Below are 57,671 nucleotides of genomic sequence, written 5' to 3'. Positions count from 1 at the left end.
GATGTGGCTGAGAAACCGGTTTACTTGCTGAACGCTACGCCTGCGGAAAGCTATTACAACCTGATGAATCCGCGTGGCATAGGTCCGAATCAGGCAGAATCTGCGTTTGGCACGTTTAGAGAGGTGCTTCTGCAGGAACATGGCAACAGCCGTGAGGTGACACTAGAAACACTGAACAGCTGTGAAGATGGCTATCTGGTGGTGGTCACAGAAAATTACCCACTGCCGGGAGAAGACTTTGATCAGGTGAAGGCGAAAGAAACGGTTCAACAGCTCAGCCGGGATTTCGACAACTTGATTGTGGTTGCATTGCGAAGTCCTTATGACCTATTGGTTTACCCTGATGTGATTCACTACCTCTGCGCGCACTCTTCAAGACCGGAAAGTGCAGAAGCAGCGGCCAATGTTCTACTAGGGAGAATCCCCGAGGCTTACGGTATCGCGGTGAGTCGCGTGAAATGATGTTCGGTTGGAAAAAATAGCCGCGATAAGCGGCTATTTTTTGTGGTGGATTTCAGAGCTTCACACTCTTCACCATACCTGCTTCCGCATGGCCTGGGATGTTACAGGCAAATTCCACATTCTTGTCGCCGTGGAAGTGCCACAGCAGTTGTTTCGCTTTACCTGGTTTAACGGTCACAGTACTGCCCGAATCATGATCGTGATGGCCTGTCATGGTTTTCATCATCTCACGGTGTTTCAGTTGCTCTTCCATAGAACCGATAGAAAATTCGTGGTCGATTTTACCTACGTTCATTACCACGAACTGCACCACGTCATTTGGCTCAATGGTCACGTCTTTTTTGAAGTTGATGCGCATGTCATCAGTCAGGATAACGTGAACCACTTTGTCCGGCTTCGCGCCGTTAGCTGGCATACCTACCGCTGACATGCCTTCCATATTCATCATGTTTGAATGGTCCATTTTAGAGTGGTCCATATCACCATGACCCATGGCGCTGTGATCCATTTCTCCATGATTCATCGTGCTGTGGTCCATAGAACCGTGGTCCATTGAGCCATGATCCATTTTCGAATGATCCATTGCTTGTGCAAATACACCAGTGGTAACCAGAGCCAGAGAAAGTGCAATCAGTGTCTTTTTCATCGTATTTTTCCTTTTAAAATTGGTTATCACTGAGCTTTTCAGCCCAGTGAATTTGTTATGCGTTTTGGGTGACTTCTTTGTTTTTCCAAAGCTTGAAGATGGCTGGGAGAACCAGCAGGGTAAGTAACAGGGCAGAGGCCATGCCACCAATCATTGGTGCAGCGATACGCTGCATAACCTCAGAGCCAGTGCCCTCGCCATACATGATGGGGATAAGGCCGATGATGACTGTCAGCACCGTCATCATGACCGGACGCACACGCAAGCCAGCGCCTTCGCGAATCGCGTCGGTCAGATCTTTCCCTGTCAGTGGTTGGTTTTCTTCCTGCGCATGGAGTTTGCGGTAGTGCCAAGCCTGATTGAGATAAACCAGCATGATGACCCCAATCTCCACGGCAACACCGGCAAGGGCGATAAAACCAACACCAACAGCAACGGAGAAGTTGAAGCCGAGGTAGTGCATCAGCCACAGGCCGCCGACCAGAGAGAGTGGCAGGGTAGCCATGATGATCAGCACTTCACCGACACGGCGGAAGCTCATATAAAGCAACAGCATGATGATGGCGATCGTCACAGGAACCACAACGCTCAGGCGTTCTTTGGCGCGTTCCATGTATTCGTATTGCCCTGACCAAGCGAGTGAGTATCCTGCTGGCAGTACCAACTGTTCGGCGACGGTTTGCTGTGCTTCTGCCACATAAGAGCCCAGATCACGGCCGTCGATATCGACAAACACCCAGCCGTTAGGACGCGCGTTTTCCGTTTTGATCATTGGAGGGCCATCTTCATAGCGAATATCTGCGACATCCGCCAGTGCAATACGCGCACCGTTTGGTGTTACCAAAGGCAGCTCCTGAAGCTTCACCACTGAGTCGCGGTAATCTTGCGGATAGCGCACGTTGATCGGGTAGCGCTCCAAGCCTTCGATGGTTTCGCCGACATTCATGCCACCCACTGCAGTAGTAATCACCTGCTGAACATCTTTGATGCTGAGGCCGTAACGGGCGGCGGCACGACGTTTGATGTCGATGGTGACGTAGCGCCCGCCAGCGACACGTTCTGCGTAAACTGAGGCTGTTCCTTCAACGCCGTTGAGGATTGGTTCAAGTTGGGAACCAATGGTTTCAATCACCGCCAAGTCTGGTCCGGCGATCTTGATACCAATCGGTGTCTTGATGCCTGTCGCCAGCATGTCGATACGGGTTTTAATCGGCATCACCCAGGCATTGGTTAATCCTGGGAATTTCACCAGATCATCGAACTCTTTACGCAATGAATCGGTCGTGACACCGTCACGCCATTCTTCGCGAGGCTTCAGTTGGATCACGGTTTCAATCATGGTCAGCGGGGCAGGGTCAGTCGCGGTCTCAGCACGGCCAATCTTGCCCCAGACAGATTCCACTTCAGGTACGGTTTTGATCAGCTTGTTAGTCTGTTGCAGCAGTTCGCGCGCTTTACCGATGGAAATGCCAGGGTAAGTGGTTGGCATGTACATCAGGTCGCCTTCATCCAGCGGTGGGATGAATTCGCTGCCGAGCTTACTGGTGGGGTAGTACGCCGACGCCATCAGAGTGATTGCTACCACAATCATGGTTTTCGGGAATTTCAGGCTGAGGTTCAACAGTGGGCGATATAGCGCCACCAAACCGCGGTTTACCGGGTTCTTGTTCTCAGGCAGTACCTTTCCGCGAATGAAGTAACCCATCAACACAGGCACGAGTGTGATCGCCAAACCCGCAGCGGCAGCCATTGCGTAGGTTTTGGTAAATGCCAGCGGCGAGAACATCTTGCCTTCCTGACCTTCCAGAGCGAACACGGGGACAAAACTCAGCGTAATGATCAGCAGTGAGAAGAAGAGTGGCGCACCGACTTCCTCTGCCGCTTTGCTGATCACCTGCCAGCGATTTTTGTCCGTCAGCGGCGTTCGTTCAATGTGCTTATGGACGTTCTCTATCATCACGATAGCGCCGTCCACCATGGCACCGATGGCAATAGCGATACCGCCTAACGACATGATGTTGGCGTTAATGCCTTGCCAGTGCATCACGATAAACGCAGACAGAATTCCGATGGGTAAACTGATGGCGATAACCAGCGACGAGCGGATATGGAACAGGAAAAGGGCACAGACCAACGCAACCACGATGAACTCTTCCGCGAGCTTCTTCCAGAGGTTCTCAACGGCCGCATCAATCAGCGTCGAGCGGTCATAGGTAGGGACGATTTCCACGCCTTCCGGCAAGCTACGCTTTAAGTCTTCCAGTTTGGTTTTGACGTTGGTAATCACCTCGCTGGCGTTCTCGCCAAAGCGCATCACAATCACGCCGCCAACCGCTTCACCTTCACCGTTAAACTCGGAAATACCACGGCGCATTTGAGGGCCGATGTTGATATCCGCGATGTCACCCAGCAACAAAGGCGTGCCTTTGTCGGTGACCTTGATAGGCAGTGATTGAATATCTTCCACGCTGGAAAGGTAACCCGTGGTGCGCACCATGTGCTCGGCTTCGGCAATTTCGATCACCGACGCGCCCGCTTCTTGGTTGCCATTCTGGATTGCCATGTTGACCTGTTGCAAAGTCAGGTCATAAGCACGCAGTTTGGCAGGGTCAATTTGTACCTGATATTGCTTCACCATGCCGCCGACAGTGGCCACTTCTGACACACCTTCAACGGTTTGAAGCTCGTACTTCAGGAACCAGTCTTGTAAGCTGCGAAGTTCAGCCAGATCGTGTTGCCCGGTTTTGTCCTGCAACACGTAGCTGTAAATCCAGCCCACACCGGTAGCATCCGGACCCAGGGTGGGTTTGGCATTTGGAGGCAGTTTGGGTGCAACCTGGCTTAGGTATTCCAACACACGGGAGCGTGCCCAATACATGTCGGTATCATCATTGAAAATGATGTAAACGTACGAGTCGCCAAAGAAGGAATACCCGCGCACGGTTTCCGCGCCCGGCACCGCCAACATCGCGGTAGTGAGAGGGTAGGTGACCTGATCTTCCACTACCTGTGGCGCTTGGCCGGGATAGGTGGTTTTGATGATCACCTGAACATCAGACAAATCAGGAATGGCATCAACAGGCGTATTTTTTACGCTGTAGAGACCACCCAATGTCAGGAATAAGGTCGCGACCAACACCAGAAAACGGTTAGCAATCGACCAGCGAATAATCGCACCAATCATTGGCTACCTCCATTCAGCTCCAGCGCTTTCAGTGTGTAGTCAGAACCGTTTTTCTGAACCTGAAAACGTACCGTCTGACCTTCTGCAAAACTGCCAAGGTCAACGTCTCCATCCACCGAGAAATTCATTTCTCCTGCTTGCCAGTTCCACTCATCTACCGGCTGGTGGTTGAGTGTGATCATGCCGAAATCTGCCATTAACATGTAGATATCGCCGACGACCCACACTTCATTTGGTGTTGTGCTTTCACTGACTTTGTAATCAACAATTTCGTATTGACCGGAAGCGCCTTTCTGCATCTCGAAGTCGATTGCCTGACCTGCAGAGAAGTCGCCCATTTCGATGCCTTCTGCAAAGGTGAAATCCATCACCATGCCCGGCCAGTTCCATTCAGGAACGGGTTCATGGTTGATGGTCAGCATGCGGTGGCCTGCCATCACGTTAGTGATTTCGCCTTTTGCCCATTGGGTTTCAGGTGGTGCTTCTACACCATTGATGCGCGCTAAATCTGCAGATTGGCTTGACTCAGAATCCAGCATGAAGTGTGCAGAAGTGACAATGCGATCTTGCTCTGTCAGCCCTTGCAGCACCTCGATCTTATCGCCTGCTTCGCGACCAACCTCAATGCGGGCAGAGCGATATTTGCCTTCACCTTCTGCAAGTACCACACGCGTCATGCCGCCAGAGCGGATCACTGACGACTTAGGGATAGTCAGCACCGCCTCATCGGTCACTGGTTGCAATGCGATATTGGCGAACATGTTGGGCTTGAGATCGCCATCCTGATTCGAGAATTTCAGGCGAACGCGAAGGGTCCGGGTTTTCGGGTCCAGAATCGGATAAACATAGTCAACCTTACCTTGCCATTCCTGACCGGGAATCGCGTCGAGCGTCATGGTGGCTTTGCTGCCTGCTTTCACCCAATGTGCCTGACGTTCGAAGACTTCGGCATCAACCCAGACTTCTTCCAATGGGCCCGCACTGATCACCGCTTGAGCAGGGGAAAGATAACCCCCTTCTCGAATGTTCAGGCTTGCGATGACACCGTCTGCCAGTGCTTTTACTTCAATGGTTTGGGAAGCTTTGCCACGCTTTTTGATTTGCTGGATCTGTTCACGGTCGACGCCAAGTGAAACCAGACGTTCAGTCGCGCCTTTGACCAGCCCATTTCGGCCAGTGCGGTAGGCGTTGAGCAGTTCTTCCTGCGCTTTGACCAGTTCAGGAGAGTAGAGCGTGAAAAGCACATCGCCTTTACTGACTTTCTCTCCGACTGCGTTGATGTAAAGTTTCTCAACCCAGCCCGCGACACGGACGTTGGTTTGCCATAGCAGGCTCTCATCGAAGGCGATGTAACCGACGGTTTCGATGCGTGGTGATAGTTGGGATAACTCAACGGTTGCCGTTTTCACGCCAAGGTTATTTTCAACCGCAGGGTCGATTTTCACTGTCCCGGGTTTGTCGTTACCCCCAGCCAGGTCTTCGGCATAAACCGGGATCAAATCCATCCCCATCGGTGATTTACCCGGCTTATCTCGCTGATAGTTAGGGTCCATTGGCGCGACCCAGTACAGAGGCTCGTCTGAGCCTGCAGATGAAGTGCTTTCCGCCATGGCCGACATATCATGGCCATGCCCTGCCATAAATTGATTCGCGCTAAACCCAATCACGCCACCGACCAGTAACGCCAATGTGGCTATTTGCATTGTTTTCATTGTTCTTTCCCCGTTACTGATGAGCGTTTCTTGTTGTTGGTTGTGCGATATCCGGCGTATCGACGCGATAGTCAAAGCCACCCAGCAAAGCAGCGAGGTTGCTGTTCACTAAGTTCAGGTCAGTGATAATGCGCTGTTTTTCCAGCGCGAGTGTCAGCTCATCGCTGGCAGCGGCAATCACATCGCTGAACTGTGCGGTGTTGTTCTGATATCCACGTTCAACGGCTTGAGTACGTGCCTTCGCTTGTTCAATCAGGGTGTTTCGGTAGCGCTCCAAACGCTGTTCCAGGTTTTCCCTGTCAACGAGCAAGGCATTCACCTTGGCGTTCATCTGTGCGAGGAGAAGATCTTTCTGGGATTTGGCTGCACCTACCTGGTACTGGGCAGCAGCATGGTTTTTATCCTGACGGTTATCCGTAAACAGCGGTAAATCCATGGTCAGGTAAGCACTGACCAAATCGGATGCTGGTTGGCCGTTCATACCGTTTGCCTGTCGGTAGGCGTACATGACTTCTACACCAAATTGCGGCGCATAAGCTTGCTCTGCGATTTCCACCTGCGTTTCGCTGGCTGAAATGGCGGCATCGGTCATTTTGACCATAGGGTGAGTGACCAATAGCGCGTAATGCTCTGTGCCGTCTGAGCGTTCAATGCGTTGGTTCAGGTGTTGCCAGTCGAGTTGGTTTGACGTGAGAAGTTGACCATTTTGTGCCAGCCATTGTGTACCCAGCCACTCGGAAAGCTGCGAGGTAATGCGGCGCTGCATTTGGGCATTGGCCTGAAGCTTTTCATCCAGCTTGCTCACTTGCAGTTGCGCGTTCAGTAAATCCTGTGCTTCATTCTTACCAATCGAATAATTGGTTTGAATGAAGTTGGCCAGTTCACGCATCAGGCGTTGGTTTTCTTTCAGAATATCTTCGGCTTGTTGCTGATACCCCAACTCCAACCAAAGTTGGGTAATACCATTGGCAATATCGCGCTCGCGGGCGTCGACCTGAAGGGACATACCGTCAGCCTGCTGATTGGCTTTTTTCTGCTGTAGCGAGAGGGTTTCACCACGTTCGAATTGTTGCATCAGACCCAAAGAGATATTGGTCATTGGGTCTTGGTCGAACTGAAAACTGTCGACAGGTAACCCGCCGAACCCGACTTTTAGTTTCGGATCCATCAGTGTTGCGCTGGCAATGCCGGTTTCACGCATGGCTTGAGATTGCGCATAAAACTGTTTGCGACTGGCATCATAGCGCAGCGCTTGTTCAATCAACTGTGTCAGAGAGTCTTGCTTGGCCGTTATCTCAGCTGCTGTTGCCATATTGTGGGCAAAAACAGGTGCAGAGACAGAGACCAGAGCACAGACCGACAAAGCCAGTAAGCTTGGTTTGAATTTCATAACTAAATCCATTTCTGGCGTCGAAAAGCGACGCGAAAACACACTCAGCGCCTTATTTCGGGCGCAATAAGGTCAAGATGATGGATTTAGGATATTGGAGGTCTGTAGAGAGACTGTGGTTGATAGACCGTCTGGGCTGACAGGTCGGTATTCATCAGTGCCAGTTTGGCCTGATTGACGGGGGCTGTTTGTTGGTCAGTGAAAAGTGCAAAGGCAGAGAAGCAGGTTGCTGGGCAACAGTTGTGGTCCATGCCTGCTGCTGAGCCGCAGTCAGGGGCAGAGGATTCGGTCATCATGGTGTGACCGGCATGCGGGTTAGCTATTTGCTCTTTCATTTCGCAGGCGACAACAGGCTGATGATGTTGCGTCATCATTTCCATTGCATTCATTGGGGAGCCAGATGCAATAGCCGACACCAGCATGGCAAGCAGGCTGATGATGGATATCCAGTATTTTCTGAGAGAAGAAATACGCATCTGACTTCAATAGCGAAACAACATTCGATTTAGAATAAACCTTCCCCCTACGGTAAGGTCAATGATTTTCCCTATCACTCGCTACTGACTGCTGGTTTTTCCCACCAGTGCGCGGCTTTCCACAGAACAAAACGTTGAATCTTACTTAGTGATTGCGCTAAACACCGAACTTGTTACTATCAGAGAAATAGTCGGGGAGCCATTTGGCTGAGAACGCATCGCGTGACCCGTTGAACCTGAGGCAGTTAGTACTGACGTAGGGAACTATGATTTCGAACGATATGCATTCCTTCAGATTTCTTCTATCGCTCGTCCTCTGTTCCCTGAGTCTTTAAAGGGAACCCATATGAACACATCTTCCAATCCCATATCATCAAAATGCACTCCTATTGTGTTGACCATTGCTGGTTCTGATAGCGGTGGCGGCGCAGGTATTCAAGCGGATATCAAAGCCATGTCAGCGACCGGCAGTTATGCGTGCTCGGTGATCACAGCAATTACCGCACAGAACACCCGTGGCGTGTCTGCCATTTTTCCTATTCCTATCGAGCATGTAGCCCACCAGTTGGATGCGGTGTTTTCCGATCTTAATGTGGTCGCGGTGAAAGTCGGTATGTTGGCAGATGCCAATATCATCAAAGTTGTCGCAGACAAAATCCGCCATTATCGCCCTCAGTATCTGGTGGTTGACCCGGTAATGGTGGCAACCAGTGGCGATTTACTGTTGAAGCAAGAGGCCATCAGCACGCTGAAAAGTGAACTGCTGCCGTTGGCCAATATCATTACGCCCAATTTGCCGGAAGGCTCCGCATTAACAGGCGCGGAGGTGCCCCAAACAGAGCAAGAGATGAGTGAGATGATTGCAGACCTGCGCGCTCTGGGTGCTGGGTCGGTGCTTTTGAAAGGTGGGCATTTGGAGTCCGACGAAAACAGCAATGACCTTTTGATTTTCGAAGACCACGTAGAAACTTTCTCTGCCAAACGCACGCAGACCAAAAATACGCACGGCACTGGTTGCACCCTGTCTTCGGCTATTGCGTCTTATCTGGCGCAAGGCAATGAGTTAAGTCAGGCTGTAGCGCTGGCCAAACGCTATATCTCTGAGGCCATTTCTCACGCAGACGAACTCGATGTAGGGCAGGGCCACGGCCCGGTAAATCACTTTTACCAGGGACACGGCGCGGTGCGCTGAAAAGGAGCAGGCGATGAACACAGAAACGATCGTAGCGGCACTTAAACAGGTTAGAGAGTCCAAACCGCTGGTGGTGAACATTACTAACTATGTGGTGATGAATAACTCTGCCAACGCGTTGCTGGCGCTCGGTGCGTCCCCAATCATGGCGCACTCCCAGCATGAAATGGCAGAGATGATGTCATTTGCCGGTGCCTTGGTGATCAATATCGGTACGTTAGACAGCGCTTGGGCGCCGCGCATGATTCATGCTGTTGAGCAAGCCAACCTGAATAAGAAAACCGTGGTGCTGGATCCTGTCGGTTGTGGAGCCAGCGCGCTTCGCACCGAGACTTCAAGACAAATCGCAGCCTGGGCTGAATCCCTCATCATTCGGGGCAATGCCTCAGAAATCATTGCATTGGCCGGAGAGCGAGCGCAAAGCAAAGGTGTGGATGCGCTGGACAGCAGCGAAGCCGCTCTTGGGGCAGCGCGGTATTTGGTTGAAGCTTACAACTGTAACGTTGTGGTCTCTGGCGCGACAGATTACATCGTGACATCTCAAAGTGAAGTCCAGCTCAACAACGGTCATGAAATGATGCCTTACGTCACGGGTATGGGGTGCTCGCTGTCTGCTCTTACTGGCGCATTTGCAGCTGTCGGGGAGAACACTGGACTTGCAGCCGCAGCCGTCATGGGCGTGGTAGGAGAAATTGCCGCTGAAAGGGCAAAGGGACCGGGCAGTTTGCAAGTTGAGATCCTGGATGCACTTTACCAACTGGATGAAGCGACGCTTCTCAAACGCCTGAAAATCTCATGAACACGGAAAAGACGTTAAACCCATATCGCTTGTACCTGGTGACTGATGACCAACAGGATTTGGATACGTTGAAAAACGTGGTATCCGAAGCCGTGGCAGGTGGTGTCACCATGGTGCAGGTGCGAGAGAAGCACGGTGATGTCAGGGCGTTTATCGAGCGGGCAAAAGCGGTGAAAGCGATTCTGGCAGGAACCGGCGTTCCACTTATCATCAATGACCGCGTTGATGTGGCTTTAGCGGTTGATGCGGATGGCGTGCACCTTGGCCAATCGGACATGCCAGCAGAGATTGCTCGTGATTTGATTGGTCCTGACAAACTGCTGGGGCTATCTATTGAAACCGAAGCCCAGCTTGAAGAAGCCGATAACTTACCTGTCGATTATCTTGGTCTCAGTGCGATATTCGCGACGCCAACAAAAACCAATATCAAGAAAGAGTGGGGTGTTGAAGGGCTACGAAAAGCCGTTGAGCAAAGCGGCTATCCGATTGTTGCGATTGGTGGCATTAACACCTCTAACCTTAATGAGGTGATGGCGACAAGGCTTGCGGGTGTTGCGCTGGTGTCAGCGATTTGCCATGCGGAATCGCCAAAGCGGGCGGCTGAGGAAATCCTTGCCCAAATGAACCGCGCAGATTGAATCAAAGTCAGTCTTGAAAACCCGCCCAGCGCGGGTTTTCTTTTGCATCCCACTGTCTTGGCAACAAAACATAGTGCAAGTGGGCTGAGAACTATACTCCCTTCGGATTAGTCTCTCAGGTGACCAGATTGCACATTCATCTTCTTCAAAAAGCTCTCGATTTCTGGCGTCGTGTTCGTCACTCTCTGGTCGCCGCATTGGTATTTATCAATGGCTTTCTGATATTCCAGTCTGTGTGGGGGCAAAACCTCGATTTGGTGGCGCTGTTCCACATCAAAAGCTTTACCGACATCAACTGGACACATGCGGTCAATGGACCTTGGTTACTACTCGGTATTTTCTTGATGCTAAACGCCTTTGGTCTGTTGTTCAGAGCGCGGATTGCCTGGGCGGTAAGCCTGATTCTGCTGATGATTGTGTTCACCTTTACCTGGCACTTCTTCCCTCATCTTGGCTCGCATTTGTATTGGAGCGCCAGCGCTGTTTTACTGCTGATCTTGCTCAGCAAAGACTTCAACCATTCCAGTGCCACAGCAGGCGGTATTGCAGCCTTTATCAGCTTTGCAGTCTTGTTGTTCTATTCCACTTACGGAGCGCTCTATTTCGGTGAAGGCTTCCATCCCGCTATCCATGATTTGATGACGGCGTTTTACTTTTCCATGGTGACCATGACCACCGTGGGTTATGGCGACATTATCCCTCAAACTGAGGCGGCGAGGCTGTTCACCATTTCCGTCATCATCGCAGGGATCACCGTATTCGCCACCTCTTTGACTACCGTATTTGGCCCGATTATCCGCGGTGGTTTAAACAAGCTTGTGAAAGGAGTACAAAAGCCAATGAACAGGAAAAACCACTTTATTGTGTGTGGCACTTCAGTGCTGGCATCCAGCACCATTTGGCAGCTTCATAAGCGTGAATTGCCCGTCACCATGGTGACGATTGAAGACGAAGATAAGTTTGGCCAGATTGAGCAAAGAGTCGGAACCAAGCTGGATATTATTTCTGGCGACAGCACGGACAGTGATGTACTGCTGGAAGCGGGTGTCGAGCATTGTCGTGCTGTCTTAGCGCTGACGGAAGATGACGCCACCAACGCATTTATCGTGCTTTCGGTAAAGGCGATTTCACCTGATATCAAAGTGGTTACCGCAGTGAATGACGCCAAGAATATGAAGAAAGTAAAGCGGGTGAATGCGGACGTATTGCTTTCGCCTCAGCTGTTTGGCAGTGAGATCCTCGCCAGTGTGTTATCTGGGGAGCCCATCAGCAATGAACAGCTGTTGGGTATGCTGCTGCGCTCCGGTGATGGTTTGGTAAAGGAAGAGCGAGACTAGCCTGTCAGCCCAATCACTTCCTTCAGCGTTTTCAAGTAGCGACGACTGATTGGAATCGTAAACCCGCTGGCAGTAATCACTTCCGCCAGTCCATTTTCCAGCAATTTGATTTCGCTAATGTGATTGACGCTGACCAGATACTGGCGGTGACAGCGCAGCAGTGGCGTCTTTTCTTCCAACGTTTTTAGGGTGAGTTGAGTCGTTGGCGTTTTGTCTGCAGTATGAACATGAACACCACTGATGTCGCTGTAAACACTCTCAACCTGATCAATCGGTATTAGCAGAATGCGGTTATGGCCTGTGCAGGGGATTTGGCACAGCTTTTCCGGTGCCAGTGCGGATAGATTCTGTGGGACAGACTGTTTTTTCACTGTGCGGGTCAGTTTCTGCACGGTTTTGGTCAGACGGCTTGGCTCAACAGGTTTTAGCAGATAGTCAAAGGCATTCTCTTCGAATGCTTCAATGGCGTATTGATCGTACGCAGTGACAAAAACAACAAACGGCATGTTTTCCGGGTCCAGCATGGAAAGCAGTTCCAGCCCGGTGATTTGTGGCATTTGGATATCCAGAAATACCACATCCGGTTTCAATTCATTGATTTTCTTGAGGCCGATGATGGCGTTTGGCGCTTCACCGACGATCTCGATTTCGCCGGTTTCTTCCAATAATGTTGCGAGTTCTTCGCGGGCAAACTGTTCGTCGTCAATGACCAGTGCAGTTAACATCCTACCTTTGCACCTGTGCTTACTTCTGAGGCCGGAATAATAAACGTCATCCGGGTGAATTGATCGGGTTCGCTTTCAATTTTCAGCGATGAGTCACGCCCAAATTGATGTTCAAGCCGTTTCGTAACAATTTCGAGTCCTAGCCCCTGATGATTCTCCGGGGGTGGCACGAAACAACCCGCGTTGTCTTCCACTGAAATCGAAAATCCGTCAGCCGTTGCCTGGCTGAAAATACGCACGGTTCCGCCTTCCAATAAGTTTGAAATACCGTGTTTGATGGCGTTTTCGACCAGCGGCTGAAGGGTGAAACTCGGGATTTGCACATCCAGCAAACAATCGTCGATTTGTATGTCAACATTAAGCCTGTCAGTGAAGCGTGCTTTTTCAATGCTGAGGTAAGCATTCACATGCTCGAGTTCATCGCGTAGCGAGACAGAGCGAACGTTTTGCTTAAGATTGCTGCGAAAGAACTGCGACAAGTTCTGAATCAATTCGCGGGCTTTGTCCGCATCGCGGCGCACCACCGCGCTAATGGTATTGAGTGCGTTGAACAGAAAATGCGGGTTCACCTGTGCATGCAGCAGCTTCACTTCCGCTTGGGTTAGTAAGGACTTCTGTTGTAGGTAGCCACTAAACAGGATTTGGCTGGAAAGCAGCTGGGCAATCCCTTCTGCCATCGACATATTGATGGTCGAAAAGAGCTTATGTTTGCGCTCATAAAGCTTGATGGTGCCGACGACGTCTTCGCCGGAACGAAGCGGAATGATGAGAGCCGAGCCAAGTTTACAATCTGCTGAGAGCGAGCATTGGTAAGGCTTTTCTGCGCCATCTAGATACATGATTTTGTTCATCTCAATGGCATCAAGCGTGTTCTGCGAAGAGATTTTGGTTTCCGGTAAGTGGTGGTCATCGCCGATGCCAACAAAGGCCAGAATCTTTTCCTTGTCGGTAATAGACACCGCACCAACTTGGGTTTCTTCATAAATGATGCGGGCTATTTTCCCAGCGGATTCGCCGTTCAAACCGTTGTGGAGGATACCCACGCAGCGATCAGCAATGGTCAATGCGCGACGGGAAAAAGAGGCAGAGTACTTTTCAAAGATGGTTTTTCTGTCCTGAAGGATGCTCATAAACAGGGCAGCGCCGCAGGAATTGGCAATGATCATTGGAGCGGCGATAGTCGAAACCAGCGCATAGGATTGGTCGAAAGGTTTTGCTACAAGCAAAAGAATCGCCATTTGCACCACTTCCGCCACAAAGGTAATACCGAACACGACCACTGGGCTGAATAGCTGGCTGACGCGGTTTCGCTTCACGAAATACACATGCATCAGACCGCCAATCAAACCTTCTGCGGTAGTGGAAATAGCACAGGCTAAATCGGTAAACCCGCCCAGAGAATAACGGTGAATGCCGCCCGTTAAGCCAACGAAAAAGCCAACAACAGGCCCACCAAAAAGCCCACCCATCACAGCGCCGATTGCACGGGTATTGGCGATCGCGTCATTGATCTGAAGGCCAAAGTAGGTGCCGAGAATACAAAAGCCGGAAAAGAGCACGTAACAAATCAAGCGATGGCTTAAGCGGGATGAGATGTTCAGCAAAGGCAGGACAATGGGCGTTTTACTGAGCATATAAGCCAGCACCAGATACACGCACATTTGCTGCAGCAGCGAAATAACCAGTTCCATGGTGAACCTTTGGTTTAGTTTTCTTCATTGTATCTGTGCAAAATCCAGATACAACAAGAGCCTGCTAGGCAGGCTCTTTCTCTAACATTTTGTTATATCAGGCGGTTTTGGTTTCCACCTTTGGCTGCTCTTCATCAGCCAGGTCAGTTTCACCTTTACCTTTCGAGGTTTTAATTACATAACCTGCAGCAGTCAGGGCAAACAGTACGCCAGCACCGGTCGAGATATTCATTGGCAGACCAAAGCCCAGAGTGCTGTTGTTCAGAATGAAGGTCACACACACAGACGTCATGAACATCGCAGGAATGGTGGTGATCCAGTGCAGCTTGTTGTGACGCAGCAAGTAAGCAGATGCAGTCCACAGCATCATCACTGCTGTCGCTTGGTTCGCAAAGCCGAAGTAGCGCCAGATAATGCCGAAGTCGACCTGAGTCAGGATGCCACCGATAACAAACAGAGGTACAGCCATCATCAGGCGGTTACGCAGTGTTTTCTGTTCCATGTTGAAGTACTCAGCAAGGATAAGGCGGCTAGAGCGGAATGCGGTGTCGCCAGATGTGATAGGCAGGATAACCACACCCAGGAAGGCGATGATGCCACCGAACACACCCAGCAGGCCAAATGATGCGCTGTAGACCACGTTGCCTGGGCCGCCGTTTGCGACTGCTTCATTCAGTCCCTCCAGCGTGCCGAAGAAAGACAGGGCAATCGCACACCAAATCAGCGCGATGATGCCTTCACCAATCATTGCACCGTAGAATACAAAGCGGCCGTTCTTTTCGTTTTCCATACAGCGTGCCATCAGCGGAGACTGGGTCGCGTGGAAGCCAGAGATTGCGCCACAAGCGATGGTGATGAACAGGGCAGGCCACAGTGGCATGTCGTTAGGGTTCAGGTTACTGAACATGTCGCTCACTTCAAAACCGCCCATCACTGTGTGCTCGTCAGAGAAGCCAATCGCGGTCATCAGGCCAACAGACATGAAGATCAGCAGCGCGCCGAAGAACGGGTAGAAGCGACCGATGATTTTATCGACAGGAACAATGGTCGCAATGATGTAGTAAGCGAAGATGACAACGACCATGCTGGTCATGGTGACCGTCAGACTGGTTTGCTCGTTGATCAGGTTAGTGATCATGCCAGCAGGGGCTGAAACGAACACAACACCGACCAGAAGCAGAAGGATAATGGCAAAAATGTTCATGAAATGTTTTGCGCCGTTACCCAGATAGCGACCGGTAATCGTTGGTACTGATGCGCCGCCATTGCGGACAGACAACATGCCAGAGAAGTAGTCGTGTACGGCACCTGCGAAGATACATCCCACCACAATCCAAAGCATCGCCGCTGGGCCGTAAAGGGCGCCCATGATCGGACCGAAGATTGGGCCCACACCAGCAATGTTCAAAAGTTGAACCAGATATACCTTAGGGGTCGACATCGGCACATAGTCAACGCCATCTGTTTTGGTGTGAGCAGGGGTTTTACGGTGTTCGTTAACGCCGAACACTTTTTCGATAAACGCCCCGTAGAGGAAGTAGCCGCCAATCAGCGCAGCGACACAGGTGAGAAACCACATCATAGCCATTGTCCTTATTGAGTTGATTCACGGTGCCAACTCTACGGCTCGCCTGACAATGACGCATTCGCTCAGTGGTTGAGTGGTGGAATAGAAAATTAAGTGGTCGTTTAGAAGGTTAAGCGGCAACTTAAAATTCTTGTTGCCGACTCACCTTACATACTCATTCCCATGCCCGCATTGGCTTTCTTCCCAACCTGATAAAACCAGAAGGATAGAGGAATGAAAATAAGGTTCATCACAGTGGTGAAGTTCATACCGAAGCCATCTTGAATCAAAGGTCGCAGTGTTTCGCTGGAAACAGAAACACCAAACAAGGTGAATAGGGCATCGATACTCAGTCCGGTAAAGACGATGCCAACAAAGAGCAAGCCGACAATCCATTTGGCCGGCTCAGTACCGTAATACTTTTGGTATACCCGCATCATGGGAATAGTCAGCACATCTGCCAGAATAAAGCCAATGACGCCACCAAAGGAAATACCGCCATGCCAGAGTGCCGCGGCCAGCAACAGGTTACCCACCGAGCACACATAGGCAATCATGGCCACGAACACGCCGATAACCACGTCGATAAGAGAATGCAGAAATGCGGGAATATTGGCGTCATTGCTAATAAACAGGGTGCGCCAGCCGTCAATCGGTACCACCGCAATCAGCAGGGAAGAAACGACTACTCCAATTAAGATTTCTTTGCCAATCATGGCGAGATCCATGTGGAAGAAACCAGCGGCTTTTCGGACTTTCGCCATGGACGAACTATCATCTTTCGGTGTCATGTCCATCTGCATATGGTCGTGACTATCACCATGATTCATGGCTGACATGTCCATGCCACAGTCATCGTCTTTGTCTTTTGGCATTTCCATATGATGGTGAGCGTGTTCACTGTGGTGCATGGCTGACATGTCCATGCCACAGTCATCGCCTTTGTCTTTTGCCATCTCCATATGATGGTGTTCATGTTCGCTGTGGCTCATGGTGGGCATGTCTATACCGCAATCATCATCGCCTTTTTGCATGGCTGACATATCCATACCACAGTCACTCATGCCAGATGTTTCTGGCTTTGATTCCGCATCAAGTTTGGCGTGAAGCTGCGCTTCCACTTCTTTTGGATAGAAACGTTCAAACAGGAAAGCCACCGCCATGATCAGGATAAGTCCGCCGATAATCTCTCCCCAGAAGAAGGCCCAACCAAGCAGTGCGACCAACACGATAAACATTTCGACAATCAGGTTCGTGCTCGAAACCAGAAACGCCATGGCATTGGCAAGCGTGGCTTTCTTGGTTAACAGCGTGTGGGAAAGAGAAGCAGCAGCGTAAGAACAAGATGAAGACATTACGCCCAACAAGGTAGTGAACGTCAGGCTTTTCACATTGGTTTGCCCAAGGTGCTTAACCACAGTCTCCACGGGTAATAAGTGGCGGATAAAGGAAGACAGCATTAAGCCAAATGCCAGTGGCCAGTAGATCTGCCAAACCATATTAAAAAACACATCGAACAGATGAAGGATGAAGTCCATACCCGCATTACCCTGACGTTGAGCATCTTTGGGAATAAAGCCTAGATTCGTCAACGCCGTGGCAGTGTATCGAATCTGGGTAAAGCCCGACGGTTATCGGGCTGGATTACCTAAAGTCTATCTACTCTCTGTTATTCGTCGCCCTCGTCCGGCCCCATGACAATTGTCACCGGACCATAGTAATGATGATGGTGGTGCGTCGTCCGGTGATGGTGGTGAGTCCCTTTGTGGGAATTCACTCCGCCATGTAGGTGGTGTCCGTGGCTGGGTTCGTGGGCGCGATAGTCGAGGTGATCTTTGTTGTGCTTATGTTCGACGTCGTCACCATAAGCATTCTCCATGGTCTCGTGGGTAGATACTTTTGTTTTTTGCTGAGCCATCACTGACCTCCGTTTTGATATCGGAATAGTTTGAGCACCGAACAGTCTGGCACGCATCTCAGCGTGGAGTGGGTGAATCCCGTATTATTGCTGAGACTGAATGTGGATTGTTGCATTGCGCATGATTTCACTTATGGGTGACCAATGACGTGAGTTGCTGCACTAAAAAGGGCGGATAACATTTTTCTGCCATGCTTTGGCGTTACACTCAAAGTCAGTCTAAATCAGGCTAATAATCTGAAAGGGAAAGCATTTGAGTAAACCGAGCAAAACCAAAACCAGTTTCTATCGTCGCTTGTTGGTCGCGCATCTTATCGACAACGGCGTGAATACCGTCCCTGCCATTATGAGCGAAACTGGCATGCCGAGACGCACGGCTCAGGACACGATTGAAGCGCTTGGCGAGTTGGACATTGAAACCGAATTTGTCGGTGCTAATAAAAACGGTGGGTATGAGATTAAAGACTGGGGCGCGATAAACCGCACCTGGGTGAAAAAGCATCTTGATGAGATCAAAACTCTTCTGGAATATCCGACGTCTGGCTAAGCGATAAAAAATGGCAGGTTGATCCTGCCATTTTCAGTTTAGTAGATTCTGAGTGCGTTCCATCTAGGGGTGAAGTGCCTTTAAGGCTTCAATGTCGACATCTTGGTTGTAGTCGACAGAAGGGAACGCAAAGCCGTTGAGTTGAAGAAATTCACCCAGCACGCCTTGATAGTCTCCGATGTTATCGAAGTTTTCAGAGGTCATTTCAGCGAGTAGTGCGTTCACTTCAAGCTGAATATCAGCACGTAACTCCCAGTCATCAATTCGGATAAGACCCTCTGCATCTCGGTCTGCTGCATCATGCCATTTACCGTAGAACAAGCGGTTCATCTGTTCGATACAGCCTTCATGCAAACCTTTGTCCTTCATAACGCGATACAGGGCCAGGAGGTAAGGCGTCAGGCCGGGAATAAATACACTGGCTTTGGTGACCAGCGCCTTGCATACCGCGATGTTGGCGTTACCTTTGATGCTTTCAAGCAGCGTATTGATGTCATCGCGAGTGTGGTGAAGGTGGGTTTTCGCCAAGCCCAACGTACCTTTGTGGTAAATAGCGTGGGTGTGCTCGGGGCCAATGTACGAATAGGCCACGGTTTCACAACCTTTTGCCAGCAGGTTTCTCTCAGTCAGAAACTGCATCCAGCTTAGCCAGTCTTCGCCGCCCATCACTTTGATGGTTTCATCGATTTCCTGCTCGGTGGCAGGTGGCAGTGAAACTTTATCCAGGCTGTTTTTCTCGAAGTTGACCGAATATCCCTCTACGCTTTCACCCACAGGGCGAATTGCTGAGCGCCAGAACTCTCCCGTTTCAGGGTTCGGGCGAATGCCTGTTGCCAGTGAATAGACGACCAAATCAACCTGACCACCCAAATCCTGTTCAATGGCTTTGGCCACTTGCTCACGGATTTCAGAAGAAAAGGCATCACCGACGATATTAGTGGAGACCAATTCATCCTGCTCTGCAGCCTGATGGAAGAAGATGTTGTTGTACCAGCCCGCGCTGCCAATGCCTTTGTCTGAAACACCACGTTCAAAAGACACGCCAATGGTGTCCGCTTTTGCAGGACCAAATGCCAGTGCAATGCGGGACGCCAATCCGAAACCGGACGACGCACCGAGGATCAATACCCGTTTAGGTAAGGCGTCGGACGATGACTGTTGGGTTTGTGATTTTGCGATTTGCTCAGAGACGGCGGCCTGGCAACCGAAAGGGTGGCAGCTGCGCGCTACCACACCTTGAATTTGGGGCTGGATAATCATGAGGTCAGGTTTATAGCCTTTCAGAAAGATACTTGTCGTAGTCAGGAACTTCGATATCAATTTCGTGCGTCATCATCGGTGACGTGATGAGGTAATTTGCAGAAGCACGGTTAATCGCGACCGGAATGTTCCAAACCGCTGCAATACGCAGCAGGGCTTTGACATCCGGGTCGTGAGGCACGGCACTGAGTGGATCCCAGAAGAAGACCAGCACATCGATTTTCTTCTCACAGATCATTGCACCAAGCTGTTGGTCACCGCCCATCGGACCACTCATCAAAGCGGTGATGGATAAGCCCGTTTCGCGGCTAAGAATGTTGCCCGTTGTCCCTGTCGCGTAAAGGGTGTGATGTGACAATGCGTCTCTATTTTCCTTCACCCAGCGTAACAGCTCGGATTTGCGGTGGTCGTGAGCAACCAAAGCCACTTGTTTGCATGGAGTGACAGTGCGGGTCGTTGAGTTCATATCTAACTTCTTATGCATTATAGGAAAGACTCATTTTGATGTTTTTAATCGAAACGGGCGACACAAGAATGGGAAAAGCCGGACATAGATCGTCTATTCGCCCACTATGCGTCTCGTTGGCTGCTGTAAAAATATACAGCAAGCGCCAAGAGCACCTACAAAATGATTGTGGCAGCCAAGCTGAGGTTATTCACGCCAATAAACTGATTGAACAGGGTGTTTTTACAGTCCAGGCTCATAGGCGAGATATTTCTCATTATCGGACGCCGTTTTCAGCCAATGTTTGATGAAGTCAGCCACATCTTTAGGCGCGTTAATATCAAGGCGAAGGTGGGGCGAAGCTTCAAAGTCTTTCGGTAACACATCACACGCAACGGCGACAATATTCTGATCATGAAGATATAGCGCGGGCTTGCCATAACTCGGTCTGTGCACTTCTATTTTGGTCAAGATTTCATCACGAAAACCCTCCACTAAAACAATGTCCAGGCGGGAATGATCAAGTTGCGCCAAACACTCTCTTAGATCTGGCTCTCTGTCTTCGCTATCGTGGTATTCGAAAAACAACATGTGGCGTTTAGAGGTGGCCAGCAAAAGTTGGTCGCTACCTGCATAACGCAGACGATAACTGTCTTTGGTTGGCTTATCAGGTTCGATGTCGTGGTGGCTGTGCTTTAACAAGCCTACCCGCAGCCCTGCTGCCTTCAAATGGGGAATAACAGATTCAAGCAGGGTGGTTTTTCCTGAGCCACTGAAGCCAGCAAAACCAAGTACGGGTGTCAGCGTGTTTGATTGGAATGTCATTTATATCGCCAAAGGCTAATTTTCTAAAAAGTGATAAAACGGTAATGAATATGCCATACGGTTAATGTTTTTTCGTGCAGAAAAAATGAAACGCACTACATTTAGTTGCGTATGCAGCTGTTGCATATTCGTGGTAGCACAGTCGCTAATAATTCCCAGTCGAAACCGGTTTGATGACAAAGGGATGGGATAAACCTCTCTACTTTGGTCACAACTTCCGCAGGGTTCCGGCCTAGGGTATACAATCAATTCAGAACACAGTAGGCGCCTAAAAGGGCGAAATTGTTAGGCAAAATGGATGTGCCTTTAGCAAAGACCCGCGTGTAACTTGTGCTCTGTCGACCTTCACGAACACAACATTATCATGGAGCGATAATATGTGGGTTACCCTCGATTTTGAAGCCTCTGGCCTAACAGAAGCTTCATATCCGATAGAAGTTGGTTACAGCTTGCCCGATGGCACCAGTGTCAGCCTGCTTATCAACCCCGATACCTCCCCTGAAAACTGGCAACACTGGGACGAGTTTGCGGAAACAGAGATACATGGTTTGAGCCGCTTTGCATTGAAAAAAGATGGCATGTCAGTCGTCGATGTTTGCTCGCACCTCAACAGCACGCTTTGTTATTACGATGATGTGCTTTGCGATAGCCAGTGGGATCTGTTCTGGCTTGGCCGACTCTATAAAGCTGCGCACATGCGCCCGACTTTCACATTGACGGAAGTGGGTCATTGGTTGCTGAACCATGAGAGTATCAACCGCGATGATTTTCTCGCTGCGCTTGAATCTTTGGGGCCAGCACCGCACCGTGCGGAAGCTGATGCCAAATACATTCGTACTGCCTTGTCGATGATTCTTAGCCAAGAACGTTGTTCGCAGTAGATTCAAAAGGTTACCATGCCCAGTTCGAAACGACTGAGTAGTCATCATGGTGCCTGATAGAAAATCGTTAAGGTTTGCCACCTTCAATGTGGCGATGTCCGCCGATAACCCGGGGGAGATCTTCGCTGAGTTAAAACTCGCGAAGCATCGCCGCTATAACCATATTGCAGCCATCATTCAGCACATCCAGCCAGATGTGTTGTTGCTCTGCGAATTCGACCATCTCGGACATGGCGGTGATGATGGCATGTTGGCGTTCTTCCAAAAGGAATATCTGGAAAAGCCGCAATGTGGGCAGGCTGCCATTCACTTCCCTTATACCTATCTACCTTCCACTAATACCGGTTTACCTGTGATGGAAGGAGAGGATGTGTCAGCGTCGCCAGAAAGAGCGCACGGATTTGGCAGACATCACGGTCAGTATGGGTTTGTTGTACTGAGCAAATATCCGCTTGATACCGAAAACAGCCGCAGTTGGCAGACGTTACTATGGCAAGACTACCCAGGCAGCCGAATGCCTGTGTCCTATTTCGAACATAAGGGGTTGGCACCTATTCGTCTTTCCTCGAAAAATCACATTGCATTGCCCGTGATAGTAAATAACCAGCGTATTCATTTGGTGGCGTGTCACCCGACCCCGCCGGTATTTGATGGGCCGGAAAGACGCAATCTCAGAAGAAACGCGGATGAACTTCAACTGTTGCATGACATCGTCACCAATGCTTCCTTTCTCATCGACGATAACGGCGCTAAGGGTGGCATTGATGAGAGAGAGCCATTTGTCATCATGGGTGATCTCAATGCCGATCCAGCAAATGGTGATGGTGATAAAGTCCAGATTCGGGCATTGCTGTCTGATCCGATTCTTCAAGATGTTCAACCCCAAAGCGAAGGCGCAGCCAAGGCGCTTTTCAATTCACGCTCCAGAGGCAAAAGTCGCGCAACCCACGATCGCGGATTGAGGCTCGACTATGTGTTGCCATCCCACCATCTCAAACCCATTGCTTCTGGCGTTTTCTGGCCGAAAGTGGACGATGCATTAGCTTCATTCATCTATAACGAGAAAGGAAAAGCGGTATCTGGGTGTTCTTCCGACCATCGCCTCGTTTATGTGGATGTGATACTGCAGGAGTCATCACAGAAGCAGCCTTGTGAAAACGAGAGTCAGCGCACGTAAAACCAAGCGGTGTGTGAAAGCGTTCAAGATTTCACCGCAAGCAGAACGATATTTGTCCGTGCTTTGTGGATGAAATGTTAATTTGTCCTATGAATACATATATCCGAATCATATGAAGCTCTGAGTCTTCATATGGCTAGCGTATAAATTTATCAAATAACGGATTTCCTCAATAGATGGAGTATCAAGGATGAAAACGATCACCTCACTGGCTGCAGCAGTTACCCTGGGTCTTATGTCTGCATCGGCGTCAGCAGCTCAGTTCAAGCCTTCTGTCATTTTCGATATGGGTGGTAAGTTCGACAAATCATTCAACCAGGCGGCTTACACTGGCGCAGAAGCGTTTAAGACAGAAACAGGCATCAGCTACGGTGAGTTTGAAATCACCAATGAAGCACAGCGTGAGCAAGCGATGCTGCGTATGGCTCAGCGTGGTTTCAGCCCAATCGTTGCGGTAGGTTTCCAACAAGCACCTATCGTTGAGAAAGTGGCGAAGCAATTCCCTAAAACGGAATTCGTTATCATCGATGCAGTGGTCGATCTGCCAAACGTACGCTCTGTGGTGTTTAAAGAGCACGAAGGTTCGTTCCTGGTAGGTGCACTGGCAGTCATGAAGAGTGAAAGCGACAAAGTCGGTTTCGTTGGCGGTATGGACATTCCTCTGATCCGTAAGTTTGCGTGTGGCTATGAGCAAGGCGCGAAGTTTGAAGCAGAAGGCGCGGATGTTATCCAAAACATGACAGGCTCAACCCCTGCAGCATGGAACAACCCAACCAAAGGTGCTGAGCTGGCAAAATCGCAGTTCGATAAAGGCGTAGACGTGGTTTACGCAGCAGCGGGTGGTACTGGTGTAGGTGTTTACCAGGCAGCCGTTGACGGCCAAAAATACGCAATTGGCGTTGATTCCAACCAAAACTACCTGCACCCAGGCGTGATGCTGACTTCTATGGTTAAGCGGGTAGACGTTGCGGTACAAGACGCATTCAATGATGCGAAAAACGGCGAATTCACCCCAGGTCTGCAAGCCTTGGGTCTGAAAGAAGGCGGCGTTGACTGGGCACTGGACGAGTACAACCGTGACCTCGTGACCCCAGAAATGGAAGCGCGTGTGAAGCAAATCCGTGATGACATCATCGCAGGTAAGATCGTGGTTCACGATTACTTCAGCACCGATTCTTGCGAATACTAATTTCGTTTGTCTCGCCCCCAGTCTGGTTTGCGCCACTGGGGGCGAATTGCATCAAAAGATAGCGATTTGCCTTGTTACTTAACGTATTGCTCTCACAAGAATAATCGCTTACGTCGTTCTTAAATTGATGCCAAGGAGCAGGCATGACACAACCCGCCATTCAACTGCGAGGAATCAACAAACGATTCGGCGCAGTTCATGCAAATAAAGACATCGACCTCACGGTGATGCCGGGGACCATTCACGGTATTGTCGGGGAAAACGGTGCAGGTAAATCGACGCTGATGTCGATTCTCTACGGTTTCTACCAAGCTGATTCAGGTACCATCGAAGTCGATGGGGAAACCGTGAATATCAAAGATTCTCAAGATGCCATTTCCCATGGCATCGGCATGGTTCACCAGCACTTCATGTTGGTGGAAACCTTCTCTGTTCTCGAAAACATCATGCTCGGCGCAGAAGGACATAGCCTGTTGGATGTGGCCTCGAAAAACGTTGGCGGCGCATTGGAAAAAATTGAAGAAGAATACGGTTTGACCGTTGATTCCAATGCGATTGTCGGTGAGCTTCCCGTTGGTATTCAGCAGCGCGTGGAAATCCTCAAAGCCTTATATCGTGGCGCACGCATTCTGATTCTGGATGAACCAACTGGCGTTTTGACGCCGCAGGAAATCGAACAGTTCTTCGAGATCCTCAACACCCTTAAATCACAGGGTGTCACCATCATTCTGATCACTCACAAACTTAAAGAGATCATGGCGATCACCGATTCTGTGTCTGTCATGCGTCAGGGTGCCATGGTCGCACATCGACAAACAGCTGATACCAATGTAGATGAACTGGCAGAGTTGATGGTGGGGCGCAAAGTCTTGCTGCGTGTCGACAAAACCGACGCGACGCCGGGTGAAGAGCGCCTTAGCGTGAATAACGTTTCCTGGTTCGACAGCCGCGGTGTTAAGCGCTTAAAGAATCTGAATTTCAGCCTGAAAGCAGGCGAAATTCTGGGTGTTGCAGGCGTTTCAGGCAATGGTCAGTCCGAACTGCTTTCTGTGCTCTCAGGTGTCACAGTGCCGCAGGAAGGGGATTTTACCTTAACGACCTCCAAAGGCAGCCAGAAGTTCGGTAATAAAGACAGTCGTGATGCAGGCTTAATGCGACGTTTGAGTGTCGGCCATATTCCGGAAGACCGTATCAAACAAGGCTTGGTAAAAGCGATGCCAGCCTCAGAAAGCGCCATTCTAGGCTTCCAGCATGACATTGCTTACGGCAAAGGCCTGCTCGACCCGGTGGCGATTGAAAAAGCAACCAAAGACATGATGGAGCAGTACGATGTACGTCCTGCTGATCCACAACTGAAATCCGCCAACTTCTCCGGTGGTAACCAACAAAAACTCATCATTGCCCGTGAAATGCTGCGTGAGCCAGAAGTGCTTTTGGTGGGTCAGCCAACCCGTGGTGTGGATATCGGTGCGATTGAATTTATTCACCGCAACCTGATTGCCGCCCGAGATGCTGGTGCCGCGATTTTACTGGTTTCGACAGAGCTTGAAGAAATTATGTCGCTGTCCGATCGCATCATCGTATTGGTGGATGGCGAAATCACCGGTGATGTGATTGCTAAAGACATGGACGAGCGTCAACTCGGTATCTTGATGGCGAATGCCGCAGAAGAGGAGGGCGCAGCATGAATGTACCTCAACAAAGCGCCCCAATGTGGGTGAAAACCTTTCTGGTTCCCTTTATTCAGCTTTCCGTCGCGCTGGTGATTTCCAGCTTGGTGGTATTGCTGGTAGGGGAAAGCCCAACTGCAGCATTCAGCGTGATGATTCAGGGGGCGACCAATCTGGAATTTGGTGGTCTGAACAACACCCTGTATTACGCGACAAACTTTGTGTTTACTGGGCTGGCGGTTGCTGTCGCTTTCCACGCAGGTTTGTTCAATATCGGCGGTGAAGGGCAGGCCTACATCGCAGGTTTAGGCATCGGCATTTTGATGCTGCTGCTTGATGGTGTGCTCAACATGTGGCTAATGGCGCCGTTGGCGATTTTGGTTGCGGCGGCTTTCGGTGCGCTTTGGGGCGCAGTGCCGGGCTATCTTCAGGCAAAACGTGGTTCGCACATTGTGGTGACCACCATCATGTTCAACTTTATTGCGTTTTCAGTGATGGGTTACGCGTTGGTTGAGCACATCGCCAAATACGGTGGTAACTCGACCGATTCCCGTTACTTCAACCCTGAAGCAGTGTTCCCGAAACTCTATGAACTCGGCGCAAGTTATGGTCTCGAACTGCCATTCTCTCTGCTGAATCCTTCCATCCTTATCGCATTGCTGGTGGCGTATCTGGTTTGGGTACTGATGTTCAGAACCCGCCTTGGCTACGCGATTCGCGTCGTAGGGCAGAACGCAACAGCGGCAGAGTATGCAGGTATCGACGCCAAGAAAATCATCATTATCGCAATGACCATTTCTGGTGCATTGGCAGGTTTGATGGCGGTGAACGAAGTCTATGGCGCGCAAAACCGCCTGATCCTGAACTTCACGGGTGGCTTTGGTTTCATCGGTATCGCCGTGGCACTGATGGGGCGTAACCACCCGTTCGGGATTGTGGTTGCTGCACTGCTGTTCGGTGCGCTTTACCAAGGTGGTACAGAGTTGCAGTTTGAAATGCCAAGCCTGAACCCAGAACTGATTATGGTGATTCAAGGTCTGGTGATCTTCTTTACGGGAGCGCTCGACAGATTAATCCGCAAGCCGGTAGAAGGGTTCTTTATGCGCCGCAACACGCAAGCAGAGGGGGCTTAACATGGAATGGTTTAACTGGATCCTCTCATCGGCTGATTCCACCATACGTCTCGCCATACCGTTAATTTTCGCTGCCATGGCAGGGATTTTCTCTGAACGTGCTGGCGTGGTCGATATCGGTCTTGAGGGTAAAATGCTCTTCGCCGCGTTTGCTGCGGCTGCGGTTTCCTACGTGACAGGCAATCCTTGGCTTGGGCTGTTGGCAGCCATCATGGGTTCAATGATGTTGGCACTGGTTCATGGCTATGCCTCTATCACCCAAAAGGGTGATCAGATTATCTCTGGCCTTGCGGTGAACTTCTTTGCCTCGGGGATGACGATTACCCTCGGCCACGCTTGGTTTGAGCGTGGTGGTCAAACGCCAACGCTTCACAACGACCAGCGATTCCTTCCGGCTGAACTGCCAGGCGCTGAATGGCTGGGTGACACCATTCCTGTGATTGGTCCGCTTTATCGCGATGTCATTTCCGGCCACAACATTCTGGTGTACCTCGCTTTTATCGCGGTGATCATCACTTGGTGGGTGTTGTTCAGAACCCGCTTCGGTTTACGTCTGCGTGCGGTAGGTGAAGAGCCGAATGCCATTGATACGGCAGGTATCTCGGTGGTTTGGTTACGTTACCGTGCGGTACTGATTGCAGGTTTGCTGTGTGGCTTGGCGGGTGCGTACCTTTCTACTGCGCAGAATGCGGCGTTTGGTAAAGAGATGACAGCAGGTCAGGGCTATATTGCGCTGGCAGCGGTTATCTTTGGTAAATGGCAGCCTCGCAATGCGCTGTTGGCCTGTTTGCTGTTCGGCTTCCTCTCAGCGCTGGAAACGCGCATGCAGGGCGTGTCGATTCCGCTGATTGGCGTGTTGCCAACCCAGCTGTTCTCCGCATTGCCTTACGTGCTGACCGTGGTACTGCTGGCGGGCTTTATTGGCAAAGCTGTGGCGCCGAAAGCGATTGGGCGACCTTACGAAAAAGAACGTTAATGGCTTAAATCAGCACAAAACAAAACGAGGGCAAATGCCCTCGTTTTTTGTTCTCTAGCAATCTGCGGTTAAGCGTTTCGCTTTGCCAAGTAGTCATCCTGAAGAATGTACATGCGCTTAATGTCGCAGTACTCACCGTTCACGAAGATTTCCTTCACCAGATGGCCTTCCTCAACGAAGCCACACTTATTGTACAAGTGAATCGCCTTTTCGTTGTTCACTGCCACATTCAGGTAAACCTTGTGCAGGTTAAGAATCGTAAAGGCGTAGTTCAGCGCTTTATTGATAAGTGTCTTCGCATAGCCGCAACCTTGGAAATCCGGCGCGATAATAATCTGGAACTCAGCATTTCGGTGAATCGAGTTGATCTCGACCAGCTCCACAAGGCCCACCGCCTGCTTCTGTTCGTTTTCTGCGATAAAACGACGCTCAGTGCTGTCGTGAATGTGCTTTCTGAACAGATCTTCCAGCTCATAGTAAGACTCATAAGGTTCTTCGAACCAATATGACATGATAGAGCGGTTGTTGTTTAGCTGGTGGATAAAGCGAAGATCGGTTTGCTCAAGGGCGCGCAATCGAATAGCGTTTTGCATACTATTTCTCGTTCTGAAGTGTCTGTTAGCGCGACTGAATTTTTGTCGGCGACGGAAGATATCACCGGATTTCGAAGTAGGGAAATGAAATATTCTGGCGTTTTGATTGCCCATAGATAAAAGCCGCTGATGCCGGTCAGCGGCTTTTCGTTCTGGCTATTAAGATGGCACTTGAACCAACTCCGGCTCAGTATCGTCCGTTCTTTTCTTCCGAACCAGATACCAAAGTGGCAGTAGGCCAAAGCTGATCACAGCAAGGGCAACAAGGCCGTTTTTCGCCGCGCCATAGTGAAGCACAACCTGACTACCCAGCAGTGCGCCGCCGCCAATCCCCACATTGAAAATGCCGGAGTAGATAGCCATGGTGATATCGGTCGCTTTCGAGCCGTATTCCAGCGCGCGTGTTTGCAGGGCGAGCGCGACTGTCATCATCACCGCGCCCCAAAGTGCCACACCCGGGAAAAGCTGGAATATGCCAATACCGGATCTCGAAAGCATAGAAAGGCAGAGCGCCAGCAAACCAAAGCCCAGAATCAGCAGAGTGTTTGGATGACGAGGCTGAAGGCGGCTGAACAATAAGCTGCCAACAATACCCGCAGCGCCGTAAGTCATCAGCGCCCAGGTGGTGACATCCGCACTCAAACTCCAAACCTGCTGAATCAGCGGTTCAAGATAGGTGTAAGCCGTAAAATGAGCAGTGACGATAATCGCCGTCAACAGATACAGACTCAGCAGCGGCTTATTCCGCGCAATCTCGGGCAGGCTGGATAGGTTACCGGAGTTGGAAACCGGCAGCGTCGGCAGCCAGCGCCAAAGCGCCAACATCAGTACGCCAGAAATCACGCCAATGCCACCGAAAGTCGTGCGCCAACCGAACCATTCGCCAACAACGCGACCCAATGGCACGCCCATCACCATGGCTAACACTGTACCTGTTCCAAGCAGACTGATTGCCACCGCGCCTTTGCCATTTGGTGCCATTCTTACTGCCATCGCGACACTTATCGACCAAAACACCGAGTGCGCAAACGCGATACCAACACGGGAAACCAGCAGCATGTTGTAACTGGTCGCCATGGCAGAAATGACATGGCTGGCAACAAACAATGCAAATACGCCCAGCATAAGGCGACGACGCTCAAAATTGGCAAGCAGCAACATTACTGGCAACGAAGCCAGCGCCACAATCCAGGCGTAAATCGTCAGCATTGGCCCGACTTCAGCAGGGCGCATACCGAAGCTTTCGCCAAGGTTAGCCAACATGCCGACAGGGACAAACTCGGTGGTATTAAAAATAAAGGCGCTTAGGGCGATCAGAAACACTCTGAGCCAAGGCAGCAGGTTTTGGGATTTGGTGTGCATGGTGATGAGAAGCGACAGGCAAAAAATAAACAACAAGCGAAAAAGGAACGCGAGTGTAATGCAGGTTCAAAAAAGAGGCAATGGTCAAAAAAGTTGCAATCAATTCTACGGTGGCCTTAACAGGGAAGGGCGAGCTTGGATGACTTTTAGCCAACTGAGCCAACCAACCGAGCTATTCATCATTTCATACAGTTTTACTCGCTTTCGCGAATCGGGAACTATGCTAATGTGATTCCCAAATTCCGATAAGAAAGACGATCAACAATGAAAATCTTCAGCAACTTTGACAGCGGCAACATTCAGGTAGTTTCCGCTGACTCACCAGCCAATATTCAGCTTTCAATCCCAGCCGATAACAACACAGAAACCGCGCAATGGTTCCACTTCCGTTTGGAAAGTGATTCGCAGGAACTGCACCAGTTCACGCTGCTGAACCTTGCTAAATCCGCTTACCCAGAAGGTTGGCAGGATTATGATGTCGTCGCGTCTTACGACCGTAACGAGTGGTTCCGTATTCCTTCAGAGTTTGATGGCGACAACCTGCGCTTCTCAGTGATACCTGAAGCAAGCTCCATGTATTTTGCCTATTTCGCGCCTTACTCTTACGAGCGTCATCAAGATTTGCTGCACGAAGTACAAACCCACTATGCCTGCAAACTGGAAACGCTGGGTGCAACCATTGATGGCAACGACATCAGCCTGCTGACCATTGGCGAACCAGCCGAAGGTAAAAAGAACATTTGGGTGATTGGCCGCCAACACCCGGGCGAAACCATGGCCGAGTGGTTTATCGAAGGCTTACTGATGCGCCTGTTGGATGAAACCGACACTGTCGGCAAAGCGCTGATTGATAATGCAGTTATCCGCGTTGTGCCAAACATGAACCCAGACGGCAGCATTCGTGGTCATCTTCGTCACAATGCGGTTGGCGCAAACCTTAACCGCGAATGGCAAACGCCGACCGTAGAGCGCAGCCCAGAAGTTTTCTACGTGCGCGAACGCATGTTGGAAACAGGCGTAGATATGTTCCTGGATATCCACGGCGACGAAGCGATCCCATACAACTTTGTGGCAGGCAGTGAAGGCATTCCTTCCTACGATGAAGACTTCGCTGCACTGGAAGCCCACTTCAAACAAGCGCTTCTGACCATCACTCCAGAGTTTCAAGACGAGCACGGCTACCCGAAAAGCGCACCGGGCACGGCTAACCTGACTGTGGGTTCTAACTGGGTGGCAGAGCAATTCAAGTGTCTGTCTTACACCGTAGAGATGCCATTCAAAGACCACAATGATCAGCCAGACGAAATTTACGGCTGGTCACCAGATCGCAGCGCCGCCTTCGGCAGCGATATGCTGGCCGCGATTTGGGCGACATTGCCAAAGCTTTGATGGGTTGATTGAAATATTGAAATCCAGACGCCACCGGAGGGTGGCGTATAACAAGAGGCTATGGCGCCCACGCCATGACAATACCGCCTCAGCCCACAGATCATCAAATAGAGCTTCCAATCAGTATACAACGGTGCCTCTCTAATAAAGCTCTCCCCCGAGTTTTGTCCATGCTCGGTTAAAACCCTTCGCCCAGAACTGAGTCAGCATTGATGAATCCTCAAAGGGCAGTTGAACGTTTAGCCACTCTTTCTCCGACAGTTCGCGGTGTATGTACCGGCGGCCGGCTTCCGTGTTCGCAATAGCAAAGCTGGCATTCGAGAATGCATCATTTTCAATGCAGTAGATATCCATCGAAACGCGAGTACCGTTTATCTTAGAAACGATGGTTTCTGGTGCTTTACCTGCACCACAAAAGTTACTCCAGATAAACGCAACCGTCTGTTGGCCTGCTTTATCCTTGAATATGTGAGCTGCATACAAGCGATGATTTCGGTACAAAATGGTCAGTTCGTAACTTACGGCTTCTTGGAGCTCTGCCACCTCACTTTTCGTTAGCTTCACACCGTTATGGAGCTCTGCGGGCGTAAACTCAAGCCCCATCTCCATAAGTAGTAGAAAGCTTACATCTACAAGGTGTGGTTCAGGCACTTTCAACGTCTTACCGCCCGATACTCCACTCAGATCATTGAACAGCCACTCGAAGGCTCTAATTTCCCGCTTTGCGAACTCAATATCATGACTTCTGTATGTGCTGTACTCGGAAACGGCAGCATAGTCTTCGTTCACCTCAAACGCGTGGCGCTCTGCGCTGATATGCTTTTGTCTTAAGAAGTTAGTAAAAGAAACATTGAATGCATTCTGAGCTTCTTGCTGCTCGACTTCTGCTTTTGCTTCGGAGCAGGTTAACCCTTCCCCTGCATTGGCTGGAAAAGAAGTAAGTAACAAAATAGCGAGTGGGATTGCGTATTTCATATAGCCTCCATTTCATGTTTATCTTAGGTCGTCGAACTGCCTTACCGGAAGCACACCTCTGCGCGAAGCGCCTTAATCGCTTCATGGATCCGCTGCTGCAATACATCGTCTTCTGACAAACCTGCAAAACGCATTTCGGCACTCAAAGTCTGTAACAAATCGATGAGTGCCTGTTGCTGTGCTTGACTCAATCTTTCATTTTCCATGACGCCGGACCTTTAGGTTGTAATTCGCATAGGGGTGAGCCGACACTGCGACTTCCAGCCAGGTGTAGCGTTTATCAACGTAATACTCGTCCAACTCGTGCCTTATCCCTTCACCGTCAACATAAACATCTACCCTACCTTCCCATTCTTCAACTGTGATGGCGAACCGTTCTCCCATCACACCAAAGATGTAATAGTGGTTTATATGTTCTCCACCGACTTGAAACTTATGAGTAAATGTCTGCTCACCTTCATCGATAGCAATATAGAAATGATCACGACTGAGTGACTCGGTGTGTTTAATCACAGCTCCTTGCACACAGGGAGATAAAAGCACCAATAAAAGAGCAACCCATATTCTCAACTTGATCAACTCCCAAAAATGACAAAGGCTGAGTCCGCTTCATAAAAGAAGCTTGGGTTCTGATTTGGATTAGTAATTTTCATTGCCCTATGAATACGTGTGTCTACGGTATTTTCATAGTGAATATTACCCATCTGCTTTTCGCCGTTTTTGTAGATACCGACATACTTCGAGTGGGTGTGTTCCGCCAACGCGATACCTTGTATTGCGACCTCGCAGTGCCAATGAATTTCATCCAGGACATCTTGCCTTGCACAGCCTTGAAGATCATTTGTCGAAAAAAAAGCCGATACTGAAACTTGAGAATCTAAAGCGTGCGGTAGTTCTGTTTGATGCGCGAGTAATTGAGAAAGTAATAACAATAATGCTTCCGTTACACTAGCTACCTTTTCCTTGTCTATCCAGAAAAAGCTGGGCATTCCTGCTTCGGTATATAAGGGGCGATACTCCAATGCGTTCAGCACGAGCGCCTTTTTTGAATAGGAACCGTATTTTTCTATAAACAGATAGCAACTGCAGTATGGGTTTTCCCAAAACTGTTCGCGCTCAAAGGCGCTGAATCCCTCATCTGTCATCTGTGACGGAAAGTGAAACGCAAACTCTCCGCACGGTGAGCCTGTATCGAGCCAACTAAGCATGTCATCGATCATCTTAAGCTTCGAAGTGTGAGGCAATCGAATAAGCAGCTCCCGCCTGATATCGGTCAATAGGTAAACCAACTCTCGGTTCACATTCATCCCCTAAGGACGTTGATATTGCTCTTTCAAGCATGCCGGGGCTTTGGGCACCTTGCGAATGGCGTTAACTCAAAGTGTTTTGTAATCGTCTGTAACGTGTCGGTTTTTGATCTAAAACAAACAATTAAAGGACAAAAAGGACAGACATAACATGAGGAAAATCATGAGGAAAATGGGTAGATAGATCTTCCCGCTTTTAGAGAACCACGTAATTGGTCGCCTATTTGCAGTGATCAGTGTTGGCTTCGAGTCCCAACTAACGTTTTGGCTTGATTTAAGTCGTTTTCAGGAAGCATAAACATCAGGCTGCAGCCTGATTATCAAAATGAAAGAGAAAAGAAAGGTTTAGCTGTCGGGTAACCGTATACCTGACACTCTTTGACGTTGAAGGTGTGGTAATGCCGCTTTGACGGCGTTTTCAGACCCAACAAGATTACCGGTTTCAATATTGGAGGCTGTTCTTAGCCAAAGGGACGATTCGATGCCAAGGCGTTCCAGTAACGGTGGCAATTTATCGTCTATCTGCCCACGTTTACCATCGCGAAGTTGTCTACCTGTCCAATCAACCAACTCCAGATAGTCCAATAACCGAAAAGGAATGCCTGCTGGTTGGTCTTTACGTGGATATCCCGCGAATACATATAAACCGTCAGCATTAACCTGATCATTTTTCAGTGCTTCAATTCTCGTTTTGACTGAGGTGTACTCAGAGGTCTCAGGCGAGTCAGTAATATCTGCACGAATAGGATTGAGGTCAACATAGGCCATTGCTGCCGCCAATGCTTTTTCATCCAACAATGCCTGGCTCTTAAAACGACCTTCCCAAAAATGTCCGGTGCATTGATCTTCACGGTTTGCTTCTGCTGCAATGTATTGATTCAACGTCCGCATAAACCAACTGATGGAGGTTAAGCGTTCTCGCCACGTTTCAATGAGCTCCATACATCGTTCATTTTCAGCCTCAGACATTTCTTCGCCCCGCATAAAGCGTTGTATCAGCACAGGACCTTGATGAAACGCTAACCATCTCTCTGCGACATCTATTGGTGTTAATGTTTTGGCGTTCTCTATGTTGATATGCAATACGACATGGTAATGATTACTCATAATCGCGTAGGCGCACACATCGATACAGAAAGCTTTAGCTAATGCAAGAAGCCGTTTCTCTATCCAACCTCGACGGTGTTCAAAGCACTTTCCCTGTGTGTTGTCGAAGCCGCAGAGAAATGAGCGTCGAACACAACGTGAAACACAATGATAGTAAGGTGTGGCATCGACATTGATGAGTGAGGCACGAGCGGTTGTCATAGCGAATTCGAATATTTCAGATCATTGTTGAATTCACTTACCCTAACTTAACTCGCCATTCCTTTCTGGATGAATGAACAGGTCTGAGGTGGCATGCACGCAGGGATGAAACTGATAGTTTGGACTTTTTCTAAAAGTGTCTGTCCCTCTAAGGTGCATATGCCCTTCTAAGGTTTCAATGCAAGAATTGTCCAGATAAATTGACATAACATCCAGAATTTCCTATACAAAAATGGGCACTGGCCCAATGCGGAGCGCTGGCTTTCTCTCTGCATCACATACAACAACAGTTATGGATAAACATTTAAGGGCTCAAGATGAAAACAATAACCAATGCGCTGGTTGTTTCAGCACTACTTTTTAGTGCGGCAACATTTGCGAATAACGACAAGGCAGATCCCCTCCCTCAACTTGGCGCAGACAGTGAAACCGTGACGGTTTCTGGATTATCCTCTGGCGGTGCAATGGCTGTGCAGTACAGCGTTGCTTACTCTTCTGAAGTGAAAGGTGTTGGCGTGATTGCGGGCATTCCGTATGACTGCGTCAATGTACTGAGCTTTGATCCGAAAGATCCTTTGGCAAACCTGAACAGTATTACCCGCGCATTTCACTGCATGGAAAAAGGTGCAGATGTCGACAGCCTGCTGTCTTTAACCAAGAAGCGCGAAAAAGACGGCAAAATCGACGACATCACTAACATTGCCAGTCAAAAAGTGTGGCTGTTCAGTGGCACTGAAGATCCAACTGTAAAACCCGTCACCATGAAAGCAGTAAACGAATACTACGAGCAGGTGAATACGGGCGATAACATCAACTTCGTTGATACCGTTCCCGCAGGACACGCTTTTGTGACTGACGAATTTGGCAGCGAGTGCAACACCACGCAAAGCCCCTACATCAACAACTGTAACTACGACAGTGCTGGCGAGATGCTTTCTTGGATTGTCGGTCCGTTGAAAGAAAAAGCCCCCAAGAAACCCGGCAAACTCCACGTTTTTGACCAACGTCCTTTCTTTACCAGCAGTTTGACCAGCATGGATGATCAGGGCTTCGTGTTCATCCCAGACAGCTGCACCACAGACAGCGGCTGTAAAGTGCATGTCGCTTTCCACGGATGTCAGCAAAACAAAGACACCATTGGCGATGAATACGCGAAAGAAGTGGGAATTAACGAGTGGGCCGATGCCAACAACATCATTGTGCTGTACCCACAAGCGAAAACTCGTCAACTGATTAACCCGAAAGGCTGCTGGGACTGGTGGGGCTACACCCGGTATGACTACTCCTTTAAATCTGGCCCGCAGATGAATGCGGTCAATAAGATGGTGAAGCACCTGTTGCAAAACCCTAACGCATCTTAAACTCGCGCAGCGCAATTAACGCCACTGTTCCTATGCAGTGGCGTTTTCGTTTCCATGCCTACGATATTGGCTGCCTCTTGAGTCAGTTGAGCATTCGTATTGAAAACCTCTACAGCTCCCATCTGTTCATTCCCAATTTAGTCTGTATAATTCGCCGCCTGTTTGTTCGTGCCACATAAAGCGGCACTAAGAACACTTCTCATCATTCATCTAGGAATACTTCATTGATTTCAACCGCTAACATCACCATGCAATTTGGCGCGGAGCCGTTGTTTGAAAACATCTCAGCAAAGTTCGGTAACGGTAACCGTTATGGCCTGATTGGCGCGAATGGCTGTGGTAAATCGACCTTTATGAAGATCTTAAGCGGCGCACTGGCACCTAGTTCAGGAAATGTGTCGATCGCGCCGGGATTGAAGTTGGGTGTGTTGAGTCAGGATCAGTTTGCGTTTGAAAACTTCAACGTGATTGATGTGGTCATCATGGGTGACAAGAAACTGTGGGAAGTGAAGAAAGAGCGTGACCGCATTTATTCTTTGCCGGAAATGAGCGAAGAAGACGGCATGAAAGTCGCAGAGCTTGAAGTCGAGTTCGCGGAAATGGACGGTTACACAGCAGAAAGCCGCGCGGGTGATATTCTGATTAAAGCGGGTATCGAAGAACACCTGCACTTTGGCCTGATGCGGCAAGTTGCGCCGGGCTGGAAGCTGCGTGTGCTGCTGGCTCAGGCGCTGTTTGCGAACCCTGATATTCTGTTGCTGGACGAACCGACGAACAACCTGGATATCCATACCATCGGTTGGTTGGCGGAAGAGTTAAGCCAGCGCAAGTGCACCATGATTATCATCTCGCACGACCGTCACTTCTTGAACACCGTATGCACCCATATGGCAGACATTGATTACGGTGAGCTGCGCATCTATCCGGGTAACTATGATTACTTCCTGGAAGCGTCTGGTTTGCAACGTGAGCAATTGCTGGCGAGTAATGCCAAGAAAGCGGCCGAGATTAGCGAGCTGCAAGAATTCGTGAACCGCTTTGGTGCCAACGCTTCTAAAGCGAAGTTGGCGAGTTCGCGCGCGAAACGCATGGACAAAATCAAACTGGATGAAGTGAAAACCTCTAGCCGTATCAGTCCGTCGATTGATTTTGGTGAAGGCAAGAAACTGCACCGTCAGGCGCTTGAGCTGCAACACGTGGGGCATGGCTATAACGGCGAGATGCTGTTTGAAAACGGTAATCTGCTGCTGGAAGCAGGCTCGCGCCTTGCGGTTATCGGTGAGAACGGTGTGGGTAAAACCACGTTGCTGCGCTGCTTGGTGAACGAGCTTGAGCAAGCCCAAGGTGTGGTGAAGTGGGCGGAGAATGCGTCTGTCGGTTACTGTCCGCAGGATTGTACTGCTGATTTCGACAACGACATGACCATCTTTGAGTGGATTTCTCAGTGGCGCACCGCAAAGCACAACGACCTGATTGTGCGTGCGATTCTGGGGCGTCTGCTGTTTACCGAAGATGACGTGAACAAGAAAGCCAGAAACTGTTCTGGTGGTGAGAAGAACCGTCTGATTTTCGGCAAGCTGATGATGCAAGACATCAACGTGCTGGTGATGGATGAGCCAACCAACCACATGGACATGGAAGCCATTGAAGCACTGAACAGCGCGCTGAAAGTGTATCCGGGAACGCTGATTTTCGTGAGTCACGACCGTGAATTCGTGTCATCACTGGCAACGGCGGTTATCGAAATCAAAGACAAGAAGCTGGATTACTTCCAAGGTACTTACGAAGAGTATCTTGCTCATCAGCAGAAAGTATTGAGTGCGGCATAAGCTGCCTATCAGATTTCATTCAAACGCTTGTGATTCAAGGTTTGATAAAAACGAAAACGCCACCTGAAAAGGTGGCGTTTTTTGTTGGGACAACAGCGGACGATTAGCTCGGTGCTGATGTTGGCAGCACACGTTTCAGGATATCTGCCAGTGTCACCACACCAATCATCTTGTCACCTTTGCTTACCACGGCAAGCTGCACACTCGCTTCACGCATACGCGCCAACGCTTCGTAAACTGGTGTGTTTGCATCAAGCACATGCGCTTTACGTGCAACTTCACGCGCAGGTCGGTCAGCGGGTTCCAGCAGGGTATCGCGCACATGAACCACTAGCGGTTTAAGGCCACGATTTCCGAACACCAGAATACGCATGTGTCCTGTTTCCATCGACACCTTGCGCACTTCTGCAACGGTTGCGCGTTTGTCGACATGGGCCATCACCTGACCTTCTGTCACCAGTGTTTCAACCGGAATTGAGCTCAGGTCAATTAGGCCAGAAAGCTGCTTCTGAATACTCGGTTGCAGTGTACCCACTTTACCCGAGTGTTCGACGAGTTGACGGATGGTATCAATGTCTTGTCCACCGACAGCGGCGCTTTCTACAGGCTCTACACCTGACGCTTTTACCAGTCGGTTTGCAATGCTGTTAATCCAGTTCAGCAACGGACGCAGTGGCCACACATAAGCGCGCGCGACCAAACCAATTGCCAGCGCTGATTTTTCAGGGTGCGCAATCGACCAGGATTTCGGTGCCATTTCACCGACAACCAAGTGAAGGAAAGTCACCACAAACAGCGCAAAACCGAATGATGCACCATCGACTGCCCATTCCGGCATGCCCATCGAGGCAAACACCGGGCCAATCCAATGATCAACGGCTGGCTTGGTGACTGCACCCAACGCAAAGGTACAGAAGGTAATACCTAACTGAGCACCTGCTAGCATCAGTGTCAGGTCATTCATACCGCGCAGTGCAGCGCGTGCAGACGCACTTTCCACGGCCATTTCTTCTAGGCGGTGGCGGCGTGCACCCATCAACGCAAATTCGATGATAACGAAGAAGCCACTCAATACGATGAGGGCAGTGGTCACCAGAGTGACAATCAACGGATCAGTCATCATTCTTCACCCTCCTCAATAGGATTCTCTACAAGCTTGACGCGCACCTCTGTTGGAACGTGTCGTTCAATACGCAACACTTCAACTTCAAGATGGCGCTTGAACAGCTCGCCGGAAGCAAATTCGGATGGGTCGACAGGCAATTCGATAATCACGGTCTCACCTTCAGCTGGAAGTGCACCACGTTCAGCAATCAACATTCCGGCGATGGTTTCTACATCGTCTTTCGGCAGGTCGTAGCCAATCGCACGCTCCACTTCGTCGATGTGGACGTCACCTTCCATCAGCCATATGTTGTCGCTCTGCGGAACAACGGCATCAGCCGCGTCGGCGTCGTGTTCGTCGGTAATTTCACCTACGATTTCCATCGCCAGATCTTCAATCGTTAGCACGCCAGCAAAGCCGCCGTATTCGTCAATGACACACGCCAGATGGTTGGTAGACTTCTCCAACTGATCCAGTGCGTCTGGCAGACTCATGAGCGTTGGCAGAACAGTAGCAGGACGCATCACTGATTCAACGGTGTCGTCAGCATGGCCAGCATCAATTCGCGCCAATACATCGGGAAGATGAACCACACCCACAGGCGCATCGTCATCGTTCACCACAGGGTAACGGGTATGTGCTTGTGCCATCAGAGACACCAGCTCAGTCAATGTGGTTTCTGGCTCAACCCAATCCACCTGCGAACGTGGCACCATAGCGTGCTCAACGTCGCGCTCTGGGAAGTCCAGAATGCGGTCCATCATCAGTGAAAGCTCGACGGGGATGTCGCCCGTTTCACGCGAGTTAGCGATGATGTGGTGCAAATCTTCTTCTGACGCACTTACATCAAGATCGTGCACAGGTTCAATGCGAACCGCGCGAAGTAGCAGGTTGGCTGACTTGTCGAAGAAGCTGATGAAAAAGCCAAACACAGACATATAAATCAGTGTTGAGCGGGACATCATACGAGCCATTGGTTCTGCGTTCGCAATCGCGAGGTTTTTCGGGTATAGCTCGCCCATGATCATTTGAACGACCATAGCGACACCAAGGGTGATGACGGTACCGAGTGCGATACCCGCTTCTAGCGATAACCCAAAGCCTTGTAGTAATACACCCAGAGACTGGCCGACCAGAGGTTCCGCGACAAAGCCTAGAACCAGACCGGTTACCGTAATACCAAGTTGGGCACCGGACAGCATAAAGCTGGTACGTTTGGTCACTTTGAGCGCGCGTTTCGCGGCGGCATCACCAGTCGCAGCAAGGGTTGCGAGTTTTGCTCTGTCCACAGCCATGTACGCGAACTCTTGGGCAACGAAGTAGCCGTTTGCTGCGATAATAGCCAAGATAAATAGAATACCGAACAGAAGGGTAAGGAGGGTCTCAATCATTGCTGTGTCCTCCCTTGATGACAAGAAGCCAGTAAGGTTTGACACAATCGACTAGAGTTGGGGTCCACAAAGTATTCCTACAGTAATAACAGGAAGCGCAGTATATTTCCGCGATGTGGAAATAGTCTAGTGAATAGTTTGATTATCCCCTGCAAACTTACTGAGACACTCGGCCTGCGGGATTTCCATGTTATCTGCAAATAAGCTGCAATGGCCGAAAATCACGATTAAAAACGGCGAGTTTGGCCACTTTGGGGCTTGCGGGCTGTTTTAAAAATCTTTGGTGAGTCGGGTTGCGTTATCGGCTTTAGCTCTCCAATTTGCCAGAAGCTTTCTTGCCAACAAAATACCCTACGCAGAAAACCGCAATAAAAACGATTGTCGCTAGTATGTAAGCCAGTGCTTCCGGAGCACCTAAACCGAAGGCGAAAGCAAAACTGATTCCTAGAAATGCTCCTTTTAGCCATTCTGTAGGGGGTGAGTTGGTGCTCATGCCGAGCATACCGATAAAAAGAAGAAGGGCGAGTAGGCCGACTTTCAGGCCGATAAGGGTGGAACGTTGCATACATGGCTCCCGTTAAAAAACGGGCGCCAGTATACGACAATTTATTCGGTTATAGGCACTGCGCAAGCTGGCCTTTTTTGGTGGAGGCCATCACGCAGCCGCGTTCGCTGTCCGAAGCAGCTTTACACTGGCTCATCAATTCGCCTGCAGAGGGTGCTAAGGCACCAAGAATTTTCTGAGCGTGGCTGACCACTTTGTTGCAGTCACTTTCTGCGACAGGATCGTAATCGGAACAGGCGGCAAGGCCGAAAACTGCGGTGGCTAGAAGTGTGGTTTTTATGGTGTTTTTTACGCTGAACATAAATCGCATCCCCTTTTTGCTGACAACTAAAAGGGTAGGAGAGCTTTCCTAACTTTGCGATATTGAAAGGTAACTGAGACAAAAAAGGACGCCAACGCGCCCTTTTACTTTTGTTAGTTACCTGTATCGGGTTCAGTCCCCAATAAAGCCACCGGTTTGATGCTGCCAGAGTTGTGCGTAGATGCCACCGCTGGAAATCAGCTCTTGGTGGGTGCCTTGCTCCACGATTTCGCCCTGATCAAGTACAATCAGTCTGTCCATCGCAGCGATGGTGGAAAGTCGGTGAGCAATGGCGATAACAGTTTTACCTTCCATTAATTGATAAAGACTTTCCTGAATTGCTGCTTCCACCTCCGAATCCAGCGCTGAAGTCGCTTCATCAAGAATCAGAATTGGCGCGTCTTTTAACAGAACACGGGAGATTGCCACACGCTGTCGTTGGCCGCCTGAGAGCTTCACACCGCGTTCACCTACCTGCGAATCGTAACCACGATTGCCATGTGGGTCGCTCAGGGTTTCGATGAAGTCGTGAGCTTGTGCTTTCTTCGCAGCGGCGAGCATCGCGTCTTCGCTGGCATTTGGGTCACCGTAAAGAATGTTCTCACGGATAGAACGGTGCAGCAGGGAAGTGTCTTGCGTCACCATGCCGATGTTGGCGCGTAATGAATCCTGTGTGACGGCAGAAATATTCTGTCCATCGATGCGAATTTCACCGCCCTCGACATCGTGAAAACGCATCAGCAGGTTCACTAAGGTTGATTTACCTGCGCCCGAACGACCAACCAGGCCGACTTTCTCACCCGGTTTGATATTGAGGTTTAGCTTTTCAATCACACCTTTGCCTTCGCCATAGTGGAAGCGCACATCGGTGAAGTTAATGGCACCTTGAGGCACTTCCAGTGCAGGTGCGTTTGGCTTGTCCAACACTTCGACAGGTTTAGAAAGCGTTGCCATGCCGTCGACCACGGTACCAATGTTTTCGAACAGCGAGCCGATTTCCCACATGATCCATTTCGACATGCTGTTGATACGCAAAGCTAGGCTGACCGCAATAGCAATCGCACCCACAGTGATTGCCGAGTCCAGCCATAGCCAGATTGACATGGCACTGATAGAGAACAACAGGGCGTAGTTGGCGATTTCTACCGAGATGTTAAAGCCAGTAGCCAGACGCATTTGACGGTAAACCGTATCCATAAACACGCCCATGCCTTCTTCGGCGTATTGGGTTTCACGATCTGTGTGTGAGAACAGTTTGACCGTGGCGATGTTGGTGTAGCTGTCGACGATGCGGCCTGTCATCAAAGAGCGGGCATCTGCCTGTTCGGTAGAAACCGCTTTCAGCTTAGGTACAAAGTAAATCTGTATGCCGATATATGCCATCAGCCAAACCAGCATCGGCAGCATGAGCCGAATGTCTGCTTGTCCGACGATAAATAGCATGGAGATGAAGTAGACAGCGATGTATACCGCGACATCCAGCAGCTTCATCACGGTTTCGCGAATCGATAGGGCAGTCTGCATCACCTTCGTGGCAATGCGACCTGCAAAATCGTTTTGGTAGAAGCCGATGCTTTGTTTCAGCAGGTAACGGTGCGCCATCCAGCGAATGGACATCGGGTAGTTGCCGAGTAGCGACTGGTGCAAAACAAGTGAGTGCACGGCAACGAGCACTGGCATACCGATCAGTATCAGCACCCCGATGGCAATCAGGGTATTACCTTCGTCGGCGAGAAAACTGGCCTTGTCTTGATTGGTCAGCCAGTCAACCAGTTGTCCCATAAAGCCAAACAGAGACACTTCCGCGATAGCAATCATCGCAGTCAGCACCGCCATGGTGATCAGCGGGCGTTCAAAGCCTTTGGTGTAGTGGCGACAAAAGGCGAGCAGGCCATTTGGTGGCTGTTCCGGCTGTTTAGGTGGAAAAGCCATTGTCATGCGTTCGAACAATTTATAAATCATGAATCCTTCCGGAGTAGGACGGTCGCGTTCAAAAACAGAAATGCAGTATGGAAAAAACTGATAATTAAATACTTTCCGGAGCTGGTTAACGCGAACCCAAATGAAAGACGGTGAGATTCTATCAGGTTTATCGCATTGAATAATGCCAATGTTTTCTACGGAACTGTTCAATTATTCTGAACAGACAGGCGTAGGGTCCTTTCGAGTGTGATGGCCAACAAAAAGCCGACTCAATTGAGTCGGCTTTGTCTAGTTTAGCTCGTTAAGTTAGTGGATTAACCACACACTTTGGTCCAGCTACCATCGCTACCTGGAACAGAGGCAGTCCACCAGTTTGCTTGGTAAACAACGCCGTCTTTCACGATTTTGTCACCGGCTGCAGCGTGGCTTGGGTTACCTGCCCAGTCAGTCTGAGGCATATCTGGGTAAACCACGATGCCAGTCGTGTCACAAGTACCCGTGCCACCACCATTGTCACCGCCGCCGTTACCACCGCCTGCAGACAGGTCTGCCAACGGCAGGTCGCTGTACTCAGATGCGAATGCGTAATCAACACCGTTGATGTTTACTGTGTAGTTCGCAGGACCAGAGATTGGCAGGTAGTACACGAAGTCAAGTTCGTACGTTGCACCTGGTGCCAGAGAATCCCACGTTGGTAGTGAGAACGCCAGACGGTGCATAGTACCTTCCAGTCCACCAATGTTGTTCGCTTTGGTGTGGCCAGAAGAAATAACATTCACTTTACCGCCATTCTGACTCTTCGCGTTGTCTGGTGCTGAAGTCGGAATGTCAAACTGGAACTCAGTACCGCCAGGCAGTTCTACGCTAGTGTTGTTAGTGAAAGTGATTTTCGGGTTGATTGGGTAGTTTTGGTCACCCACTTTGAAGCCACCTACGCTAACCGTAATATCAACCGCTTCGGTTGGCATTGCAGTTTCAGACAGTTTCGCACCGTAAGGTGTCGCTGCTGCAAACTTGTCGTAGATTGCTTTCGTCATGGTGTTACCCATGTGGAACTCACCGTTACCCGTTGCACAAGCATTTTCAGTTGGGTCTACAACGTCAGTACGGTTGCCGTTTGCATCCAGTTGGTAACAAGCGTAGTCACCCGCCAGTTCCCAGAACATGATGCCGCCGATACCTTTGTCGATAACGTAATCAGATTTCACTTTGATTGACGCTTCGTCTTCAGTAGACAGGAACACTTGCTTCTCAGCATTCCACAGCCATGGTGCAACAGCGACTGAGTCGTAGTTGCGCTGGTAAGTACCTTTCAACACGTCTTGTGGATCATTTACTGGGTCCAGTTTGTACGCAGATGCGTAGGTACCGAAGATACCATGCTCAAGGTTCTTCGCATGCCACATTGGGTTAGAACCTGCACCCATTTCGTTACCTTTCGGATCCGTATCGTGCCACATGTTGTCGATACCAATCGCGCCGTTACCACAGTTGTTCTTCTCACCTTCACCAGTGCCTGGTTGACATTCAGCTTGGTTAGGAAGTGCAGCTTTACCCCACAGACCGTTTTCACCGCCTGTTACGCCTTGCCAACCACGGGTGTAGTAAGGAACACCAATGTTGATACGGCCCGCTGGCATTGAGCCACGGAAGTAGTGGTATGCCCAGTCAGTGTTCAGGTAACCGATACCGCCGTACTGGCTGGTGCCGTATACGTTCCAAGCTGCCAGCTCAGAGTCTTTACCTGTGTCGAACAGTGCCGCATTATGACCAACGTGGTCATTCCAAGCACCGTGCAGGTCGTAAGTCATGATGTTCACGTAGTCGAGGTACTTAGTGACATCAAACGTTTCCATACCACGTAGCAGGTAACCAGAAGATGGTGCTGCGATGGTCAGCATGTAGTGGTGACCGTCTTGCTCAGAAGCGATATCGACTTTCTCACGAAGGACGCGCATCAGCTCTTGGTAAGAAGCCCACAGGTATGCACGACGTGGTTCCATGAAGTCTTTATCGTACGGGTTACCTGCACCTGCCATTGAGGTTGGGTATTCGTAGTCGATATCCAGACCATCGAACTTGTACTTACGCATCATTTCAACTGCAGAATCCGCAAACTTCTGGATACCAGCATGGTTGATTGAACCGTCAGCGTTGGTGGTCATGGTGTAGAAGCCGCCGTCTGCTACGCGGTTTCCGTCAAGGCCAAAGTGACCGCCGGTTTCCGCCCAACCACCGATAGAGATCAGTGTCTTAACGTCGTGCTTCGCTTTGTAAGTTGCCAGTGCACCGAAGTGGCCTTTAAAGCCCAGTGCAGGATCAACTTCTACGCCTGGCCATTCTTTACCTACCGCGGCGTTGTTTGGATCGTTCACATCACCGATGTTGACTTTGCCGTCAGCACCGATGCTGACGAACGCATAGTTGATGTGGGTAAGTTCTTCCCAAGGGATATCTTTAACAAGGTAAGCGGCTTGCGGGTCATCGCCTGCGCGCCAGCTGGTGAAGTAACCGATGATACGACGTGGGTGGTCGGCACCCATGTCTTCACGACCTTCTGCATCGTAGATCGTACAGTATGGAACGTTAACACCCGGGGTTTGGAACAGACCTTCTGGACGACAGTTAGATACTGTTGGCGTGCCCGCTACGGTAACAGTGACCTGTGCAGAATCGGTTGATGCGCCTTTGTCATCAGTCGCTTTTGCGTAGATAGAAACGTTGCCAGCTTTGCTTGCAGTCCAGTCCAGTGCGAATGGCGCTGCTGTTTTCGAACCAATCAGCTGACCCGCTGCATAGAAATCTACCTTTGTAACTGTGCCATCTGAGTCAGCTGCATCAGCGGTCAGTGTCACTACCGCGCCTTGATCAACTGCAGTTGCAGATGCCGCTACAGCGACGGTTGGTGGCTCATTAACCGGGTCAATAACGCCTGGCTGAACAGTGATGCTAAGAGCGGCTGTTTCAGTTACAGCGCCCTTGTCGTCAGTTGCTTTCACTGTGATCGTGTGAGGGCCTTCAGCAGCAGTCCAGTTCAGAGAATAAGGAGAAGTCGTATCTGAACCGACTGAAGCGCCATCAATGAAGAACTCTACTTTGCTGACAGTGCCATCTGAGTCCGCCGCTGTTGCACTTAGCGTGACAACGTCACCATCTTTAATGGTGTCAGTCGCAAGTGGAGAATCCAGAGAAACGGTTGGCGCTTCGTTTACAGGATCAACAACACCAGTGTCACATTGGTCTACAAATTTCCACTCTTTGTAATCGCCTGATGAGGTAGAAGGGTTGTTGCCTTTCGTCCACCAGTTAGCGGTGTAAACCTTGCTTTCGTGCTGAACAGTTGAACCGCCGCCATATGCTTTGTCTGCTGACCATTTTTCAATGTTGGTACAGTCAACAGCAGCTTGAGCATTGAAAGAAAACATACACGCTACGGCGATTGCCGAGAGCGCGAATCCTTTGCTCTTACCTGTCACATCCATTGGATATCCCTCGAAAATAAAATGTTATCTATTGATTTGTATGTTGTTAGCGCACTTAAATCGCGCAATAAATAAAGTAGAGGAGTTGCAAGAGTGAGACACCCCAGATTTCGTCAGATTTAGATCTCTAGTCAGTTCCTGAATTGAAAAGCTTTGCGCTCTTGGTAACGACTCACAGTTTCAATGGGTAAATTTTCACAGGCTGCATGAAATTTGTGCGGTGAATATGTGCTCAATAGCAAGGGTTGAATAGCCAATGTCAGATGGTAAATGTCGACAATAAATGTTTATATTTAGTTGCTGAATGTGTCTTAAATATTGCCGCTGTAAATATTGTCAACAATATTTATTTTTCTGAGATATGTGACGCGGAAGGAATGTTGATAGCTTTGGGATTGAACAGGGAAAGATGCGACTCAGTTTGAAGAGTGGCTGAGGGATATACAGGCTTAGTAATAAGTGGAAAAAAAGAAGGCCGCTTAATCCACGGCCTCTTTAAATGGTTGAGTGTTTAGCGAGCATTCACGAAGGTTTTGAAGCGTGCTTGTGTTTCTGCGTCCGCTTTATCAAACCAGTAGTGAAGCTGGTACTCCACTTCATTCAAAGCATCTTTCCCACCCACAACCACTCTTGCACGTGGTGTAGTAGTTGGTTGCGCGACAGGCTGAGCGACAACTTCTGATGCGCCTAACTGTAATGATGCAGGGGCGTCTGTTTGGTTGAAGCGCTGCATTTCAGAAAGATAATCACGGCTCAACTGGAAGCCTGATTTCAACAGTTTGTTCTGTTCAAATAGAATGGTGTTCTGGCTTCCATCCAGAATCTTAAATTCAGGGCTATCATTGAATTGACGCACCTGACGTTTGTTTTTGTGCTCTGGGAAATCGAAGAAAATCTCGGTGTCTTGTGCTTCAAATTTAACAACCAACACGTCAGAGCGAACAAAAGTGACGTCTTTTCCTTCTTCGAAGCTTTCAACATAGCGAAAAGCTAATTGCTGGGTACCATCAGCCAAAACAACAGGTTCTTCTTTGCTGAACATCGAAGATTGGTGAGCTTGGCCGTTGTAGGCAAGCAACTCGATATTGTCGTTAAGGTGAAGCGTCACATCAGCGTGCGCGCCAAATGAAAGCAATGCGGTCAACACTGACGCAAAGGCGAATTTTCTTTTCATTGTGTTCCCCAAAAATAGGTATTGTGCAGCCCGTAAATACATTGGCTTCGGGCTGCTGTTATATTATTTAACGTGGCAAGCGAAACCTTTCAGGTAGAAACCTTCTGGGTAGCCGCTATCAATTGGGTGGTCAGCAGCTTGCTCAAAACGCTCGATAAATTGAACGCTGCGGTGGGCATCCAGTGCTGCATCGGCAATGATCTTCTGGAACAGCGCGTTATCCATCAGACCTGAGCAAGAATATGTCAGCAGCGTGCCGCCTGGTTTTAGTATCTGCATAGCCAACATGTTGATGTCTTTGTAGCCACGACATGCACCTGTCAGTTGCGCTTTAGATTCTGCAAACTTAGGTGGGTCCATAATGACCACATCAAATAGTTCGCCGGCATCACGGTATTCGCGCAGTAGCTTAAAGACGTCTGCATTGACGAATTGTGCTTTCGAGAGGTCATAACCGTTCATCTCGGCATTAGACTTTGCGATATCGAGAGCAGGCTGCGAAACATCGACGTTGATGACTTCCGCTGCATTGCCTTTCAGCGAGTACAGGCCAAATCCGCCTGTGTAGCAGAAGCAGTTCAAAACACGCTTGCCGTTAACGTATTTGACGGCCGCTTCACGGCTGTCGCGTTGGTCCAGATAGAATCCAGTTTTGTGGCCGCCAGTGATGTCGACACTGATTTTTACGCCGTTCTCTTCAATGACTACGGATGCTGGTGGCATATCACCATGAAGAACGCCTGTGCGCTCTTTCAAGCCTTCTTTCTTACGCACTGATACATCTGAACGCTCGTAAATGCTGCACTCTGGATATTGTGCAATAAGCGCTTCCACCAGGTTGTCTTTCTGTGCTTCCGCGCCAGCACTTAAAAGCTGACAAACCAAGAAGTTCTCATAGCGATCGATGGTAATACCAGGTAAACCATCAGACTCCGCGGCAATCAGGCGGTAACCAGTCAGGCCATCACGGGCAGCTAGAACATCACGAAGACCTTGCGCTTCCTGAAGGCGTTTTTTAAAGAACTCAACATTGACTTCTTCTTTTTCGAATGTCCAAACACGGACACGAATTTGGGAATTAGGAGAAAACGCACCGCGGGCCAGCCATTGGCCCTGATGATCATATACATCCACTGTCTGACCGAGGGAAGGTTTACCTTCGACGCGTTGAATACCACGGGAGAACACCCATGGGTGGCGACGGCGCAGTGATTTTTCACGGCCTTTAACCAGATAAACAGACGGATTCATTGGTTTTTCCTAACTTCAATGTGGGGATACTGGGAGGGTTGAACCCAGTAACCAGTAAAAGGTGCTGTATTGTCAGAGAAGCTCGCCAATAATGCAAACGGCCGCACAATGGGCGGCCGTTTTTTCATCAAATCGGCGATTATTCTGTACGAAGGCCTTTCACCAGATCTGTAAGACTGGACGATTGTTTTTGCAGATTCGTGACATCTTGAGATGTTTGTTGAATCATTTCGCTCACCTGCCATGCCTGTTGGCGTACGCGCTCAACATCTGATGAAATCGTACCTGCTACGCTGCCTTGTTGGTTCGCAGCCGTGGCGATTTCTGTGCTGCGGTCAGTGATACGCTGACTGCGCTCAGAAATAGAGCTGATTTCCAGATCGATGTTTTGCATCAAGCTTTCACTCGCTGCTGCGTTATCAACGGTGCCTTGCATCACGCCACGCAGATGTGCGGTGTTGTTCTCCAGATCCTGAATCATGCGTTGGATTTCAACCGTCGTCTGCTGTGTGCGTCCAGCCAGAGAGCGCACTTCATCTGCAACAACAGCAAAGCCACGGCCTTGTTCGCCTGCGCGTGCCGCTTCAATCGCTGCGTTCAGTGCCAGCAGGTTGGTCTGCTCTGAAATCGCACTGATGGTTGCAACCATGCTGCCGATTTCATTCGAATTCTGTTCCAATGAAGCCACTGCTTGCGACGCGGCTTCAATTTCAGATGCCAGAGCTTGAATTGCCTGCAGAGTTTGGGTCACCTGAGTACGGCTTTGTTGGGAAGCTACACCTGCCTCAGAAATTTCGTCTGATGTTTGTTCTGCATGAGAGGCAACATCACGGATCGAACCTGCCATTTCTTCGGTCGCACTGGCCAGAGAATCAAGGTAAGTACGTTGCTCTGTTGAGAGGTTCTCACTGTCTGCGCTGCGGCGGCCCAGATCAGCTGACAGCTCCTCCATCAGCTGCGAAGCGCTCTTGATGGCTTTTACCAAACCATGTTCGCGGTCAGCGACATTGTCGACCGTGGTGGCGATGATGCTAAATTCATCGCGAACAGGGAAGAAGTCCATACGACTGGTGAGGTCGCCGTCAAGCATGCGCTGCAGAGCATGGTTCATGGTATACATGGCACCGCCAATAAAGCTCGACACGTAATGCAACGCCATCAAACCCAGAACAAACAACACAACCATCAATACCCAAGACGTTGCGCTGATTTGTGCCCTAAAACTGATGGTATCGGTTGGTGCATAGGATGCAGCAGCACCGTATGCGGAAGTTTGTTTAATACCGTTTTGAGCCAGCACACTTGCGGCTTCGGTGGCACTGATGTCGTAGTGAGACAACACTGCCGTCAGCGCTGCACTATGTTTTTCTTGTACCTGCGCAACTTGGGCTTCAGAAGCAGAGTAGAAAATTGAACCCGTTGCGACAGCAAGAGCAACAATGAAAACATAAAGTGCGTAGAATTTTTCTTTTAGACTGAGTTTGATAAGAAACTGGTCAACCCAGCGGAATGGAGTTTCTTTCATGGTGTGAGCTCCTCCAATAAATGTGAGCACATGCATATATACCGTATGGCATATTACACCGTTACATATGCATAACACTAATATAGGGATAGTGATAGATGTCACATATATGCGTCAAAGCTGTCGTTTCTGGTAAAGTTCAAGGTGTTGGGTTCAGGTTTCACACGGCTCATGAAGGCTTAAAGTTATCGCTGAGTGGTTATGCACGAAATGAGTCTGATGGAACAGTGACCGTTTTAATGTGTGGTGACGAGAAGAATGTTGAGGCACTGCTGGCGTGGTTGGACAAAGGACCACCAACGGCGAATGTTACTGGGCTGATTCACGAACATGTCGATTGGCAGGCAATTGATGGCTTTTCTATTCAGTAGCCATACGAAAAGAGGAGCCATCAGGCTCCGCTTTTAAATGCACTTCACTGGCTTTGGCAAACCTGCGAGTTTGGTCGCTTGCTTTGCCGGGCCTTTAGGAAACAGCTTATACAGGTAGCGGCTGTTGCCTTTATCTGGACCATACTTTTGTTCCATCGACTTGACCAGCAGGCGAATAGCAGGGGAGGTGTTGAACTCTTTGTAAAAGTCCTGCACGAAATAAACCACTTCCCAATGCGCCTCAGTCAATTCGATGTTTTCCTGTTCAGCCAGCATCGGAACTAATTCTTCATGCCAATCGGCAAAATTTTTCAGATAACCCTGTGCATCGGTTTCGATTTGCTTACTGTTTAATTCCAACATGGATAACCTCGTACTTCGAACGCGCAAAGGATAATACCTAAACCGTTACAAAAAAAGGCTGAAACAAAAAAGCTCCCGAAGGAGCTTTTTATCATCAAGCTGTTCGATTAATCATCGCCACCGAAAATGCCAAGCAGTTGCAGCAGGCTCAGGAACAGGTTGTAGATAGACACGTACAGGCTGATGGTCGCTGAGATGTAGTTAGTTTCACCGCCGCGAACAATTGACTGAGTAGTCAGCAGAATAACGCCTGTTGAGAACAGTACGAAGATACCGCTGATTGCTACTGACAGCATTGGCATTTGCAGGAAGATGTTAGCAATCATACCTACTACCAGCACAACAAAACCGGCCAACAGCATGCCGTTCAGGAACGACAGGTCACGTTTAGTGGTCAGTGCGTACGCTGAACACGCCATAAAGGTCAGTGCTGTGCCACCAAGTGCGGGAGCAATCGCCCAGCCCATGCCAGCGCCTACGTACATGTTCAGGATAGGGCCAAGGGTGTAACCAGTAAAACCTGTAAACAGGAAGGTAAACACCAAACCCATCGAGTTGTTCTTGTTCTTTTCAGTCAAGAACAGCAGACCGTAGAAACCAACCAGTGTGATGATGATGCCAGGGTAAGGCAGGTTCGCAGCCATTGATACGCCGGCTACAACAGCCGCCCATACCAGAGTCAGTGACAACAGAAAGTAGGTGTTACGCAGTACTTTGTTTGTCGCCAATACACTCTCTTGTGTTTGACTGGCTGAAACAAAACGTTCGTTCATAGGTTTCTCCCAATGGGGTACATATTTTGTTTATTACGACATTAATGGCGTCTTCGGCTTAATTTTTCAAGTCGCAATTGTCGCACAAGTGATAATAATGCGGCTTAGCCTCTGAAAATACTAATATATCGTGCCACACGGTCGTATTCGAGTTTGTAAATGGATGTTAATAAGCCGCTACACTCAGTAAGTGTAGCGGCTTTTTATTAACAATTAGTGATGCAGGATTTGGCTGAGGAAGAGCTGAGTGCGGTCAGACTGTGGATTGTTGAAGAATTCCTCTGGAACATTTTCTTCAATAATTTCACCGGCATCCATGAAGATAACGCGGTCTGCCACTTCTTTCGCAAAGCCCATTTCGTGCGTCACACACAGCATGGTCATGCCTTCTTCTGCCAGTTCAACCATAACATCGAGTACCTCACGAACCATTTCTGGGTCGAGTGCCGACGTTGGCTCGTCAAACAGCATGACGTTAGGGTTCATGCACAATGAACGGGCAATCGCTACACGCTGCTGCTGACCACCAGACAATTGACCTGGGTACTTGTCAGCCTGCTCCGGGATTTTCACACGCTCGAGATACTTCATGGCGATCGCTTCTGCTTCGTCTTTCGGCATCTTCTTCACCCAAATAGGGGCAAGGGTGCAGTTTTCCAGAACAGTAAGGTGCGGAAAGAGGTTGAAGTGTTGGAAACACATTCCGACTTCTTTACGCACTGCTTCGATGTTTTTTAAATCGTCCGTCAATTCGGTGCCTGCAACAACGATCGAGCCTTGTTGATGCTCTTCAAGACGGTTGATGCAGCGAATCATGGTTGATTTGCCTGAACCTGAAGGGCCACAAATAACTATTTTCTCGCCTTTCGCGACCGACAGGTTGATGTTTTTCAGTACATGAAACTGACCGTACCATTTGTTCATATCGGTCAGTTTGATAACAGGGGCGTCTTGTTGACTCATAAATACAATCCTTGTTCTTTATCGCTTGTGACCGGTATGAAGCTTGTTTTCCAGATAGATACTGTAGCGGGACATGCCGAAACAGAAGATCCAGAAAACGAGAGCAACGAACACGTAGCTTTCTGTTGCGAAACCGAGCCAGTTCGGGTCGGTATTCGCGGCCTGGCCGATACCTAGTACATCAAACATACCGATAATCAGAACCAGACTGGTGTCTTTAAACAGACCGATAAAGGTATTTACGATGGATGGAATCGTGATTTTGAGCGCCTGAGGAAGGATGATGAGATTCATCTTCTTCCAGTATGTGAGTCCCAGGGCGTCAGCAGCTTCATACTGGCCTTTTGGAATTGCCTGAAGGCCACCACGTACCACCTCTGCCATGTATGCCGAAGCAAACATGACCACACCAATCAGTGCGCGCACTAACTTGTTGGTTTCCGATTCACCCGACATGAACAATGGCAGCATCACCGACGCCATAAACAGAACGGTGATCAGTGGAACACCACGCCATACCTCGATGTACACGGTAGAAAGGCTTCGGATGATAGGCATTTCTGAGCGTCGGCCCAGTGCCAGCACAATACCGATAGGTAGTGAAATCACGATACCCACGATGGCGATGATCATAGTGATCAACAAGCCACCCCAAAGGTGCGTTTCCACTTTAGGCAGACCAGCAACATCTCCAAACAGCAGGAAGACTGCCATAATGGGGAATGCCACCAAGAACAAGAGCAGAATCCAACCGCGCTTCGGTGTCTTTTCATAGACTAGCAGTGCTGTGAAAATTGCCAGAATCGCGTAAAAGAGTTTAGGGCGCCAGAGCTCTTCGCTTGGATAGAATCCAAACATGAATTGCTCAAAGCGAACATTGATGAATACCCAACAAGCACCGTCGCTTGTGCAGTCTTCACGTGTTGTTCCCACCCAGTCAGAATTCAAAAACGCCCAATCAAACACAGACCAGAGTGCCATCAGGGCGATATAAGCCAGGATGACAGTCATGACCGAATTAAGTGGTGTTGAGAACAGATTCTTTCTCAGCCAACCCACTGCACCTACCGTGTTTGGTGGTGGTGGCAGATCAGGTTGAAACTCATGTTTTCTTGTCATGGGTTACCTCTCAACCAGTGCCATCTTGGCGTTGTATATGTTCATCAGCAGGGACGTTAATAAGCTGAGAGTCAAGTAAACTCCCATCGTCATTGCGATAATTTCGATAGCCTGACCCGTTTGGTTCAAGGTTGTACCGGCAAAAACTGACACCAGATCCGGATAACCAATGGCCATCGCGAGTGAAGAGTTCTTTGTCAGGTTCAGGTATTGGCTGGTCAGAGGGGGGATGATGATACGCATTGCTTGCGGGATAATAACTAATCGCAGTGTTTTACCGCGCGGTAAGCCCAATGCCATCGCAGCTTCTGTTTGTCCATGGCTCACAGCATTAATGCCGGAGCGCACGATCTCTGCAATAAAAGAGGCCGTGTAAATAGACAATGCGAGTGTTAACGCCGCCAATTCTGGGATGATGGAAATCCCCCCGCGGAAGTTAAACCCTTTCAGCTCTGGGTATTCCAGTGACACTGGCATGCCCGCAACGAAGAACGCTATCAGCGGTAATCCGATGATGGCTGCCAATGAAATGGTAAATACCGGCGTTTGTTCACCTGTTGTTTCCTGTTTGCGTTTCGCCCATTTGGCCAGCACAAAGCTGAAAACCAGCGCAGCAGCTAACGCAACAAAGATGATGGTGGAACCTTCCTCAAAGACGGGACGGGTAAAGAACATACCTCGCACGTTAAGGAAGAAAGATTCACCAATACTGATACTTTCTCTTGGGGAAGGCAGAGCTTGAAGAACCGCGAAATACCAGAAGAAAATTTGCAGAAGTAGCGGGATATTTCGGAAGATTTCAATATATACCGCTGCAAAACGGCTTAGCAGCCAGTTGTTCGATAGTCTCGCAATACCCATCAGAAACCCGATGATAGTTGCGAAGACGATACCGAGTACGGAGACCAACGCGGTATTTAACAGGCCAATAAAAAAGGTTCGGCCGTAAGAGTACGTTTCATCGTACTCAATCAGCGTCAAACCAATCCCAAATCCCGCTTCCTGTGTTAAAAAGCCAAAACCGGTCGCAATACCACGGGACTCAAGGTTAGTCAGGGCATTGTTCACGATGGTGTAGACAAAAAACACCAGCGCAATAATAGCTACGGCTTGGAAAACAACAGAGCGAAACGTTGGATTGTAAATGATGCTTTGCTTCTTCTCTGGACGAGCGACCGATCCAGAGTTCAGCGCATTATCTTTAGATGCCATACATCTGCACCTCTATCCTTATACGTTAATTATGGGGCACAGAAAACTGTGCCCCAGCATACGTTTATAAAACGAACGACTTATTAGCGGATAGGTGGCGCATACAGGATGCCGCCGTCAGTCCATAGCGCATTCACACCACGTGAAATTTGCAGTGGAGAGTCTGAGCCTACAGTGCGCTGGAAGCTCTCGTCGTAGTTACCCACTTGTTTGATAACCTGATAACCCCAGTCATCATTCAAGCCAAGGCCTTTACCTTTAGGACCGTCTTGGCCCAGGATACGGCGGATGTTTGGATCTTTAGAGTTAACCATCTCGTCAACGTTTGCAGAAGTGATGTTGAACTCTTCACCATTGATCATGGTGTTCAGCGTCCACTTAGCAATGTTGAACCAGTTGTCATCGCCTTGACGAACAACAGGACCCAGTGGCTCTTTAGAGATGATTTCAGGCAGTACCACAGCACTGTCTGGATCTGCCAGTTTGATACGTGACGCATACAGGCCAGACTGGTCGGTCGTCAGCGTGTCACAGCGGCCAGATTCGAAGCCTTTAACGGTCGCATCGTACGTATCGTAAACCACTGGCTTGAAGGACATGCCGTTAGAGCGGAAGTAGTCAGACAGGTTCAGCTCTGTCGTTGTACCTGATTGAACACATACCGAAGCACCGTCAAGTTCCAGTGCGCTTTTCACGCCCAGATCTTTTTTCACCATGAAGCCTTGGCCGTCATAGTAGTTAACGCCAACGAAGTTCAGGCCCAGTGTGCCGTCACGTTGCAGTGTCCAAGTGGTGTTACGGGAAAGCACGTCGATTTCACCAGATTGCAGCGCGGTGAAACGCTCTTTCGCTGTCAGAGGAACGAATTTAACTTTGCTCTTATCACCAAGTACTGCGGCAGCCATGGCTTGACAGAACTCTACGTCAATACCTTCCCACTCACCGTTAGCGTTAGGGTTAGAGAAACCTGGAAGACCGGTGCTCACACCACAGCTGATAACACCTGCGTTCTTCACTTTCTCCAGAGTATTTTCACCTTGGGCAGAAGGAGCAGGAGCTTGTGCAGTACTCGCTTTTGCTTCAGACAGTTGCTTTTCTAAGGAAGCCACCTGCTTTTGAAGGTCGTCGATTTGCTTCTGACTTTCAGCGCTGTTACCACCGCTGTCACAGCCTGCAAGTAGTAGAGCTGAGAGCACTGCAAGCCCGAGTGTCGACTTTTTATTAACCATACCTATCAATCCTTTATTGGTTATTACTGGTTGTTACTCATGGACAAGGCTCATAAGAGGCAAGCAGCCTAAAAATGATGTGAACCTCGTAAAACCACTTAGAAGTTTTATTAACACAAAGTTAACAAAATTTAGTATAGGGGGAGAAAACATGGCTGCAAATTGAACAGGTTGGAGGTGTGATCTAGGCATTGATCTTCGAAGAAATGAGACATTTTTCAGGAGAAAATGTGAAGAAGTCTAACTCCTAACATGCTGTTTTTATGTAAATGAGAGGTAAAATTGTTTAACGAACAATCAACACGCAGCAACATCGCCATTACCTGATTGTTTTTTAGCGTTTAGTTTTGACTAGAATCCTGTCTCAAGTCTGATTAGATGTTTATGCATTTCCAAATTCAAGGCGCAGCTTGTTTAGAGATAACTGATTGAATATAGGTCAAGAGCTGGTGGTGATATGCGCATGATGGCGTAAATGTATGCATTCGAACCAAAATGCATAAATAATGGGTTTACACGATGCAATGTGCACATTAGTATACGCAGCACTTACGGAGAGATGGCTGAGTGGTTGAAAGCACCGGTCTTGAAAACCGGCATACGTTAATAGCGTATCTAGGGTTCAAATCCCTATCTCTCCGCCATATTAGAAAAGGCCGCTGAACTATCAGCGGCCTTTTTGCATTTTGAGCCTCGTAAGAGATAGGGTGCAGAACCCTAGACCCTGGGTTCAGCCGAGCGAAGCGAGACAACGTTGCCCGGCGAAGCCGAATAGGCAACGGCCCGCAGGGAAGGGCGCGAAGCGACCGCATAAATCCCTATCTCTCCGCCATATTAGAAAAGGCCGCTGAACTATCAGCGGCCTTTTTGCATTTTGAGCCTCGTAAGATATAGGGTGAAGAACCCTAGACTCTAAGTTCAGCCGAGCGAAGCGAGACAACGTTGCCCGGCGAAGCCGAA

At 49.5% G+C, this 57,671-nt stretch carries 51 protein-coding genes, 1 tRNA gene, 1 other RNA gene and 1 riboswitch (1 of these 54 running past the window's edge); of the genes, 18 read left to right on the top strand and 35 right to left on the bottom strand.

What is annotated here, in order from left to right; translation table 11 throughout:
* On the top strand, positions 1-462 hold the final stretch of the coding sequence (locus tag D515_RS12995; RefSeq protein WP_002539100.1) for a glycoside hydrolase family 3 N-terminal domain-containing protein. Its footprint begins 1,146 nt before the window's first position; the window shows 462 of its 1,608 coding nt (coding positions 1,147-1,608); its start codon lies beyond the left edge, outside the window; it ends in the stop codon at positions 460-462.
* Positions 463-514: 52 nt separating this feature from the next.
* Here D515_RS12995 and copI read toward each other — a convergent pair whose 3' ends face one another.
* From copI to D515_RS12970, 5 genes are all read right to left on the bottom strand, one after another.
* Entirely contained in the window at positions 515-1,108 is a 594-nt protein-coding gene (copI, locus tag D515_RS12990; protein WP_002539099.1) for a copper-resistant cuproprotein CopI, read from the bottom strand.
* 55 nt (positions 1,109-1,163) lie between these two features.
* A complete protein-coding gene (locus tag D515_RS12985; RefSeq protein ID WP_002539098.1) occupies positions 1,164-4,292 on the bottom strand; it encodes an efflux RND transporter permease subunit in 3,129 nt (1,042 codons plus the stop codon).
* A complete protein-coding gene (locus D515_RS12980; RefSeq protein WP_002539097.1) occupies positions 4,289-6,004 on the bottom strand; it encodes an efflux RND transporter periplasmic adaptor subunit in 1,716 nt (571 codons plus the stop codon). The genes D515_RS12985 and D515_RS12980 overlap by 4 nt, the downstream gene beginning before the upstream one ends.
* Positions 6,005-6,017: 13 nt before the next feature.
* A complete protein-coding gene (locus D515_RS12975) occupies positions 6,018-7,394 on the bottom strand; it encodes a TolC family protein (RefSeq protein ID WP_039850075.1) in 1,377 nt (458 codons plus the stop codon).
* 86 nt (positions 7,395-7,480) lie between these two features.
* The gene (locus D515_RS12970; protein ID WP_002539094.1) at positions 7,481-7,870 is read right to left on the bottom strand and encodes a hypothetical protein; all 390 of its coding nucleotides are present in this window, start codon (positions 7,868-7,870) and stop codon (positions 7,481-7,483) included.
* 182 nt (positions 7,871-8,052) lie between these two features.
* Positions 8,053-8,150: riboswitch (TPP riboswitch) on the top strand.
* A 66-nt stretch (positions 8,151-8,216) separates the two neighbouring features.
* On the opposite strand from D515_RS12970, the gene thiD reads away from it, so the two are divergent.
* The 4 genes from thiD (at position 8,217) to kch (ending at position 11,836) form a co-directional block, all read left to right on the top strand.
* Positions 8,217-9,062, top strand: coding sequence for a bifunctional hydroxymethylpyrimidine kinase/phosphomethylpyrimidine kinase (gene thiD, locus D515_RS12965; protein WP_002539092.1), 846 nt, complete (start codon positions 8,217-8,219; stop codon positions 9,060-9,062).
* Between the two features lie 13 nt (positions 9,063-9,075).
* A complete protein-coding gene (gene thiM / locus D515_RS12960; RefSeq protein WP_002539090.1) occupies positions 9,076-9,861 on the top strand; it encodes a hydroxyethylthiazole kinase in 786 nt (261 codons plus the stop codon).
* The gene (thiE, locus tag D515_RS12955; RefSeq protein ID WP_002539089.1) at positions 9,858-10,499 is read left to right on the top strand and encodes a thiamine phosphate synthase; all 642 of its coding nucleotides are present in this window, start codon (positions 9,858-9,860) and stop codon (positions 10,497-10,499) included. Before thiM ends, thiE begins: the two co-directional genes overlap by 4 nt.
* Positions 10,500-10,627: 128 nt before the next feature.
* Positions 10,628-11,836 carry a voltage-gated potassium channel protein gene (kch, locus tag D515_RS12950; RefSeq protein ID WP_002539087.1) on the top strand — a complete coding sequence of 403 codons (1,209 nt, stop codon included), beginning with the start codon at positions 10,628-10,630 and terminating at the stop codon, positions 11,834-11,836.
* On the opposite strand, the gene btsR is transcribed toward kch, so the two are convergent.
* The 5 genes from btsR to D515_RS12925 form a co-directional block, all read right to left on the bottom strand.
* On the bottom strand, positions 11,833-12,561 hold the full coding sequence (gene btsR / locus D515_RS12945) for a two-component system response regulator BtsR (protein WP_002539085.1): 729 nt from the start codon (positions 12,559-12,561) through the stop codon (positions 11,833-11,835). The genes kch and btsR overlap by 4 nt on opposite strands.
* Positions 12,555-14,252, bottom strand: a complete 1,698-nt coding sequence (locus tag D515_RS12940; RefSeq protein ID WP_002539084.1) for a sensor histidine kinase — start codon at positions 14,250-14,252, stop codon at positions 12,555-12,557. The genes btsR and D515_RS12940 overlap by 7 nt, the downstream gene beginning before the upstream one ends.
* A 97-nt stretch (positions 14,253-14,349) precedes the next feature.
* Positions 14,350-15,834, bottom strand: coding sequence for a carbon starvation CstA family protein (locus tag D515_RS12935; protein WP_002539083.1), 1,485 nt, complete (start codon positions 15,832-15,834; stop codon positions 14,350-14,352).
* 152 nt (positions 15,835-15,986) lie between these two features.
* Entirely contained in the window at positions 15,987-17,357 is a 1,371-nt protein-coding gene (locus D515_RS12930) for a permease (RefSeq protein WP_002539082.1), read from the bottom strand.
* A 131-nt stretch (positions 17,358-17,488) separates the two neighbouring features.
* Positions 17,489-17,737 carry a hypothetical protein gene (locus D515_RS12925; RefSeq protein ID WP_002539081.1) on the bottom strand — a complete coding sequence of 83 codons (249 nt, stop codon included), beginning with the start codon at positions 17,735-17,737 and terminating at the stop codon, positions 17,489-17,491.
* Positions 17,738-17,990: 253 nt separating this feature from the next.
* On the opposite strand from D515_RS12925, the gene D515_RS12920 reads away from it, so the two are divergent.
* Positions 17,991-18,284, top strand: coding sequence for a winged helix-turn-helix domain-containing protein (locus tag D515_RS12920; protein WP_002539079.1), 294 nt, complete (start codon positions 17,991-17,993; stop codon positions 18,282-18,284).
* A 63-nt stretch (positions 18,285-18,347) separates the two neighbouring features.
* Here D515_RS12920 and fabV read toward each other — a convergent pair whose 3' ends face one another.
* From fabV to mobB, 3 genes are all read right to left on the bottom strand, one after another.
* Entirely contained in the window at positions 18,348-19,544 is a 1,197-nt protein-coding gene (fabV, locus tag D515_RS12915) for an enoyl-ACP reductase FabV (RefSeq protein ID WP_002539078.1), read from the bottom strand.
* A 10-nt stretch (positions 19,545-19,554) separates the two neighbouring features.
* Positions 19,555-20,010 carry a methylglyoxal synthase gene (locus D515_RS12910; protein ID WP_039850084.1) on the bottom strand — a complete coding sequence of 152 codons (456 nt, stop codon included), beginning with the start codon at positions 20,008-20,010 and terminating at the stop codon, positions 19,555-19,557.
* A 222-nt stretch (positions 20,011-20,232) separates the two neighbouring features.
* Positions 20,233-20,814, bottom strand: a complete 582-nt coding sequence (gene mobB, locus D515_RS12905) for a molybdopterin-guanine dinucleotide biosynthesis protein B (protein ID WP_002539076.1) — start codon at positions 20,812-20,814, stop codon at positions 20,233-20,235.
* Positions 20,815-21,191: 377 nt separating this feature from the next.
* Between mobB and D515_RS12900 the strand changes: the two genes are divergently transcribed.
* The 6 genes from D515_RS12900 to D515_RS12875 all read left to right on the top strand — a co-directional run bounded on the left by D515_RS12900 (position 21,192) and on the right by D515_RS12875 (position 27,840).
* Entirely contained in the window at positions 21,192-21,695 is a 504-nt protein-coding gene (locus D515_RS12900; protein WP_002539075.1) for a hypothetical protein, read from the top strand.
* Between the two features lie 46 nt (positions 21,696-21,741).
* Positions 21,742-22,872 (top strand): endonuclease/exonuclease/phosphatase family protein, encoded by a 1,131-nt coding sequence (locus D515_RS12895; protein ID WP_002539074.1) that lies wholly within the window; start codon positions 21,742-21,744, stop codon positions 22,870-22,872.
* A gap of 190 nt (positions 22,873-23,062) precedes the next feature.
* Complete coding sequence (locus D515_RS12890) at positions 23,063-24,061, top strand: BMP family lipoprotein (protein ID WP_002539073.1); 999 nt, start codon at positions 23,063-23,065, stop codon at positions 24,059-24,061.
* 143 nt (positions 24,062-24,204) lie between these two features.
* On the top strand, positions 24,205-25,749 hold the full coding sequence (locus D515_RS12885) for an ABC transporter ATP-binding protein (protein WP_002539071.1): 1,545 nt from the start codon (positions 24,205-24,207) through the stop codon (positions 25,747-25,749).
* On the top strand, positions 25,746-26,864 hold the full coding sequence (locus D515_RS12880; protein WP_002539070.1) for an ABC transporter permease: 1,119 nt from the start codon (positions 25,746-25,748) through the stop codon (positions 26,862-26,864). The genes D515_RS12885 and D515_RS12880 overlap by 4 nt, the downstream gene beginning before the upstream one ends.
* 1 nt (position 26,865) lies before the next feature.
* Positions 26,866-27,840 carry an ABC transporter permease gene (locus D515_RS12875; RefSeq protein WP_002539069.1) on the top strand — a complete coding sequence of 325 codons (975 nt, stop codon included), beginning with the start codon at positions 26,866-26,868 and terminating at the stop codon, positions 27,838-27,840.
* Positions 27,841-27,908: 68 nt separating this feature from the next.
* Here the strand turns inward: D515_RS12875 and speG are convergent, their stop codons facing one another.
* Complete coding sequence (gene speG / locus D515_RS12870; protein WP_002539068.1) at positions 27,909-28,433, bottom strand: spermidine N1-acetyltransferase; 525 nt, start codon at positions 28,431-28,433, stop codon at positions 27,909-27,911.
* A 159-nt stretch (positions 28,434-28,592) separates the two neighbouring features.
* Positions 28,593-29,795 carry a sugar transporter gene (locus tag D515_RS12865; protein WP_002539067.1) on the bottom strand — a complete coding sequence of 401 codons (1,203 nt, stop codon included), beginning with the start codon at positions 29,793-29,795 and terminating at the stop codon, positions 28,593-28,595.
* Between the two features lie 264 nt (positions 29,796-30,059).
* Between D515_RS12865 and D515_RS12860 the strand changes: the two genes are divergently transcribed.
* Positions 30,060-31,184, top strand: a complete 1,125-nt coding sequence (locus tag D515_RS12860) for a M14 family metallopeptidase (protein WP_002539066.1) — start codon at positions 30,060-30,062, stop codon at positions 31,182-31,184.
* A 141-nt stretch (positions 31,185-31,325) separates the two neighbouring features.
* Here D515_RS12860 and D515_RS12855 read toward each other — a convergent pair whose 3' ends face one another.
* The 5 genes from D515_RS12855 to D515_RS12840 form a co-directional block, all read right to left on the bottom strand.
* Positions 31,326-32,159 carry a hypothetical protein gene (locus D515_RS12855; RefSeq protein WP_002539065.1) on the bottom strand — a complete coding sequence of 278 codons (834 nt, stop codon included), beginning with the start codon at positions 32,157-32,159 and terminating at the stop codon, positions 31,326-31,328.
* A gap of 41 nt (positions 32,160-32,200) precedes the next feature.
* Positions 32,201-32,365 (bottom strand): hypothetical protein, encoded by a 165-nt coding sequence (locus tag D515_RS25875; RefSeq protein WP_002539064.1) that lies wholly within the window; start codon positions 32,363-32,365, stop codon positions 32,201-32,203.
* Complete coding sequence (locus tag D515_RS12850; RefSeq protein WP_002539063.1) at positions 32,355-32,672, bottom strand: hypothetical protein; 318 nt, start codon at positions 32,670-32,672, stop codon at positions 32,355-32,357. The genes D515_RS25875 and D515_RS12850 overlap by 11 nt, the downstream gene beginning before the upstream one ends.
* A 62-nt stretch (positions 32,673-32,734) precedes the next feature.
* Positions 32,735-33,379 (bottom strand): hypothetical protein, encoded by a 645-nt coding sequence (locus tag D515_RS12845; protein ID WP_152442372.1) that lies wholly within the window; start codon positions 33,377-33,379, stop codon positions 32,735-32,737.
* 432 nt (positions 33,380-33,811) lie between these two features.
* Positions 33,812-34,774 (bottom strand): transposase, encoded by a 963-nt coding sequence (locus D515_RS12840; protein ID WP_002539061.1) that lies wholly within the window; start codon positions 34,772-34,774, stop codon positions 33,812-33,814.
* A 317-nt stretch (positions 34,775-35,091) separates the two neighbouring features.
* Between D515_RS12840 and D515_RS12835 the strand changes: the two genes are divergently transcribed.
* Positions 35,092-36,135, top strand: a complete 1,044-nt coding sequence (locus D515_RS12835; protein WP_002539060.1) for an extracellular catalytic domain type 2 short-chain-length polyhydroxyalkanoate depolymerase — start codon at positions 35,092-35,094, stop codon at positions 36,133-36,135.
* A 224-nt stretch (positions 36,136-36,359) separates the two neighbouring features.
* Positions 36,360-37,964, top strand: coding sequence for an ABC-F family ATPase (locus tag D515_RS12830; protein WP_002539059.1), 1,605 nt, complete (start codon positions 36,360-36,362; stop codon positions 37,962-37,964).
* 103 nt (positions 37,965-38,067) lie between these two features.
* Here D515_RS12830 and D515_RS12825 read toward each other — a convergent pair whose 3' ends face one another.
* From D515_RS12825 to D515_RS12785, 9 genes are all read right to left on the bottom strand, one after another.
* Positions 38,068-39,084: a CNNM domain-containing protein gene (locus D515_RS12825; protein ID WP_039850081.1), complete on the bottom strand. Its 1,017-nt coding sequence runs from the start codon at positions 39,082-39,084 to the stop codon at positions 38,068-38,070.
* Positions 39,084-40,460 (bottom strand): hemolysin family protein, encoded by a 1,377-nt coding sequence (locus tag D515_RS12820; RefSeq protein WP_002539057.1) that lies wholly within the window; start codon positions 40,458-40,460, stop codon positions 39,084-39,086. Before D515_RS12820 ends, D515_RS12825 begins: the two co-directional genes overlap by 1 nt.
* A 307-nt stretch (positions 40,461-40,767) precedes the next feature.
* The gene (locus D515_RS12815) at positions 40,768-41,025 is read right to left on the bottom strand and encodes a hypothetical protein (protein WP_002539056.1); all 258 of its coding nucleotides are present in this window, start codon (positions 41,023-41,025) and stop codon (positions 40,768-40,770) included.
* 49 nt (positions 41,026-41,074) lie between these two features.
* Entirely contained in the window at positions 41,075-41,326 is a 252-nt protein-coding gene (locus D515_RS12810; protein WP_002539055.1) for a hypothetical protein, read from the bottom strand.
* Between the two features lie 132 nt (positions 41,327-41,458).
* Entirely contained in the window at positions 41,459-43,288 is a 1,830-nt protein-coding gene (locus D515_RS12805; protein ID WP_002539054.1) for an ABC transporter ATP-binding protein, read from the bottom strand.
* 275 nt (positions 43,289-43,563) lie between these two features.
* Positions 43,564-46,674, bottom strand: a complete 3,111-nt coding sequence (locus D515_RS12800) for a chitinase C-terminal domain-containing protein (protein WP_420835372.1) — start codon at positions 46,672-46,674, stop codon at positions 43,564-43,566.
* Positions 46,675-47,242: 568 nt separating this feature from the next.
* Positions 47,243-47,905 carry a YccT family protein gene (locus tag D515_RS12795; RefSeq protein ID WP_002539052.1) on the bottom strand — a complete coding sequence of 221 codons (663 nt, stop codon included), beginning with the start codon at positions 47,903-47,905 and terminating at the stop codon, positions 47,243-47,245.
* Positions 47,906-47,968: 63 nt separating this feature from the next.
* Positions 47,969-49,156: a class I SAM-dependent methyltransferase gene (locus D515_RS12790; protein ID WP_002539051.1), complete on the bottom strand. Its 1,188-nt coding sequence runs from the start codon at positions 49,154-49,156 to the stop codon at positions 47,969-47,971.
* Positions 49,157-49,295: 139 nt separating this feature from the next.
* The gene (locus D515_RS12785) at positions 49,296-50,681 is read right to left on the bottom strand and encodes a methyl-accepting chemotaxis protein (RefSeq protein WP_002539050.1); all 1,386 of its coding nucleotides are present in this window, start codon (positions 50,679-50,681) and stop codon (positions 49,296-49,298) included.
* Positions 50,682-50,779: 98 nt separating this feature from the next.
* On the opposite strand from D515_RS12785, the gene yccX reads away from it, so the two are divergent.
* Entirely contained in the window at positions 50,780-51,052 is a 273-nt protein-coding gene (gene yccX / locus D515_RS12780; RefSeq protein ID WP_039850065.1) for an acylphosphatase, read from the top strand.
* A 33-nt stretch (positions 51,053-51,085) separates the two neighbouring features.
* Here yccX and D515_RS12775 read toward each other — a convergent pair whose 3' ends face one another.
* The 6 genes from D515_RS12775 to D515_RS12750 all read right to left on the bottom strand — a co-directional run bounded on the left by D515_RS12775 (position 51,086) and on the right by D515_RS12750 (position 56,711).
* Positions 51,086-51,415, bottom strand: coding sequence for a TusE/DsrC/DsvC family sulfur relay protein (locus D515_RS12775; protein ID WP_002539048.1), 330 nt, complete (start codon positions 51,413-51,415; stop codon positions 51,086-51,088).
* A gap of 107 nt (positions 51,416-51,522) precedes the next feature.
* Positions 51,523-52,188, bottom strand: a complete 666-nt coding sequence (locus D515_RS12770; protein WP_002539047.1) for a Bax inhibitor-1/YccA family protein — start codon at positions 52,186-52,188, stop codon at positions 51,523-51,525.
* A 213-nt stretch (positions 52,189-52,401) separates the two neighbouring features.
* On the bottom strand, positions 52,402-53,151 hold the full coding sequence (locus tag D515_RS12765; protein WP_002539046.1) for an amino acid ABC transporter ATP-binding protein: 750 nt from the start codon (positions 53,149-53,151) through the stop codon (positions 52,402-52,404).
* Between the two features lie 18 nt (positions 53,152-53,169).
* The gene (locus tag D515_RS12760) at positions 53,170-54,270 is read right to left on the bottom strand and encodes an amino acid ABC transporter permease (RefSeq protein WP_002539045.1); all 1,101 of its coding nucleotides are present in this window, start codon (positions 54,268-54,270) and stop codon (positions 53,170-53,172) included.
* Positions 54,271-54,273: 3 nt separating this feature from the next.
* Positions 54,274-55,482: an amino acid ABC transporter permease gene (locus D515_RS12755; protein WP_002539044.1), complete on the bottom strand. Its 1,209-nt coding sequence runs from the start codon at positions 55,480-55,482 to the stop codon at positions 54,274-54,276.
* 83 nt (positions 55,483-55,565) lie between these two features.
* Entirely contained in the window at positions 55,566-56,711 is a 1,146-nt protein-coding gene (locus tag D515_RS12750; RefSeq protein WP_002539042.1) for an amino acid ABC transporter substrate-binding protein, read from the bottom strand.
* 553 nt (positions 56,712-57,264) lie between these two features.
* Between D515_RS12750 and D515_RS12745 the strand changes: the two genes are divergently transcribed.
* Positions 57,265-57,355: transfer RNA gene (locus D515_RS12745), tRNA-Ser, on the top strand.
* 43 nt (positions 57,356-57,398) lie between these two features.
* Positions 57,399-57,543, top strand: a non-coding RNA gene (locus D515_RS25315) — RtT sRNA.
* Positions 57,544-57,671 lie beyond the last annotated feature (128 nt).

Source organism: Grimontia indica, from assembly GCF_000333895.2.
Lineage (GTDB): Bacteria > Pseudomonadota > Gammaproteobacteria > Enterobacterales > Vibrionaceae > Enterovibrio > Enterovibrio indicus.
The sequence above is the reverse complement of the archived record's forward strand: the minus strand, read 5'-3'. Positions and strand labels throughout refer to the sequence as shown.

Bases quoted from the DNA above. Each gene is read 5' to 3' on its own strand.
- copI (WP_002539099.1), bottom strand. From the start codon at position 1,108: ATGAAAAAGACACTGATTGCACTTTCTCTGGCTCTGGTTACCACTGGT.
- D515_RS12985 (WP_002539098.1), bottom strand. From the start codon at position 4,292: ATGATTGGTGCGATTATTCGCTGGTCGATTGCTAACCGTTTTCTGGTG.
- D515_RS12980 (WP_002539097.1), bottom strand. From the start codon at position 6,004: ATGAAAACAATGCAAATAGCCACATTGGCGTTACTGGTCGGTGGCGTG.
- D515_RS12975 (WP_039850075.1), bottom strand. From the start codon at position 7,394: ATGAAATTCAAACCAAGCTTACTGGCTTTGTCGGTCTGTGCTCTGGTC.
- D515_RS12970 (WP_002539094.1), bottom strand. From the start codon at position 7,870: ATGCGTATTTCTTCTCTCAGAAAATACTGGATATCCATCATCAGCCTG.
- thiD (WP_002539092.1), top strand. From the start codon at position 8,217: ATGAACACATCTTCCAATCCCATATCATCAAAATGCACTCCTATTGTG.
- thiM (WP_002539090.1), top strand. From the start codon at position 9,076: ATGAACACAGAAACGATCGTAGCGGCACTTAAACAGGTTAGAGAGTCC.
- thiE (WP_002539089.1), top strand. From the start codon at position 9,858: ATGAACACGGAAAAGACGTTAAACCCATATCGCTTGTACCTGGTGACT.
- btsR (WP_002539085.1), bottom strand. From the start codon at position 12,561: ATGTTAACTGCACTGGTCATTGACGACGAACAGTTTGCCCGCGAAGAA.
- D515_RS12940 (WP_002539084.1), bottom strand. From the start codon at position 14,252: ATGGAACTGGTTATTTCGCTGCTGCAGCAAATGTGCGTGTATCTGGTG.
- D515_RS12935 (WP_002539083.1), bottom strand. From the start codon at position 15,834: ATGATGTGGTTTCTCACCTGTGTCGCTGCGCTGATTGGCGGCTACTTC.
- D515_RS12930 (WP_002539082.1), bottom strand. From the start codon at position 17,357: ATGGACTTCATCCTTCATCTGTTCGATGTGTTTTTTAATATGGTTTGG.
- D515_RS12925 (WP_002539081.1), bottom strand. From the start codon at position 17,737: ATGGCTCAGCAAAAAACAAAAGTATCTACCCACGAGACCATGGAGAAT.
- fabV (WP_002539078.1), bottom strand. From the start codon at position 19,544: ATGATTATCCAGCCCCAAATTCAAGGTGTGGTAGCGCGCAGCTGCCAC.
- D515_RS12910 (WP_039850084.1), bottom strand. From the start codon at position 20,010: ATGAACTCAACGACCCGCACTGTCACTCCATGCAAACAAGTGGCTTTG.
- mobB (WP_002539076.1), bottom strand. From the start codon at position 20,814: ATGACATTCCAATCAAACACGCTGACACCCGTACTTGGTTTTGCTGGC.
- D515_RS12900 (WP_002539075.1), top strand. From the start codon at position 21,192: ATGTGGGTTACCCTCGATTTTGAAGCCTCTGGCCTAACAGAAGCTTCA.
- D515_RS12895 (WP_002539074.1), top strand. From the start codon at position 21,742: ATGGTGCCTGATAGAAAATCGTTAAGGTTTGCCACCTTCAATGTGGCG.
- D515_RS12890 (WP_002539073.1), top strand. From the start codon at position 23,063: ATGAAAACGATCACCTCACTGGCTGCAGCAGTTACCCTGGGTCTTATG.
- D515_RS12885 (WP_002539071.1), top strand. From the start codon at position 24,205: ATGACACAACCCGCCATTCAACTGCGAGGAATCAACAAACGATTCGGC.
- D515_RS12880 (WP_002539070.1), top strand. From the start codon at position 25,746: ATGAATGTACCTCAACAAAGCGCCCCAATGTGGGTGAAAACCTTTCTG.
- D515_RS12875 (WP_002539069.1), top strand. From the start codon at position 26,866: ATGGAATGGTTTAACTGGATCCTCTCATCGGCTGATTCCACCATACGT.
- speG (WP_002539068.1), bottom strand. From the start codon at position 28,433: ATGCAAAACGCTATTCGATTGCGCGCCCTTGAGCAAACCGATCTTCGC.
- D515_RS12865 (WP_002539067.1), bottom strand. From the start codon at position 29,795: ATGCACACCAAATCCCAAAACCTGCTGCCTTGGCTCAGAGTGTTTCTG.
- D515_RS12860 (WP_002539066.1), top strand. From the start codon at position 30,060: ATGAAAATCTTCAGCAACTTTGACAGCGGCAACATTCAGGTAGTTTCC.
- D515_RS12855 (WP_002539065.1), bottom strand. From the start codon at position 32,159: ATGAAATACGCAATCCCACTCGCTATTTTGTTACTTACTTCTTTTCCA.
- D515_RS25875 (WP_002539064.1), bottom strand. From the start codon at position 32,365: ATGGAAAATGAAAGATTGAGTCAAGCACAGCAACAGGCACTCATCGAT.
- D515_RS12845 (WP_152442372.1), bottom strand. From the start codon at position 33,379: ATGATCGATGACATGCTTAGTTGGCTCGATACAGGCTCACCGTGCGGA.
- D515_RS12840 (WP_002539061.1), bottom strand. From the start codon at position 34,774: ATGACAACCGCTCGTGCCTCACTCATCAATGTCGATGCCACACCTTAC.
- D515_RS12835 (WP_002539060.1), top strand. From the start codon at position 35,092: ATGAAAACAATAACCAATGCGCTGGTTGTTTCAGCACTACTTTTTAGT.
- D515_RS12825 (WP_039850081.1), bottom strand. From the start codon at position 39,084: ATGACTGATCCGTTGATTGTCACTCTGGTGACCACTGCCCTCATCGTA.
- D515_RS12820 (WP_002539057.1), bottom strand. From the start codon at position 40,460: ATGATTGAGACCCTCCTTACCCTTCTGTTCGGTATTCTATTTATCTTG.
- D515_RS12815 (WP_002539056.1), bottom strand. From the start codon at position 41,025: ATGCAACGTTCCACCCTTATCGGCCTGAAAGTCGGCCTACTCGCCCTT.
- D515_RS12810 (WP_002539055.1), bottom strand. From the start codon at position 41,326: ATGTTCAGCGTAAAAAACACCATAAAAACCACACTTCTAGCCACCGCA.
- D515_RS12805 (WP_002539054.1), bottom strand. From the start codon at position 43,288: ATGATTTATAAATTGTTCGAACGCATGACAATGGCTTTTCCACCTAAA.
- D515_RS12800 (WP_420835372.1), bottom strand. From the start codon at position 46,674: ATGTTTTCTTTCAATGCTCAAGCTGCTGTTGACTGTACCAACATTGAA.
- D515_RS12795 (WP_002539052.1), bottom strand. From the start codon at position 47,905: ATGAAAAGAAAATTCGCCTTTGCGTCAGTGTTGACCGCATTGCTTTCA.
- D515_RS12790 (WP_002539051.1), bottom strand. From the start codon at position 49,156: ATGAATCCGTCTGTTTATCTGGTTAAAGGCCGTGAAAAATCACTGCGC.
- D515_RS12785 (WP_002539050.1), bottom strand. From the start codon at position 50,681: ATGAAAGAAACTCCATTCCGCTGGGTTGACCAGTTTCTTATCAAACTC.
- yccX (WP_039850065.1), top strand. From the start codon at position 50,780: ATGTCACATATATGCGTCAAAGCTGTCGTTTCTGGTAAAGTTCAAGGT.
- D515_RS12775 (WP_002539048.1), bottom strand. From the start codon at position 51,415: ATGTTGGAATTAAACAGTAAGCAAATCGAAACCGATGCACAGGGTTAT.
- D515_RS12770 (WP_002539047.1), bottom strand. From the start codon at position 52,188: ATGAACGAACGTTTTGTTTCAGCCAGTCAAACACAAGAGAGTGTATTG.
- D515_RS12765 (WP_002539046.1), bottom strand. From the start codon at position 53,151: ATGAGTCAACAAGACGCCCCTGTTATCAAACTGACCGATATGAACAAA.
- D515_RS12760 (WP_002539045.1), bottom strand. From the start codon at position 54,270: ATGACAAGAAAACATGAGTTTCAACCTGATCTGCCACCACCACCAAAC.
- D515_RS12755 (WP_002539044.1), bottom strand. From the start codon at position 55,482: ATGGCATCTAAAGATAATGCGCTGAACTCTGGATCGGTCGCTCGTCCA.
- D515_RS12750 (WP_002539042.1), bottom strand. From the start codon at position 56,711: ATGGTTAATAAAAAGTCGACACTCGGGCTTGCAGTGCTCTCAGCTCTA.